The 57,671-nt window shown below is 42.3% G+C and carries 48 protein-coding genes, 6 tRNA genes and 3 pseudogenes (1 of these 57 running past the window's edge); 33 read left to right on the top strand and 24 right to left on the bottom strand.

From position 1 onward, the window contains the following. The first annotated feature begins 325 nt into the window (after nucleotides 1–325). The 4 genes from C3F22_RS09365 (at nucleotide 326) to C3F22_RS09350 (ending at nucleotide 4,056) form a co-directional block, all read left to right on the top strand. A complete protein-coding gene (locus C3F22_RS09365; protein ID WP_104426402.1) occupies nucleotides 326–766 on the top strand; it encodes a BLUF domain-containing protein in 441 nt (146 codons plus the stop codon). Between the two features lie 411 nt (nucleotides 767–1,177). Then, nucleotides 1,178–2,386, top strand: coding sequence for a 2-octaprenyl-6-methoxyphenyl hydroxylase (gene ubiH, locus C3F22_RS09360; protein WP_104426401.1), 1,209 nt, complete (start codon nucleotides 1,178–1,180; stop codon nucleotides 2,384–2,386). Further along, entirely contained in the window at nucleotides 2,383–3,630 is a 1,248-nt protein-coding gene (locus C3F22_RS09355) for an FAD-dependent monooxygenase (RefSeq protein ID WP_104426400.1), read from the top strand. Before ubiH ends, C3F22_RS09355 begins: the two co-directional genes overlap by 4 nt. Nucleotides 3,631–3,804: 174 nt before the next feature. Continuing rightward, nucleotides 3,805–4,056 carry a hypothetical protein gene (locus C3F22_RS09350; RefSeq protein ID WP_004782870.1) on the top strand — a complete coding sequence of 84 codons (252 nt, stop codon included), beginning with the start codon at nucleotides 3,805–3,807 and terminating at the stop codon, nucleotides 4,054–4,056. 68 nt (nucleotides 4,057–4,124) lie between these two features. On the opposite strand, the gene rsmI is transcribed toward C3F22_RS09350, so the two are convergent. Further along, nucleotides 4,125–4,967 (bottom strand): 16S rRNA (cytidine(1402)-2'-O)-methyltransferase, encoded by an 843-nt coding sequence (rsmI, locus tag C3F22_RS09345; protein ID WP_104426399.1) that lies wholly within the window; start codon nucleotides 4,965–4,967, stop codon nucleotides 4,125–4,127. Nucleotides 4,968–4,977: 10 nt separating this feature from the next. Between rsmI and C3F22_RS09340 the strand changes: the two genes are divergently transcribed. From C3F22_RS09340 to C3F22_RS09325, 4 genes are all read left to right on the top strand, one after another. Continuing rightward, nucleotides 4,978–5,937, top strand: a complete 960-nt coding sequence (locus C3F22_RS09340) for a penicillin-binding protein activator (RefSeq protein WP_104426398.1) — start codon at nucleotides 4,978–4,980, stop codon at nucleotides 5,935–5,937. Nucleotides 5,938–5,946: 9 nt separating this feature from the next. After that, the gene (locus C3F22_RS09335) at nucleotides 5,947–6,360 is read left to right on the top strand and encodes a YraN family protein (RefSeq protein WP_034170475.1); all 414 of its coding nucleotides are present in this window, start codon (nucleotides 5,947–5,949) and stop codon (nucleotides 6,358–6,360) included. Nucleotides 6,361–6,496: 136 nt separating this feature from the next. Then, the gene (locus C3F22_RS09330; RefSeq protein WP_104426397.1) at nucleotides 6,497–7,189 is read left to right on the top strand and encodes a BON domain-containing protein; all 693 of its coding nucleotides are present in this window, start codon (nucleotides 6,497–6,499) and stop codon (nucleotides 7,187–7,189) included. After that, nucleotides 7,179–8,057: an alpha/beta hydrolase gene (locus C3F22_RS09325; RefSeq protein WP_104426396.1), complete on the top strand. Its 879-nt coding sequence runs from the start codon at nucleotides 7,179–7,181 to the stop codon at nucleotides 8,055–8,057. Before C3F22_RS09330 ends, C3F22_RS09325 begins: the two co-directional genes overlap by 11 nt. 69 nt (nucleotides 8,058–8,126) lie before the next feature. Here the strand turns inward: C3F22_RS09325 and nudC are convergent, their stop codons facing one another. The 3 genes from nudC to dnaQ all read right to left on the bottom strand — a co-directional run bounded on the left by nudC (nucleotide 8,127) and on the right by dnaQ (nucleotide 12,031). Beyond that, complete coding sequence (nudC, locus tag C3F22_RS09320; protein ID WP_104426395.1) at nucleotides 8,127–8,906, bottom strand: NAD(+) diphosphatase; 780 nt, start codon at nucleotides 8,904–8,906, stop codon at nucleotides 8,127–8,129. Next, nucleotides 8,906–10,531 carry a chemotaxis protein gene (locus tag C3F22_RS09315; RefSeq protein ID WP_104426394.1) on the bottom strand — a complete coding sequence of 542 codons (1,626 nt, stop codon included), beginning with the start codon at nucleotides 10,529–10,531 and terminating at the stop codon, nucleotides 8,906–8,908. Before C3F22_RS09315 ends, nudC begins: the two co-directional genes overlap by 1 nt. Before the next feature lie 126 nt (nucleotides 10,532–10,657). Further along, the gene (gene dnaQ, locus C3F22_RS09310; protein ID WP_104426393.1) at nucleotides 10,658–12,031 is read right to left on the bottom strand and encodes a DNA polymerase III subunit epsilon; all 1,374 of its coding nucleotides are present in this window, start codon (nucleotides 12,029–12,031) and stop codon (nucleotides 10,658–10,660) included. A gap of 208 nt (nucleotides 12,032–12,239) precedes the next feature. Here dnaQ and C3F22_RS09305 point away from each other — a divergent pair, with 208 nt between their 5' ends. The 5 genes from C3F22_RS09305 (at nucleotide 12,240) to C3F22_RS09285 (ending at nucleotide 20,842) form a co-directional block, all read left to right on the top strand. Then, the gene (locus C3F22_RS09305; RefSeq protein ID WP_104426392.1) at nucleotides 12,240–15,542 is read left to right on the top strand and encodes a LysM peptidoglycan-binding domain-containing protein; all 3,303 of its coding nucleotides are present in this window, start codon (nucleotides 12,240–12,242) and stop codon (nucleotides 15,540–15,542) included. A gap of 16 nt (nucleotides 15,543–15,558) precedes the next feature. Continuing rightward, nucleotides 15,559–17,391, top strand: a complete 1,833-nt coding sequence (locus C3F22_RS09300; protein ID WP_104426391.1) for an extracellular solute-binding protein — start codon at nucleotides 15,559–15,561, stop codon at nucleotides 17,389–17,391. Between the two features lie 22 nt (nucleotides 17,392–17,413). Then, on the top strand, nucleotides 17,414–18,457 hold the full coding sequence (locus C3F22_RS09295; protein WP_104426390.1) for an ABC transporter permease subunit: 1,044 nt from the start codon (nucleotides 17,414–17,416) through the stop codon (nucleotides 18,455–18,457). Next, nucleotides 18,457–19,467 carry an ABC transporter permease gene (locus C3F22_RS09290; protein ID WP_104426389.1) on the top strand — a complete coding sequence of 337 codons (1,011 nt, stop codon included), beginning with the start codon at nucleotides 18,457–18,459 and terminating at the stop codon, nucleotides 19,465–19,467. Before C3F22_RS09295 ends, C3F22_RS09290 begins: the two co-directional genes overlap by 1 nt. A 130-nt stretch (nucleotides 19,468–19,597) precedes the next feature. Further along, nucleotides 19,598–20,842 carry an NADH:flavin oxidoreductase/NADH oxidase family protein gene (locus C3F22_RS09285; protein ID WP_104426388.1) on the top strand — a complete coding sequence of 415 codons (1,245 nt, stop codon included), beginning with the start codon at nucleotides 19,598–19,600 and terminating at the stop codon, nucleotides 20,840–20,842. A gap of 65 nt (nucleotides 20,843–20,907) precedes the next feature. Here the strand turns inward: C3F22_RS09285 and C3F22_RS09280 are convergent, their stop codons facing one another. The 13 genes and pseudogenes from C3F22_RS09280 to pyrC all read right to left on the bottom strand — a co-directional run bounded on the left by C3F22_RS09280 (nucleotide 20,908) and on the right by pyrC (nucleotide 30,661). Next, complete coding sequence (locus C3F22_RS09280) at nucleotides 20,908–22,329, bottom strand: iron-containing redox enzyme family protein (RefSeq protein ID WP_104426387.1); 1,422 nt, start codon at nucleotides 22,327–22,329, stop codon at nucleotides 20,908–20,910. A gap of 303 nt (nucleotides 22,330–22,632) precedes the next feature. Next, nucleotides 22,633–22,708, bottom strand: a tRNA-Glu gene (locus tag C3F22_RS09275). A gap of 45 nt (nucleotides 22,709–22,753) precedes the next feature. Beyond that, nucleotides 22,754–22,829, bottom strand: a tRNA-Glu gene (locus C3F22_RS09270). A 24-nt stretch (nucleotides 22,830–22,853) separates the two neighbouring features. Beyond that, nucleotides 22,854–22,929 (bottom strand) — tRNA-Glu (locus C3F22_RS09265). A gap of 131 nt (nucleotides 22,930–23,060) precedes the next feature. After that, nucleotides 23,061–23,972, bottom strand: a complete 912-nt coding sequence (locus C3F22_RS09260) for an alpha/beta fold hydrolase (RefSeq protein WP_104426386.1) — start codon at nucleotides 23,970–23,972, stop codon at nucleotides 23,061–23,063. 248 nt (nucleotides 23,973–24,220) lie between these two features. Further along, entirely contained in the window at nucleotides 24,221–25,114 is an 894-nt protein-coding gene (locus tag C3F22_RS09255; RefSeq protein WP_104426385.1) for an alpha/beta fold hydrolase, read from the bottom strand. A gap of 84 nt (nucleotides 25,115–25,198) precedes the next feature. After that, a complete protein-coding gene (locus C3F22_RS09250) occupies nucleotides 25,199–26,611 on the bottom strand; it encodes an amino acid permease (protein WP_104426384.1) in 1,413 nt (470 codons plus the stop codon). Nucleotides 26,612–26,721: 110 nt separating this feature from the next. After that, nucleotides 26,722–26,797, bottom strand: a tRNA-Glu gene (locus C3F22_RS09245). A gap of 211 nt (nucleotides 26,798–27,008) precedes the next feature. Beyond that, a pseudogene (locus tag C3F22_RS09240) lies at nucleotides 27,009–28,438 on the bottom strand (amino acid permease). A 131-nt stretch (nucleotides 28,439–28,569) separates the two neighbouring features. Continuing rightward, nucleotides 28,570–28,725: a hypothetical protein gene (locus C3F22_RS18360; protein WP_005234786.1), complete on the bottom strand. Its 156-nt coding sequence runs from the start codon at nucleotides 28,723–28,725 to the stop codon at nucleotides 28,570–28,572. Nucleotides 28,726–28,886: 161 nt separating this feature from the next. Further along, nucleotides 28,887–28,962 (bottom strand) — tRNA-Glu (locus tag C3F22_RS09235). Nucleotides 28,963–28,982: 20 nt separating this feature from the next. Beyond that, nucleotides 28,983–29,642 carry a ribonuclease T gene (gene rnt / locus C3F22_RS09230; protein ID WP_034704922.1) on the bottom strand — a complete coding sequence of 220 codons (660 nt, stop codon included), beginning with the start codon at nucleotides 29,640–29,642 and terminating at the stop codon, nucleotides 28,983–28,985. After that, a complete protein-coding gene (gene pyrC, locus C3F22_RS09225; RefSeq protein WP_104426383.1) occupies nucleotides 29,627–30,661 on the bottom strand; it encodes a dihydroorotase in 1,035 nt (344 codons plus the stop codon). The genes rnt and pyrC overlap by 16 nt, the downstream gene beginning before the upstream one ends. Nucleotides 30,662–30,813: 152 nt before the next feature. Between pyrC and C3F22_RS09220 the strand changes: the two genes are divergently transcribed. Next, on the top strand, nucleotides 30,814–32,085 hold the full coding sequence (locus tag C3F22_RS09220; RefSeq protein WP_104426382.1) for a GGDEF domain-containing protein: 1,272 nt from the start codon (nucleotides 30,814–30,816) through the stop codon (nucleotides 32,083–32,085). Between the two features lie 54 nt (nucleotides 32,086–32,139). On the opposite strand, the gene argG is transcribed toward C3F22_RS09220, so the two are convergent. Next, nucleotides 32,140–33,483 carry an argininosuccinate synthase gene (argG, locus tag C3F22_RS09215; RefSeq protein WP_104426381.1) on the bottom strand — a complete coding sequence of 448 codons (1,344 nt, stop codon included), beginning with the start codon at nucleotides 33,481–33,483 and terminating at the stop codon, nucleotides 32,140–32,142. A gap of 242 nt (nucleotides 33,484–33,725) precedes the next feature. Between argG and C3F22_RS09210 the strand changes: the two genes are divergently transcribed. From C3F22_RS09210 to C3F22_RS09200, 3 genes are all read left to right on the top strand, one after another. Next, nucleotides 33,726–34,079: a hypothetical protein gene (locus C3F22_RS09210; protein WP_104426380.1), complete on the top strand. Its 354-nt coding sequence runs from the start codon at nucleotides 33,726–33,728 to the stop codon at nucleotides 34,077–34,079. Nucleotides 34,080–34,226: 147 nt separating this feature from the next. Further along, the gene (locus tag C3F22_RS09205; protein ID WP_104426379.1) at nucleotides 34,227–36,263 is read left to right on the top strand and encodes an NADPH-dependent 2,4-dienoyl-CoA reductase; all 2,037 of its coding nucleotides are present in this window, start codon (nucleotides 34,227–34,229) and stop codon (nucleotides 36,261–36,263) included. A gap of 87 nt (nucleotides 36,264–36,350) precedes the next feature. Further along, nucleotides 36,351–36,441 (top strand) — tRNA-Ser (locus tag C3F22_RS09200). A 237-nt stretch (nucleotides 36,442–36,678) separates the two neighbouring features. Here the strand turns inward: C3F22_RS09200 and C3F22_RS09195 are convergent. Beyond that, nucleotides 36,679–37,613 (bottom strand): annotated as a pseudogene (locus C3F22_RS09195) (IS5 family transposase). A gap of 119 nt (nucleotides 37,614–37,732) precedes the next feature. On the opposite strand from C3F22_RS09195, the pseudogene C3F22_RS09190 reads away from it, so the two are divergent. From C3F22_RS09190 to C3F22_RS09175, 4 genes and pseudogenes are all read left to right on the top strand, one after another. Next, nucleotides 37,733–37,843 (top strand): annotated as a pseudogene (locus C3F22_RS09190) (IS5/IS1182 family transposase); the annotation flags it as partial. Nucleotides 37,844–37,980: 137 nt separating this feature from the next. Beyond that, nucleotides 37,981–39,597, top strand: coding sequence for an alkaline phosphatase (locus C3F22_RS09185; protein ID WP_104426378.1), 1,617 nt, complete (start codon nucleotides 37,981–37,983; stop codon nucleotides 39,595–39,597). 14 nt (nucleotides 39,598–39,611) lie between these two features. Further along, nucleotides 39,612–41,123: an alkaline phosphatase gene (locus C3F22_RS09180; protein ID WP_104426377.1), complete on the top strand. Its 1,512-nt coding sequence runs from the start codon at nucleotides 39,612–39,614 to the stop codon at nucleotides 41,121–41,123. Nucleotides 41,124–41,158: 35 nt separating this feature from the next. Further along, on the top strand, nucleotides 41,159–41,848 hold the full coding sequence (locus C3F22_RS09175; protein WP_228203534.1) for a hypothetical protein: 690 nt from the start codon (nucleotides 41,159–41,161) through the stop codon (nucleotides 41,846–41,848). Nucleotides 41,849–41,920: 72 nt separating this feature from the next. Here C3F22_RS09175 and C3F22_RS09170 read toward each other — a convergent pair whose 3' ends face one another. Together C3F22_RS09170 and C3F22_RS09165 are read right to left on the bottom strand one after the other, a co-directional pair. Then, nucleotides 41,921–42,922 carry a helix-turn-helix transcriptional regulator gene (locus C3F22_RS09170; protein WP_104426375.1) on the bottom strand — a complete coding sequence of 334 codons (1,002 nt, stop codon included), beginning with the start codon at nucleotides 42,920–42,922 and terminating at the stop codon, nucleotides 41,921–41,923. Beyond that, on the bottom strand, nucleotides 42,919–43,845 hold the full coding sequence (locus C3F22_RS09165; RefSeq protein ID WP_104426374.1) for a diguanylate cyclase domain-containing protein: 927 nt from the start codon (nucleotides 43,843–43,845) through the stop codon (nucleotides 42,919–42,921). Before C3F22_RS09165 ends, C3F22_RS09170 begins: the two co-directional genes overlap by 4 nt. A gap of 323 nt (nucleotides 43,846–44,168) precedes the next feature. Here C3F22_RS09165 and C3F22_RS09160 point away from each other — a divergent pair, with 323 nt between their 5' ends. The 12 genes from C3F22_RS09160 to C3F22_RS09105 all read left to right on the top strand — a co-directional run bounded on the left by C3F22_RS09160 (nucleotide 44,169) and on the right by C3F22_RS09105 (nucleotide 56,259). After that, nucleotides 44,169–46,655 (top strand): TonB-dependent receptor, encoded by a 2,487-nt coding sequence (locus C3F22_RS09160; protein ID WP_104426373.1) that lies wholly within the window; start codon nucleotides 44,169–44,171, stop codon nucleotides 46,653–46,655. Between the two features lie 214 nt (nucleotides 46,656–46,869). Further along, nucleotides 46,870–48,711, top strand: coding sequence for a phytase (locus C3F22_RS09155; RefSeq protein WP_228203533.1), 1,842 nt, complete (start codon nucleotides 46,870–46,872; stop codon nucleotides 48,709–48,711). A 105-nt stretch (nucleotides 48,712–48,816) separates the two neighbouring features. Beyond that, complete coding sequence (gene tolQ, locus C3F22_RS09150; RefSeq protein ID WP_104426371.1) at nucleotides 48,817–49,515, top strand: protein TolQ; 699 nt, start codon at nucleotides 48,817–48,819, stop codon at nucleotides 49,513–49,515. A gap of 12 nt (nucleotides 49,516–49,527) precedes the next feature. Next, nucleotides 49,528–49,974 carry a protein TolR gene (gene tolR / locus C3F22_RS09145; RefSeq protein ID WP_005234817.1) on the top strand — a complete coding sequence of 149 codons (447 nt, stop codon included), beginning with the start codon at nucleotides 49,528–49,530 and terminating at the stop codon, nucleotides 49,972–49,974. Further along, nucleotides 49,971–50,501, top strand: a complete 531-nt coding sequence (locus C3F22_RS09140) for a hypothetical protein (RefSeq protein WP_228203532.1) — start codon at nucleotides 49,971–49,973, stop codon at nucleotides 50,499–50,501. The genes tolR and C3F22_RS09140 overlap by 4 nt, the downstream gene beginning before the upstream one ends. Nucleotides 50,502–50,563: 62 nt before the next feature. Next, the gene (locus C3F22_RS09135; protein WP_004282326.1) at nucleotides 50,564–51,445 is read left to right on the top strand and encodes an IS982-like element ISAba9 family transposase; all 882 of its coding nucleotides are present in this window, start codon (nucleotides 50,564–50,566) and stop codon (nucleotides 51,443–51,445) included. Between the two features lie 80 nt (nucleotides 51,446–51,525). Then, complete coding sequence (locus tag C3F22_RS09130) at nucleotides 51,526–51,714, top strand: hypothetical protein (RefSeq protein ID WP_322872459.1); 189 nt, start codon at nucleotides 51,526–51,528, stop codon at nucleotides 51,712–51,714. A gap of 648 nt (nucleotides 51,715–52,362) precedes the next feature. Continuing rightward, nucleotides 52,363–54,063, top strand: a complete 1,701-nt coding sequence (locus C3F22_RS09125) for an NAD-dependent malic enzyme (protein ID WP_104426370.1) — start codon at nucleotides 52,363–52,365, stop codon at nucleotides 54,061–54,063. A 419-nt stretch (nucleotides 54,064–54,482) separates the two neighbouring features. Beyond that, nucleotides 54,483–54,698, top strand: a complete 216-nt coding sequence (locus C3F22_RS09120; protein ID WP_104426369.1) for a cold-shock protein — start codon at nucleotides 54,483–54,485, stop codon at nucleotides 54,696–54,698. Nucleotides 54,699–54,800: 102 nt separating this feature from the next. Next, nucleotides 54,801–55,028: a hypothetical protein gene (locus C3F22_RS09115; protein ID WP_104426368.1), complete on the top strand. Its 228-nt coding sequence runs from the start codon at nucleotides 54,801–54,803 to the stop codon at nucleotides 55,026–55,028. A gap of 70 nt (nucleotides 55,029–55,098) precedes the next feature. Further along, entirely contained in the window at nucleotides 55,099–55,296 is a 198-nt protein-coding gene (locus tag C3F22_RS09110; RefSeq protein WP_104426367.1) for a hypothetical protein, read from the top strand. A gap of 477 nt (nucleotides 55,297–55,773) precedes the next feature. Further along, nucleotides 55,774–56,259: a CinA family protein gene (locus tag C3F22_RS09105; protein ID WP_104426366.1), complete on the top strand. Its 486-nt coding sequence runs from the start codon at nucleotides 55,774–55,776 to the stop codon at nucleotides 56,257–56,259. 109 nt (nucleotides 56,260–56,368) lie between these two features. On the opposite strand, the gene C3F22_RS18555 is transcribed toward C3F22_RS09105, so the two are convergent. The 3 genes in view from C3F22_RS18555 to C3F22_RS18545 are tightly spaced (at most 15 nt apart) and all read right to left on the bottom strand, a layout consistent with a single transcriptional unit that may run on beyond the window. Beyond that, a complete protein-coding gene (locus C3F22_RS18555) occupies nucleotides 56,369–56,848 on the bottom strand; it encodes a hypothetical protein (protein ID WP_228203531.1) in 480 nt (159 codons plus the stop codon). Continuing rightward, the gene (locus C3F22_RS18550) at nucleotides 56,779–57,336 is read right to left on the bottom strand and encodes a hypothetical protein (protein ID WP_228203530.1); all 558 of its coding nucleotides are present in this window, start codon (nucleotides 57,334–57,336) and stop codon (nucleotides 56,779–56,781) included. The genes C3F22_RS18555 and C3F22_RS18550 overlap by 70 nt, the downstream gene beginning before the upstream one ends. Before the next feature lie 15 nt (nucleotides 57,337–57,351). Beyond that, on the bottom strand, nucleotides 57,352–57,671 hold the 3' end of the coding sequence (locus C3F22_RS18545) for an ImpA family metalloprotease (RefSeq protein WP_265735201.1). It continues 529 nt past the right edge of the window; the window shows 320 of its 849 coding nt (coding positions 530–849); its start codon lies off the right edge, out of view — the gene reads right to left on this strand; the stop codon is at nucleotides 57,352–57,354.

The following is a 57,671-nucleotide window of genomic DNA, read 5'->3' as shown; positions in this document are numbered from 1 at the left end:
TACATTTTTGCTGGCTTGATGCTGTTCTGGCAAAGATATCTGGTGCTCAAGTTACATGAGCATTTAGAAAGTAAAAAAACTGATACTTGATGGCCGATTTCAAATAGCAATATTTTGAGGCTTTTTAATATAGAAATATTTTGGAAATGTGTGTTAAAAGCAAGTGGCTGAATTTATATAAAAATTCATTTTATTTTTCAAGTTATTTTACTATTAGATAAATTATATTGTATCTAATCATAGAAAATTTTTATAAAATCAGTTATATATATTTAACGGAAAAAATATTGAGTAATATACATAATCTAAAATATTGAGGTAGACAATGAGCGACGCAAGACTTTTATATGTCAGTAAGTTGTATGACTGCGCAGATCCAATGAATGATCTATTCAATATTCTTACAGAAGCGTTGAATTTCAATTCACGTAATGCGATTTTTGGGGCTCTGTATTATGGGAATGGTTACTTTGTTCAATGTCTAGAAGGAGATAGGAACAAGATTGAAGATCTGTTCTATAAAAAAATCTTGAAAGATCCTCGACATAAAAATTGTGAAGTACTGTATTTTGAAGATGTAAATGATCGACTCTTCTCAGACTGGCATATGAAATATGCCAATATCCAGCAGGATATTCTTGGATTCTTTGCCGAACATAATCTGGATGAATTCAATCCTTATACCTTGAATGCCAAGACCATTCTTCAATTTATTCAGATATTGGCAAGTTTGAATGACCATGCCTATACATTGAAAGCAAGTTAATCCTTACATCATCATGCGATATAAGCTTTAGCCCTGTATCGTATGATTTTTTAGAATGAGATTTACTTTAAAATAATTGAAATAAAAAATATTTTATAAATTTAAAAATATAAATATTGTTAATTCAAAAAATTATATCCAGATCCCATCCTTATCATTTCATACCAAGCCAAGCTTTTAAACCTAACAATCAGTGCAAAATTCTTCTGCTTTTCATCAGGCAGACGACACTTCTGTATTTTGAAAAATTTAAGTAGGCCGTTGAGGTTAGCTATAAATTAACCACAAGCAGACTTCGCTTCGAAACCGCTACCTAATTTATTATAAAAAAGAAATTTTTTAGGCTAATATAAAATTCATCATGATTATAAGTATCTATGTATATAGATACGATATTAAAAGGATTACAGCATGCAACAAGAAGTCATCATTGTCGGTGGTGGTATGGTCGGCTTGAGTCTCGCGCTGATGTTGGCCAAAACCAATATTGCAGTCAAACTTTTGGAAGCGATCAAATATCCAGATTATGATGATGTAAACCTTGCACCCTATCATTCCAGCTTTGATGCACGTAATAGTGCCTTGTCACGCCGTAGTGTACAGATTTATCAGGAACTTGGGCTTTGGGATGCCTTGCAGGAACATGCAACGCCGATTCTTGAAGTGAATATCACTGAGCAGGGCAGTTTTGGTAAGGCGCGCTTAATTGCAGAACAGGAAAAAGTCGAAAGCTTTGGCCAAGTGATTGAAAATGCCTGGCTAGGCCGTGTGCTATTAACTCAAGTCAAAAAAGAACCTTTAATTGAACTGATTGATGGGATTCAGGTCAGCTCTCTGACTCAAGATGCTGAGTTTGCTTATCTTGAAGCACAACGTGGTGATGCTTTATTGAAACTTCAATCCAAAGTGGTGATCGCTGCTGATGGGCGTGATTCTTTCTGTCGTAAAGCGCTCGGTATTGGGGCTTCAGAACATGACTATGATCAGGTCGCCATTGTCACTACCGTTCAAACTTCTAAACCACATAATCATGTCGGCTTTGAACGCTTTAGCCACCTAGGACCATTAGCCTTATTACCACTTCCGGGTGAATATCGTCGTTCTGTGGTCTGGCCTGTGAAGAAAGGAACGGAAGGAGAATGGCTGGGTGAGGAAAATGACCAGCATTTCCTGAACGCCTTACAAGAAACCTATGGCGATCGTGCCGGCAAATTCCAGAAAACAGGTAAGCGCTTCAGTTTCCCTTTGTCCCAAGTATTAGCAGAAAAACAGGCTGTGGGCCGTGTGGTCTTGATGGGGAATGCTGCACATACGATTCATCCAGTAGCGGGTCAGGGTTTTAACCTGTGTATGCGAGATGCGCATGTATTGGTGCGCTACCTGAAAGAGCAGCAGTCACAAGGCGCAGACTTAGGTGATGCAGCGGTATTACAGGACTATGAGAAATCCCGCTTGAATGATCAGCAGAGAGTGATCAAGTTCTGTGATTCAGTCGTACGTGGTTTTAGTAATCAGAATCCATTCTTGAAACTGATCCGTAATACCGGACTGATTGCTTTTGATACTATTCCTGGCATCAAGCCACTGGTCGCTAACTATGCCATGGGGTTAAAAGCATGAGTCTGAATCCGAGTTCTGATGTATTAGATGTTGTCATTGTTGGTGGTGGGCTAGTAGGTGGTCTAACCGCTTTATTACTTGCTCAAGGTGGTGTGCGAGCTACTGTGCTGGATGCTGCGCCTATTCTGGATGCAGACAAAACTTTAAGCGTAGCCAATCCGCGGGTTTTGGCTTTAAGTCAGGCGACCATTCATTTATTAAAAACCGTGGGTGTGTGGGACAAACTTGCACGCCAGCAGCCATATACTGGAATGCAGGTCTGGAATAAAAATGGCTACGGTGAAATTAACTTTGGTCATTCTTCAGAAAGGACACCTTCTGTAGAGCAGGCGCTAGGCTCGATGGTAGAACCGAGTATCCTGAATCTGGCCATACAGCAAAAGATGCTTGAAGAGGTGCAAGATTACCGCACACAGGTCAAAGTTAGCCGGATGGAACGTGGTGTAAATGTCTGGATTATTCATCTGGCAGACGGCACCCAGCTCAAAACCAAGTTGGTCATTGGCGCAGATGGCGCGAACTCCTTTGTACGTGAACAAGCCTTTATCGATATCGATGTACTGGACTATAAACAGGCTGGAATCAGCTGTGCAATTAGAACAGCCCAGCCGCATCAGCATGTGGCTCGTCAGATTTTTCTGGAAACCGGTCCTTTGGCTTATCTGCCAATGGCAGGTCTTAAAGAAGAAGAGCAAGGCCACTGGCAATCCATAGTCTGGACATTACCTGATGATTATGCCGATGAATATGCAGCATTATCAGATGCTGACTTCACTCAACTATTGACCCGTGAAAGCTATCATATGCTGGGCGAAGTGCTGGAAGCGACACCGCGAGCTAAATTCCCACTCAAAGCTCGTGCTGCACAGCAGTATGTACAAGATGGCTTAGCATTAATTGGTGACGCTGCGCATGTGATTCATCCGCTTGCTGGACAAGGGGTTAATATCGGCTGTCTGGATGCTGCTGTACTTTGTGAGGTGTTGCTACATGACAAAGCGCGTGGAGTGTGGGCCCATGTGCAGACCTTAAAACGTTATGAGCATCGTCGTAAAGGCCAGAATGATGCGATGATGCATAGCATGTCGGCGATTGGCTGGATGGAAACTACTGAGCTTTTCCCAGTGGTATGGGCACGTAATTTCGGGCTGAAACAGGTAGAGCAACAGGCAGTCCTGAAAGATGCATTTATGGCTCAGGCGAATGGTTTAAGTTTACTCAAAGATACACGTTATTCAACCTAGTGGCCGAATGTAAATTTTTTAAACAAACATCTATAAAGAGTAACTATTTTGTTTAAAAAAGATACGATTTTTTGAAAATTAGGGCTAGGCGAAGACCAAAGAGATTGCTAAATTTCAGTTAATTTAAAGCTTGGTTCAATAGATAAAAGCGAAGCCGTTTGTGGGGAGAGCAAAATGACAGACGTAAATGATTATGATGATGTAGAGGATCCTGTAATCGACGACGATGAAGCAAAAGCAGCAGAAAAAGGTGCTGCAAGTAGCGAAGAAGTTGTGAATGATACAGACGTATTAGAAGCTGAAACTTTGACTGTAACTGCTAAGCAGAAAAAACGTCAGGCACTTGAGGATGAAATTGCGGCTTTTCTGGCAAGTGGTGGCCGTATTACTGAAGTTCCAGCTGATGAATCCGTTGCAAGAGAATAATTGCACTTGATATTCGCGAATAAAAAAACACCACATTGATTGTGGTGTTTTTTATGGATAAAGAAAAGTTAATCGTTGGCTGAAGTCAGTTCCAGAGCACGTTGATAGGCAATTTTTTTCTTGATCCCGGTCAAATCTGCAGCCAGTTGTGAAGCTGCTTTGACAGACAGGTCTTGTAATAAACGCACTAACAGCTTGTCCAGTTTTTCCTGATCCAGATCTTTCTCTTCGATAGAACCACCAATCACCAGTACGATTTCACCTTTTTGCTGGTTATGGTCATTGGCAACAAATTCGACCAGTTCACCCAGTGTCATTTTCTTGATGGTTTCAAAGGTCTTGGTAATTTCACGGGCAAAACCTACAGGACGTTCTGCACCGAATACCGCTGCCAGATCTTTAACACATTCCAGAATGCGGTGCGGTGCTTCATAGAAAATTAAGGTCTGGGTTTCATCTTTCAGTTTTTCCAGAGTCAAGAGCCGCTGGCTTTGTTTAGACGGCAAAAAACCTTCAAAGCTGAAACGGTCACTCGGTAAACCTACTGCGCTTAATGCGGCAATTGCAGCACATGCACCCGGCACAGGAACCACACGAATATTATGTTCTTGCGCAGCACGGACAAACTTGAATCCTGGATCGCTAATCAGTGGTGTACCTGCATCACTGATTAATGCCATATCTTCACCATTGAGCAGGCGTTGAATCAGCTGATCAATCTTGTTGCTTTCATTATGTTCATGACAGGCTGTCAAAGGTGTTTGAATATTAAAATGTTTAAGTAATTGTGCAGAAGTTCGTGTATCCTCAGCTGCAATAAGACTCACCGATTTCAATACATTAATTGCACGATAACTAATATCATCTAAGTGCCCGATTGGAGTCGCAACAACAAATAACTGAGCACTCATAGGTTTCTCCATGTGGAATAAATCGAATAATAAAAAATGGAAGATTCAAAATAAAATTTTGGGCTTGGGGTTACTGGTCTACGTCAGCAGCGTACAAGCGGAAGTGCTGATTATTCTACCTGAAACCGGCCCCTTGGCGCGAGCTGCTTCGAGTATCAAGCAAGGATTTCTCAGTGCATATACGGCGTCCGGACAGAAAGTACCATTGAAATGGGTCAATTCAGACCAGAAAAAAATCTCTCAGTTACTCAAACAGCATGTCAGTAAAAAGACGCAAATGGTGATCGGTCCTCTGGGACGTCAGGATGTAGAGCAGCTGGTGCAGACTAAACCCAAGATTCGTACACTGAGTTTGAATGAAACTAGCCTAACGGCCCCAAATATCTGGCAATTTAGCCTGTCGAAAAAAGAAGATGCAGCTGCCTTACAGAAGCAGATTGCGCTAGATGGGATTCAGCAACTGTTTGTGCTGCGTCAACCGGGCAGTGAGTCAGAACATGAACTCTTGCTAATGTCACTACTTAGCCAGAGTGAGCTGCAACTGGAAATGATCCAGAAGCCGCCATTTTTTCTGAAGAGCAAGCAGGGGATCCTATTGCTCGGCAATGCGGACTGGCTGGCATCCTTACAGGGTTTAGGACATAAACGGATTTACACAGTCGCGAATGCAATTAATGAACAGCATGCTCCGCCACGAGGCATCAAGTTCTGCGATGTGCCGGTACTTTATTTTGCTAACTGGCCTGATGTGATGCAGGCTTATCAACAGGCACCGGTGAATATGTCCTATCAGCGTTTGATTGCTTTTGGTGGCGATGCCTGGCAAATCACCCAGTATTATTTAAACAATAAAAAAATACGCAATATTGAATTCCAGGGTCGTACTGGAATGATTCAGGTATCGGATCAAGGCATACAACGTACGCCGTCCTGTTTTCAGCAGAGTGCCAAAGGTCTTAAGGCACTATAAGGGTCAACGATGCAGAAACAATTAGGTGCATGGGCAGAACAACAAGCTGCCCAACTAATGCAGCAACAAGACTTTCAGCTCATTGCCAGAAACTGGCATAGTCGCTATGGTGAACTTGATCTGGTCATGCAGCGTGAGCAGGAACTGGTCTTTGTCGAGGTAAAAGCACGGGCTAAAACAGCTTATGCATTGGCTTTTGAATCGGTTTCCTCTGCCAAGCAACGAAAAGTCCTACAAACGGCTGTATGTTTTATTCAAAAGAATCCACAGTTTGCACATTATTACTATCGTTTTGATGTGATTTGTTTTGATTTTAATCGGTATTTTGCAAAAACCATACAGCATGATTTTTCTCAATACCCTTATGATCTGCACTGGTTTGAAAATGCTTTTACTTTTGATCAAGAGTTTATTAATCTTTGAATAAAATAAGATCTGATGCGGTAGATAAAATTTGCAGCATCATGGGAAAGTTCAAGTATGATGAAGAACATCTGGCCTTGAAAAAACAGATTATTATATTGAAATAAGACTGATTAAAATTAAGGAGTCTTGCTGAGTGGTTAAGCGTATTGCAATAACAATGCTGTGTGTCGCAAGTTTATCGGGTTGTGCCAGCTTTATTTCTAGCGGTACTGGTACGGCTCCTGTAGGTACCGAAAATGGAGCTCGGACGCTAGGACAGGTATTTATCGATTCTTCTATTGTACGTACTGCAAAAATTAATCTTTATAAACTGGATTCACGTTTTAAACAGTCAAGGGTCAATATTGAAAGCTTCCATGGCAATGTCCTGTTGACCGGACAGGTGCCGGATGCGCATCTCAAGCAATTGGCAGAAGATAATGTCAAATCCATGAGTGACGTCAAAGCGGTGCACAATTTTATTACTGTGGGTAACCAGAGCAGCTACACTACGATCATGCAGGATACCGCCGTGACGGCGAATACCCGTGGCCTGATTATGAAAGCACCAGTAGTATCTGACAGCAAAGTGCATGTGCATACTGAAGATGGTGTGCTGTATGTGATGGGACGTCTGAATAGTGCAGAAATCGATGACCTGAATCAGGTGCTGCAACAAGTGGGGAATATCACAAAAATTGTCACGCTCATCGACAACGTGGATCAGCACTCTGGTTATAATACTAACCAGAATTTTGCAGCGCCTGCATCTTATGCACAGTCGGGTGTTGAACAGACTCCAGTCGCCATTGATCCTGATACAGTTGAACCGACTGATGTTCCATAAGGTCGGTCAATTTAAAACGCAGCTGTCAGACCGGATCCTTGAAGTCCAGCAACGTTATAAAGATTTCCGGATCTATGATTTTGGCAGTTATGCGCTGAACCGTTTAACCCCAAAACAGGGTTATAGTGTTGAAACCCAGTTAGCCTATGGCTTAAAAGCCCGTCAACGTTTTGATCTGTTTTTAAGTCATCAGCCTTTAGCGCATCGCCCCCTGATTGTCTTTGTCCATGGTGGTGCCTGGCTGCACGGTGATAAAAAGGATTACCATTTCATTGGCGAGGCCTTTGCCAAAGAAGGCTATGATGTGGTGGTGATGAACTATCACCTAGCGCCTGAACACACTTTCCCGATCTATATCAATGACCTGCATCTGTTGCTAAATCATTTGCAGCAGCATGCAGGCCAGTTAAATGTTTCTACGGAAAATCTGGTCTTGATGGGACATTCAGCCGGGGCATTTAATGTCATGTCAGCGCTATACCATCCACAAAAGGCCATGATTGAGCGGGAACAGATCCGCGCCATTATTGGTCTGGCAGGACCGTATCATTTTAACTATAAAGATGATCCAATCTGTGCCGATGCTTTTGACCAGTCGATTCCGTATCAGCAGGTGATGCCATATTATTTTGTGGAAAATACCTCCACCAAACATTATCTGTTCATGGCAGAGCGGGACAATATTGTCGGTCATTTTAACAGTCAGGATCTGGATCGGGTATTAAAAGACCATGGCAATCATAGCGAGCTGATTACGATTCCTAAACTGGGCCATATTACAATGATTGGTTCATTGTCCAGTTTGTTTAGCCGGTTCTTTGAAACCAAGCCACGTGTGATGTGGGCGCTAGAAGATGCTTTTAAGTGAAGATCTGTGATCGTGGTAATTCCCACAAAAAAGCCCGGTATAAAAACCGGGCTTTTTTAATTAAAAACCTTATAGCCATTCACAGGTATCATCTGCGACCGGTGTACCTTGAGTCACATGCATGATCATGGCATGGGCAATACTGCCTTTAAACGGAATTTCCGGCAGCTGGTCAAACTTGAAGAATTTCGCATCGCTAATTTCTTCTTCCTGCAATTGCAGCTCACCGCCAGCATATTCTGCTTTGAAGGCAATCATCAGATTACTCGGGAAGGGCCACGGCTGACTGGCCAGATACTGGATATTTTTCACTTTCAAGCCGACTTCTTCCAGCGTCTCGCGACGTACCGCTTCTTCAAGTGTTTCCCCAACTTCGACAAATCCGGCAATCAGGCCATACATCTGGCTTTTGGTATTACGTGCATTTTTAGCCAGCAAAATTTCATCCTCACCACGGGTAATCACGGTAATCACACAAGGTTGCACCCGTGGATACTGACGATAATGGCAGGCTGGGCAAACCATGGCATATTCAACAGCATGGGCTTCAGTCGGGGTGCCACAGTGGCTACAGAATTTGTGATTCCGGCGCCATTCCAGTAGTTGCACAGCACGACTGGCCTGTTCAAATTGCTGAACATTCCAAAACTGTAATAATTGACGAATTGGAACCAGTTGCAAGCCTTCAGGAATTGGCTCATCTGGAAGAAGATCACGGGCAACCACCTGATCACCCGGATTCAGCAGCAAATCACTTGCCAGAGCTTCAACTTGAGGCAGTTGAAAGTGTTGGTCGACCAGCAACTGTTGCTGCTGGAAAATATAAGCAAGTGATAATTTTTTAGACATTAGGCAACGATTTTCAGTTTCTCACTACTGTCTAATGCTACCTTAAACATGGACTGTAATACAGGCTGTTTATTCTTTAAGTTATCGATCATCATATCGGCACTAGCCAATGCATCCAGCGCATGATGAATTTCTGCTGGTGTTAATGCAACCGACTGTTCAATACGGTTTTTGATAAACAGGGCAGTTGTATTGAATGCAGCTTTCACATGTTCAGCATTCAGGAACAGCATGGCACCGCCAATTTCGCAGAACTGGATGGGTACAGGTTCAAGTTTGGCCAGGTCCTGATCCTGCAGATAATCAGTCAGAATCTGGCTAGACAATTCAATCAGTGCCTTGGTTTCATTCAATAAAGCGTTATGTGCTTCGTCCAGACGATCCAGCGAGATATTCATGTTATTCACACGTAGCTGCAGACGGCTCGAAGTATGGTGACGTTCCAATACACCAATCGAGTTCATCGCGGATAGAATCACATTCATCAACTGCTGGGCAAAAGACTCATCTTTCAGAATATCTGCCTGACGGTTTAAATCATGATAGGCTTCGTTCAGGTTCAGAACCTTGAAGATATTGGCCAAGCTATTCAGCTGAGTCTGGAGTTCCTGAGTTTTTTCAGGTGTCATGTGCTGATAGTTGTATTCGATATCATTGCGGATCTGGATCATTTCTGCGGTCACCAGTTCGCTAATGGTATGCATGGTTTCGAAGTCTGGGCCATACAGATGACGGCTAAATACTTGAAGTTGCATATCTGTCAGTAGATCATCACCAATATTCAGCTGGCTACGGATTTGCTGTGCAGTTGCATCTTCCTGACTGATACATAAGCTTAATACATTTGCCAGATCGGACAGAGAGGCTTTGAAGCTGTCGGCTGAACTAAAGTACTGCGCCATGTTGCGTTCAATACCGATTAAAGTACGCAAACGTGGTTCATTGATGAGCAGGTGATCAATATTATCAAAAGCAACATGCACCAGATGCCAGTATTGCTTGCTTGGATGATTTGCTGAAAGACCTGCCAGATAAGTACCGACCAGTTTGATCGCCTGCAGATCCATCTCGCTTTCTTCCTGTTTTAGCAGTTTGTTAAGAGACAGCTTATACAGGCGTTGCACATATTTGGATTTTTCCAGACCTGGTACTTGGGGTAACTGGAAGTCTGGAGTAATCAGATCAAGCAAAGGTTCAATATGCTGACCTTCGGTCGTCAATGGTTTACCAAGCGCAAGTTCCAGACGGTTCAGGGTATCGAGCAGGAACTGCGGAATCTTCACTTCACGCAAGCAGATAAATTCGATATAGCGTTTCAGCATGGTGGTGCCTTCACTCAATGCGATCACATCCTGAGTGTTGACCTGCGCCGGATTCCCCATAATCTTGCGCATCAGTTCTGCTGAATATTGAGCAATTTGTGCCAGATTCGGCATATCAATCAGTGCCAGTACCTGTGCACATTGTTCGAACTGATTTAATGCATCGTCAATGCCAAAAGGTAAGGTTTGATCTTCTACCAAGGTGCTTACTGCTGATTCGACTAACTTGATCGAGTTATCAACCTCATTTTTTATTATCAGTAAAGCTGTTGGATCAAAATGTATAGAGGTTTGGTAAGACATGGATCTGCACCTTTCCTTGAGTATTATCTATATATGAGCCCCGCTTTATCGGACGGAACCTCTTTGTAATTACTATAACTGAAGAACTGTATTTTAAAAGCGAAATTACTGCTTGGAATTTAGATTTTATTTTGCAAAAAGGCAAGGCGTTCCATGCTTTTCTTCAAATTGTTTGACCCATTTCTCATGTTCGGCAAGTTCTTCATCTGATGGAAGAATTACAGGTAATTCAATTTCGATTTTTACAGTGCTTGAACTGCCACCTTGTTCTTCGGTATGTGACAGGGCATCCATATCAAAAGAGACCTGTCCACCGGTCATAGCCAGATAAACATCGGACAGAATTTCCGCATCGAGCAAGGCACCGTGGAAGGTACGGTCACGTTGTGGAATTTCATAACGACGCACGAGGGCATCTAGAGAGTTTTTCTGTCCAGGATGCTTGGATTTGGCCATTGCGAGAGTATCGGTTACTTCACAAACTTCAGAAAGTGCGACAAAGCCTGCACGCTTGAATTCCATATCCAGGAAGTTCATATCGAAGGTCGCGTTATGCGCAATAATTTCGGCACCTTGCAGATAGTCAAACAGTACCTGTGAGATTTCTTCAAACAGCGGCTTGTCTTGCAGGAACTCGTCGGTAATACCGTGGACATTCACCGAATCACCAACCGGTTTTTTCGGATTGATATAAATATGGATTGAGCTGCCGGTAAGTTTCCGGTTAATCATTTCGATCGCACCCACCTCAATGATCCGGTCACCATCCTGATAATAGAAACCGGTGGTTTCCGTATCCAGAATCAATTGACGGGGGCCATGCAGCTCTAAGGTCGGCGGTGTAATCACAATTTGCGGATGTAGTTCGGTTGAATCTGAAGTGACTGAAGCAGACTCATCGGTATTTTCAATTGTTTCTAAATTTTCAGTCTGTTCCATTTCTTCTTCGGCCATTTCCATGCTCTCTTCGAGTTCTTCTTCACTATCGACAAGATCCAGCCCGAAAGGGTCGTCTAGAAGCCAGTCAGGTTCAGATTTTTTTTTATTTTCAGTGATTGCAGTAACTGATTTGGATTTTTTCAAGGTTTCATCTGCCCCCTGGTTGGCCAGTTGATCGGCCATTTCATTGCCAGGATGTCCGGCATGGCCTTTTACCCAGTGCCATTCAATATCGCGGCCTTGGCAGGTGGCATCCAGTTTTTGCCATAGATCCGGATTTTTAACGTCTTTCCAGTTTTTCTTTTTCCAGCCATGAATCCATTCGGTAATGCCTTGTTTGACATAATTGGAATCGGTATAAATGATCAGCTTGGCATCTTTCGGACAGAACTGGATGCCTTCGATCGCCGCGGTCAGCTCCATGCGATTATTGGTGGTATGATCTTCGCCACCGCAAATTTTGTGTTCCTGCTGTTCGGTAATTATGTACGCCCCCCAACCGCCTAAACCCGGGTTGCCGCGACAGGCGCCATCAACATATAGCGTGATAGTGTGAGACATAAATTAAAATCCGATCAAAAAAGAACTTGCTGAAGCGGATATTGTATAACGCAAATACGCTTGATGCGTCTAGATACACCAGTTTTTTTAATTTCTTGTAACATTTAACGTGAAATCGGGGTAAATTAATGCCTTGTGTCCACGACATGCTTCACTACAATGGCATATCTAAAAAATAAATTTATATACGAATTGTTTGGATTTCTTTATGTATAAACCAACCGCAATTTTGTGGCAGCCTGCATTACCAACATTTTTAAAATTTTCTGTACTTGGAACGGCACTCGCTTCCTTGGGACTGACGGGCTGTTCTTCTACACAAAGTGCGACCCAAAAAGCGTCAAGCAAGCAGGTTGGCTCACAATATCTAGATGCAAGCAGTTTGGATGGGCTGGAAGATTTACTTTCTGCAACGGATATGCGTGCGGTTGAAGGTGACCGCTTACTGATTTTGAAGCATGGTGATATCTGGAAACGGATGACCGTGGGTTTCAAGATGGATCTGAATACCTGGAATCCGCGTATTGATGCACAGCGTGGCTGGTTTATTTCCCGTCAGCCTTATCTGGACCGCCTGAGTGCCCGTGCATCGCGCTATCTCTATTATACGGTGAAAGAAGCAGAGCGCCGTGGCATGCCTACAGAGCTGGCTTTATTACCGATCATTGAAAGTTCTTATGACCCGGCAGCGACCAGTAGTGCAGCAGCAGCAGGTTTATGGCAGTTCATTCCAAGTACTGGCCGTATTTATGGTCTGAAACAAACCTCACTTTACGATGGCCGTCGTGATGTCGTTGAGTCGACTCGTGCGGCTTATGAGTTTCTAGGCAGCTTATATAACCAGTTTGGTTCCTGGGAATTGGCTTTGGCCTCTTATAATGCCGGTCCAGGCCGTATCCAGCAGGCGATTAACCGTAATAAGGCCGCAGGCTTGCCTACCGATTACTGGTCCTTGAAACTGCCTCAGGAAACCATGAACTATGTGCCGCGTTTCCTGGCAGTTGCGCAGATTGTGAAAAATCCGGGTACTTATGGCGTGAGTTTGCCACCAATTGCCAACCGTCCTCACTTTCGTGAAGTGACTGTCGGTGCAGCCAATTTAAATGAGATTGCAGCCATTACCGGTTTAAGCCGTGCTGAACTGTATCAGCTTAACCCGGGGCATCGTGGTGATCGTATTGATCCGGAAAGTCCGCGCCGTATTTTGATTCCGGCTGACTTAAGTCCATCGATTGATGGAAAACTGAAAAAACTGCAGTCTAGTTCAAGCGGCTTATGGGCAGGTACTGTCAGTAACTCGCCTAAAACGACCACTACAGTAACTCCAAAGCCAACTGTAGCACCAGCATCAACCAGTACCACCATCGTACCTGCCAAGCAGACTCCGCCGGTGCTTGCCACTACGACTGCTAAGACTGCAACAGCAACTAAAGCTCCAACTGCGACCACATCACCAAAGCCAGCTACGACTGCACCAGCAGCAGTGTCAACCACGACGACACCTAATCTAACTGCACAAACCACCAAACGGGTCAGCACACCACGTGGTTCCGAAGCACTTGCTGAATTTGCGGCAAAAAGTGAATTGCCTATTCCAAGCGCGCCACGTATTCCGGTTGCTGTGACGCCAGTTGCTTCAGTGAAGCCTATCCAGGTCGAGCCACCAATTACCGCAGCTGAACGTCAGCAAATCCAGAAAGTGGTGTCAGCAGAAGAAATTAATAAGACCGTGGATGAGCTTTTACAACCTGTGGCGACTGCAGCTGAACAGGCACAGGTCATTGAAGAGTTGAAAGCACTGGCACCTGCAGGCACAGAAATTGTTGACCCTTATGATGGCAAGATCAAACTGACTGCAATTCAGACCAGTCAGTCTATTGCCGAGCAGCAGGGCAAGGAACTGACCAAAGGATTTTCATATCCGAAAGAAGTCGCTGTAAACACCAGTGCAGATTCAGTTGAAGCTCGACTTAATCAGGGCAAAAACTATGTAAAAACTGATTCAGAAGTTGTGGTTGTGGCACCGAAAGGTAAGCGCAGTACCTATAAGGTTTTACCGGGCGATAATCTGGCATTGATTGCAGCGAAGAATGGCGTGAACTGGCGTGATGTCGCGAAATGGAACCAGATTGATCCAAACTCTACATTATATGTGGGCACCACAATTTATCTCTATGATGCCAACCCAGTACAGGAAGTACCGAAAGCCAAAGAGAAACCGGAAAGTTATGTGGTTCAGGCCAATGATTCTTTGACCAGCGTTGCCAGCCAGTTCGGCCTGAGTGTTAAACAGTTGGCTGATTATAATGATCTGAGTATGACCAGTGGTTTATTTGTGGGGCAAAAGCTTTCCCTAAAAGAAAGTACCAGCAAAGCGAAAGTTGAAGACAGCAAAAAAGTCGAAACTCCCAAAGTCCAGACCAAGTCCTATACCGTTAAACGTGGTGAGTATCTGAAACTGATTGCAGATCGCTACGCATTGTCGAATGCAGAACTTGCTGCACTAACTCCGGGTTTAACCGCGGGTAGCAGTTTGATGGTCGGACAGAAGATTAATGTTCCTCTCAATGAAGTTGATGAACTGACTGCGAGCAGCAAGAAAACCGAAAAAATCGAACAGAAGTTTGAGAACGTTAAGGTTGATCATACGCCAACAGAAAGCTATCAGGTCAAACGTGGTGAAACCCTGTACAGCATTGCCAATCAAAGTAAATTGACGGTATCTGAACTGGCAGCGTTAAATGGCCTGTCTGCAAACAGCGGCTTACGCATTGGTCAGACCATCAAGATTCCGGCCGGTAGTCAGGTTCCTGACAGTTATACGGTTCAATCGGGTGATACGCTGACCGAGATTGCAGCAAAATATAATCTGTCGATGGATCAGATTGCCAACCTGAACAATATTTCCCGTAGTGCCAATGTGCGTGTGGGTCAGCATCTGAAATTATCTGGTAGTCCTGAACCTGTGCAGGAAGTGGTCACCGAGACTCAGGAAAAGAATGTCAAATCAGATACTCACATCGTGAAATCTGGTGAAACCTTAAGCTCGATTGCCCGCCAATATCATCTACAATTACGTTATCTGGCAGACCTGAACGGCCTAAGCACCAATAGCAATGTGCGGATTGGACAGCGTTTAAAAATTAATGAAGATATTCAGATTGCCAAAAAAGAGCCGGTAGTAAAAGTCGCAACAAAATCTGCCTCTTCTAAGGCGACAGAATCCTATACGGTAAAATCCGGAGAATCACTGATTGCGATTGCCAATCGTGTAGGAGTACCCGTTACTGATCTGGCGAGCCTGAATAATCTTAGTCCACGTGCTGGTTTACGTGTGGGCCAAACGCTTCAGCTTCCAAAGCTGGTCACTGAATACAAGGTGAAGCGTGGCGATACCTTGATTGGTCTGGCATCCCGTTATGGTATGGCAACCAATGAGCTGGCAGAAATGAATGAGCTGAAACCCAATACTCAATTGCGTATTGGTGATGTGATTAAGGTTCCAAACTAATTTCTGGATCGTGAAATTGTTTAATCCCGTCCATGTCTTATGGATTCTCGCTGCCCCCTGGATCATCAGTTCTAGCGGGGCAGCAGTCATTACGACACCTTATATTGCACTGCATGGTGCACCCAAATATGCACAGGCTAAATCTCTGCCTTATGCCAATCCGCAAGCGCCCAAAGGCGGCATTCTTATTCAGGCAGCCGATGGCAGTTTTGATAATCTGAACAGCATGAATGGTAAGGGGAATGTCACTGAAGGGATTAATTATATTTTTGACAGCCTTATGTCGAAATCCCTGGATGAGCCCGGCGTTTATTATCCTTTGCTGGCGGAGAAAGTCAGTTTCGATCCAAAGCAGACTGCTTATATTATTTTCCATTTAAATCCTAAGGCCAGATTCAGTAATGGTCAGCCAGTGACGGCTAAAGATGTGAAATACAGTTTTGATCTGTACCAGACCCAGTCTAATTTTGGCTTACAGATGTATCTGGCAGATATTAAAAAAACCGAAGTCCTGTCACCTTCAAAAGTTAAGATTAGTTTTAAATCTCGCCATAATCCGGAAATGGCCATGATTGTGACGCAAATGCCGATCTATTCTCAGCAGGAGTGGCAAAAGCGCAACTTCAAGGATGTTAACCTGAAACCGATCTTAGGTTCTGGGCCTTATGTGATTGAACGTATTGATGCAGGACGCAGTATTTCCTATAAACGTAATCCGCATTACTGGGGTAAAGATCTGCTGGTCAATCGTGGGCGTTATAATTTTGATCGAATACAGTATCGTTATTACCGTAGTCCGGAAATCAAGTTTGAAGCTTTTAAGTCGGGCCAGTTCACACTGCATGAAGAAAAACAGGTTAACCGCTGGGTAAGTGATTATCGCTTTCCTGCGGTAGAGCAAGGCCAGATCAAAACCTATCGTTTTCACCATCACAATCCGATTCCAACCCAAAGCCTGATTTTTAATATGCGGCGTCAGCCCTTTGCCGATATCCGCTTCCGGCAAGCTTTAACTCTGGCCTATGATTTTGAATGGCTAAATAAAGCCTTGTTTCATGGGGAATATCAGCGTCTCAACAGCTTTTTTAGTAACAGTGAACTGGCATCTACAGGCAAGCCGAGTGCCCAAGAGCTGAAAATATTACAGCCAAATTTATCTAAATTGCATCCGGTGCAACGTCAGACGGTATTACAGGATTGGCATTATCCGCAATCAGATGCCTCCGGGTTTAACCGCAAAAATTTATTACAGGCGCGACAAATTTTATTGAATGCCGGTTACCGTTATCAGCAGGGAAAACTGGTGACTGCTCAAGGTAAACCTGTACAGATTGAATTTCTGTTGCATCAGGCTGAACAGCAGCGTCATCTAATGCCTTATCTACGCCATTTGAAACGTTTAGGAATTCAGGCGTACATTCGGATGGTGGAAACGGCTCAGTACTATGAGCGCCTTAGAAATTATCAGTTTGATATGATTGTGGATACTATGCCGCAATCGCTGACACCGGGGCAGGAACAGAAACAGTTTTGGGGTAGTCAGGCGGCACGTCAGCCTGGCAATTATAATTATGCCGGTATTCAAAATCCGGTGATTGATCGGGTGATTGATCAGGTGGTTCAACCACAAAGCCGGGAGCAGCTGATTTATAGTACCCGAGCTTTAGATCGTTTATTGCGAGCCGGTTATTATCATATTCCGACTTATGGTACGGGTGAATACTGGTATGCTTACTGGAATATGTATCAGCAGCCTAAAATCAAGCCCAAGCTTTCTGCGGGTATTGATTACTGGTGGGTGGATGCAGCTAAAGCCAGACAAGTGGCGCCGTACTTAAAATATCGCTAGATTTCCAGCTTTGGGGAGTGCCATGAGCACTTATATCGTCAAACGTTTGCTTCTTATGATTCCGACATTATTGATGGTTTTACTGATCAATTTTGTGGTGATTCAGCTTGCACCGGGTGGTCCAGTGGAACAGGCCATCTATCAGGCACAGTATGCAAATAATTTGGCGATCGGTGGCTTGCAGTATCAGGGACAGCAAGGCCTGACGCCCGAAATGCTGGAGCAGATCAAGATTCAGTATGGATTTGATCAGCCGGTTCATTTACGTTTCTGGGAAATGTTGAAAAGCTATGCCCAGTTTGATTTAGGCCAGAGCTTTTTTAAAGGCCAAGCTGTGACTGAACTGATCTGGGAAAAATTGCCAGTTTCACTGTCTCTAGGTTTCTGGAGTACCTTGCTCATTTATCTGGTCTCTATTCCTCTTGGCATCCAGAAGGCCAAAAAGCATGGCAGCCTGTTTGATCAAACGACGTCTTTGCTGCTGGCTGTGGGCTATGCTATTCCAGCCTTTATCTTTGCCATTTTGCTGATTGTATTTTTTGCAGGTGGTTCCTATCTGCAATGGTTTCCTTTACAAGGGTTAAGCTCGGAAAATTTTACTGAATTATCCCTCTTTGGAAAAATTCAGGATTATTTTTGGCATATGGCTTTGCCGCTACTGGCTATGGTACTCGGCGGTTTTGCACGGCTGACTTATCTGGTGAAATTTTCCTTTATGGAAGAACTCAGTAAACAATATGTGCTGGCAGCAAGAGCGAAGGGACTACAGGACAGAGCAGTGCTTTACCGTCATGTACTGCGCAATGCTGTGCTGGTGTTGGTTGCCAGTTTGCCAGAAGCTTTGCTCGGTATTTTATTTGTCGGGAACCTGTTTATTGAAATCATCTTTAATCTGGATGGTTTGGGCATGCTGGGATTTGAAGCGATTCTGCAGCGGGATTATCCGGTCATTTTGGGAACCTTGTTTATTTTTACCTTATTAGGCTTGGTGCTGCGTTTGATCAGTGATGTGCTGTATCGGGTGATTGATCCCCGGATCCATTTTGATTCGCGAGGGTCAAAATAATGTCACCAATGCTACGCGCCAGCCTGCAACGTTTTAAAAATAATAAAACCGGATTTGCCTGCTTCATTGCCTTTACCATTATTTTTATCTTGTCACTTGGTGCTGAGCTGATCGCTAACGATAAGCCTTTACTGGTCAAGTATGAGGATTCCTATTATCTGCCAGTAATAAAGTCATATCCTGAAACGACTTTTGGGGGTGTCTTTGAAACTGAAGCCGAGTATCAGGATCCTACGGTACAGCAGCTGATTAATGCCAAAGGCTGGGCAATCTGGTCGGTGATCCGCTTCGGCTATGACACACCCAATTTGGCACTCGATATTCCAGTACCTTCACCTCCAAGCCGACAAAATTGGCTAGGAACAGACGATCAGGGAAGGGATGTGCTAGCACGTATTTTATATGGCTTGCGTATTTCCTTGCTGTTTGGCTTTGCATTAACTTTACTGTCAGCAGGATTAGGTGTGCTGGTTGGGGCAGTTCAAGGCTATTATGGTGGCTGGATTGATCTGATCGGGCAACGTGCACTTGAGGTCTGGAGCAGCCTGCCGATGCTGTTTATGGTCATGATTCTGGTCAGTGTGTTTAGTCCAAATATTTACTGGCTATTTGTGATCATGCTATTTTTTGGCTGGACGACACTAGTGTCGATGGTGCGCGCCGAATTTTTACGAGCCAGAAATCTGGAATATGTCTGGGCAGCAAGAAGCATTGGAGCAGGGCATGGCCGGATCATGTTTCGGCATATCTTGCCGAATGTCATAGGTTCCAGTCTGTCACAACTTCCTTTCATGCTGACCGCCAACATCAGCGCACTAACTGCACTGGACTTTTTAGGTTATGGTTTGCCGCCTGAAACCGCTTCTTTGGGTGAATTATTGCTGCAGGGCAAAAATAATATCAATGCGCCGTGGTTGGCTTTGTCCGGGTTTCTGACCTTAGCCATTGTCTTGTCTTTGCTCATCTATATTGGTGAAGCCATCCGAGATGCTTTCGATCCCAAAATTTAAAATGATTTTTTTAAGACTACCCCCTAATATCTAAAAATAAAATTTGTATCCATTTGACAATATGAATTGTCAATTATGGCAAGTTAGGTTATAACACATACAAAATAAGATAAACATTTTAGGAAAGTACATGACACAATTGGCCGATTCCATCCAGATCCGTAATACCCAGTTTAAAAACCGTATCATTAAAGGTGCCATGAGTGAGGCATTGGCCAATGATGCAGGCCAACCTAATCAGGCCCATTTAAAGTTATATGAAGCTTGGGCCAAAGGTGGTTTAGGCTGTGCGATTACAGGTAATGTCATGGTGGATTTTCGTGCCAAGAATGAACCCGGTGTAGTGGTAATAGAAACTGAACGTGACCTGGAAAAGTTAAAAGCCTGGGCGAATGTCGGAAAACGTCATGGTATAGTACAACTGGTACAGTTATCTCACCCTGGACGTCAATGCCCAAAAGGCTTGAATAAAGAAACCGTAGCACCTTCAGCTGTACCTTTCAGTCCAGCACTGGTGATGAGTTTCGGTACGCCACGTGAACTGCGTGAATATGAAATTTTAGATATTATCCAGCGCTTTGCGACTTCAGCTGCTATTTGTGAAAAGGCGGGATTTGAAGGCGTGCAGTTACATGGGGCACATGGTTACCTGATTAGCCAGTTTTTATCGCCACTGACCAATAAACGTCAAGACCAGTGGGGTGGTAGTATTGAAAACCGCAGTCGATTCTTGCTAGAAGCCTATAAGGCGGTACGTGCAGCAACTTCTGAAAATTTTGTTATTTCAGTGAAATTGAATTCGGCAGACTTTCAGCGCGGTGGCATTAGTGAAGAAGACGTTATTTATGTCTTTAAGGCGATGGATGCAGCCGGGATCGATATGATTGAAGTTTCTGGTGGAACCTATGAAGCACCCGCAATGGCAGGGGTAAAAGCAGAGAAACGTAAAGCATCAACGGTTGCCCGCGAAGCCTATTTCCTCGATTTTGCCGAAAAGATCCGTCAGGAAGTTAATTGTCATTTGATGGTAACGGGAGGCTTCCGTACCGCAACAGGTATGAATGCAGCTTTAGATAGTGGCGCATGTGATTTTGTCGGTATTGCACGTCCATTTGCGGTCGAGCCTGATCTGGGTAACCGTCTGGTTGCAGGACAGGATGTACGTTATGCAGTGGAGAAAATTAAAACCGGTATTCCAATGATCGATAAAATGGCGATTATGGAAATCATCTGGTATGCCGCGCAATTTAAGGAAATTGCCAAAGGTAATCGACCAAATCCAAAACTGTCGCCTTTAAAGGTATTTTTAAATTACGTAAAAGGCAATGTGAAAGCTGTGATTAAAGGTCAGATCAATTCACGTAAATCGGCCTAATTTGCATAATGCATTGAAGCAAAAACAGGGCATATACAATGCCCTGTTTTTTATGAATGATCTTTCTAAGAATAAGTCATGGCTTGAGTCTGGAAAGGGAAGAGTAGCTGGGAAAGCTGACGCGTTGCCCACAAGCCCACTTCCTGATGATGCATATGCGGTGCCACATAAGGAATCAATAAATCAATCTTTTGTTCGGCAGCAGCACAGCGATTCAGACGGCTTTTCAACTGATGAATCTGTTGCTGGTCGATACGGTTCAACACCGGTTCCATCTGATTATGTACTTGAGATCTGCTACGTAATGACAGACGAGCAGCTAAAGTCTCACCTTGAATCCAGTCTTTAATAATCTGTTTTTCAGTGGCATTAAATACACCAAACATTTTGCCATCTGGATCATCAATCATTTTCCAGAAACGGCTTTGTTCTACAGGTGCATCTTTTACAATCCAGCCTTTTTCAATCATGACTTTCAGGAAATCCGCAATCTGTGCCGGATCGGATAACCATTCATTAATGGTCTTGCCACTAAACTGACATTTCTGGTTATGGATGTATTGTCCAATTAGTGCTTTGTTCTGGAACACTTTCAAAGCCAGTTTTTTAGTATCCAGTTGTTTGATGATCTGGATAGAACTTTTACCAATGTCATTCAGCACATAACCTTTTTTAATCAGGTCAAGATATTGGACGGGATCTTCAGCGAGTGCATATTGATCTAAATACGCTTGCAGCGATTTTTGTGCATGACCATTGTGAGCATTATCAATAGTAATGTGCACATTGAAGTAATGCGGATCAATACCCAGTTCAGACAGCTCATAATTGGTAATTAACAGGTGTAATGGCAGCTGCTCATAACCCAGATTAAAGCCAATTACCAGCGGTAAATATTCTGGCGGTGCATAAGCTAGTGCCAGTTGAACGGCTGCCTGTTCATAATAGCTGGCATCTAACTGTTCAGCATAGCTGTTCAACTCATAATGATTCAGCAAGTCCTGATACATGGTGACATGATTGGCGCGGGTATGACCCATGCCCAGTTCTTCCAGATAGATATAAATCAGGTCTTTGGTTTCTGGACGATTCCAGTTTTGTACAGTCGAATAAAGCCATGAGCCGTCTACCAGTTTTACAGGTGCGACTTTGGCCAGGAACTCAAATGCATGTGACACAGTCGGGAAGTACTCGCGTCCTTGCTGCTGTTTACGCCGTTCTACATACGACTGGAAAATTGCGCAGGTTTGGTGGTGCTGTTCCAGAAAATGTTGCTCTACATGTCTGGGTTGATCCAGCCATTCCAATCCAGCCACATCAACTTGATGGATTAAACCTCTTAAATAGTCCTCAGCCTGTTCGGTCTTTACTGTCGTCGAAATCTGTTGATCTTGAAAGAAGTTGACCCAATCTTTAAAGTTATTAAATTGATGATTATGATTTTTAATAGATGATTCAGGCGAACTTAACTTTGTACTGACGAACATAATCTGATCCTTGCAGATATATTATGCTTTCTACCTTAACGACATGCTTATACCACCGGTGTTGATTTTTTGTTCGGATTTATAGTGCGATTGCTGTAAATGAAAATGAATGGATAACGAGTTGAAGAGAAATGTAAAAGAATAAGATTTTGAATGAATTATTTATAAACAAATAAAATTGCAATCGAGACAATTTGATCAAACATTAAAAAAACAGGAATGAAGGAACATGCAATAAAAAAGCCCAAGTCATCATGCTTGGGCTTTTTTATGAGAAGTTAATTAAATTAACCATCTCGAATATGGCGTCCCTACGGGGATTCGAACCCCGGTTACCGCCGTGAAAGGGCGATGTCCTAGGCCTCTAGACGATAGGGACAGTATAGAAGTGATATTTTAAACCAGAACTTTTGATTTGAAGTAATGGCGTCCCTACGGGGATTCGAACCCCGGTTACCGCCGTGAAAGGGCGATGTCCTAGGCCTCTAGACGATAGGGACTTAATAAAATATTACTTCTGAAATTGGCGTCCCTACGGGGATTCGAACCCCGGTTACCGCCGTGAAAGGGCGATGTCCTAGGCCTCTAGACGATAGGGACGTTTCAGAGGTGGGCGTATATTAGGGTGAAAACAGGGGGGTGTCAAACGCTTTTCCAGAGTTTTTTGGAATTTTTCTTTTGAGTGCATAAATTTAAAACAATATTAGTAGAATACTTGAAAAATGCCGGATTTAAGCCGGATTTTTAAGTAATTCCAGAATAGCTTCAACGACCTGAGGATGTAGTAAATAGCCAGTAATATCATGTGGACGGTGAATATGCGTACGAATGCCATGATTGATGATTTCAGATTCAAACTTGAATGGCGGTTGAGTAAGTGGAATGGCGGTAAGATAATCATCCGTTGAATAGAAATTGATCCAGTCGCCTTTAATTGCCTGAGGTCGTACCACCGGTTGTGCCAGGCTGGATTGAATCACCTGGAAAGCTAATGGCGAACCTAAAGTAATAAAACGCTGTACATTCAGTTCAGGGTGCTGGATGAGATGATTATAGGCAATCACACTTCCTAAAGAATGGGCAATGACCATGCAGGGTTTGCGACCACTCAGTTGTCTGGCAATCCGTTCATGTACTTCCCTCATGAAATCAGGATTATCGAGATAAAGATAAGTTTCAATCAGAAATCTCTGCAATAGAGTGCGATGCAGAGTGGGAAAATAATTGAGTAATAAGGCAAAATCCCGAAGTGCCACATTTCTGCCGAGAGCGGTAAAATAATTGAATTTCTGTCTGAAATCCATGGTGTCACTTAAACCGGGTTGGGAAAAATCGGTAATTGTGGGCCTACGCCAGCCAGGACGTGGAACAGGGGCAGGAAGCTGAGGTTGAGCCGGCTTGCGAAAAGGAAAGCTGGGCCATTCCTGTGGCATCAGGGTGCCGGCTTCTAGAATATTGCGGACGTTATAACGTGAAAGCAGATCGCCATAAAATGGAATACGAATGTGACGTTTTAAATAGCTAAATCTGGCATCTTGTAGGTGTTTGCGCATCCCTTTTTGAAGTATATGGAGCCAGCGCTGGCGGATGGAAGCAGCGCTATGATGTTGCTGATTCATTCCATGAATAAAAATAACTTTCATCGACACCCCACTGAGTTCGATAGAATTATATTTACAGTATAGAAAAAACTAACGTAGCAAAAGCAGCGCTTTTTGTGGTGTTAATGTGTAAATTATCTTTGATAAAACAATAATTAACAGACATATGTATATTTATAAAAGAGTCATAAATAAACCAGAAAATGAGTAGGTATGGATAAAGAATTTGACTCAGCAGAAAAATAGTACAAAGAAAATATTAAAATTAAATCTGTAAATTGAGATGTTTTTTAGAGTAATTCCAGCAGGGCTTCGATGACTTCCGGATGCTGGACATAGTCATCAATATCATGCGGATGATACATTGAAGTACGAATCTCCCGATTGATAATTGCCGGCTGAAACTGAAAAGGCGGTTCTGATAATGGAAAGGCAGTTAAAAAGTCATCACTGCAATAAAAATTAATCCAGTCACCTTTAATAGCTTCTGGCCGGTGAACAGGCTGTGGCAAATGTTCCTGAATGACCCGGAAAGCCATTGGTGATCCCATACTGATAAAACGCTGTACATTCAGTTCTGGATGCAGAAGCAGATAATGATAGGCAATCACACTTCCTAAGGAATGAGCTATCAGGATACAGGGTTTATCGCCATGCAGTTGCTGGCCAATTCGCTGATGCACCTGCTGCATGAATGTGAAATTTGCCAGATAAGAATAGGTTTCAATCAGAAATTTTTTGATCAGCGTATCATGCAGGCGAGGGAAATGATTCAGTAAGATCACAAAATCCCGTAATAGAGTATTCCGGCTCAAAGTACTAATAAACTTCACCTTCTGGTTAAAGGTCATGGCATCCTCAACCTTTAGCTCGGGAATTTCACAAATTTCAGGTGAATATTGATTGAGATGGGGTGGTGGTGGCTGGGATTTAACTGGCTGATGGAAGGGAAAGCGAGGCCAGTCTTGTGGCATCAAGGTGCTGGCATTTAGCACATTATGTAAATGATGACGGAACAGCAAGTCGCCATAAAAAGGAATACGGATATGCCGTTTCAGATAAGCAAAATGTGCCTGTTGATGTAACTGTTCCAGACCGCGTTTTAGCAGACTGAGCCAGCGTTGACGCAAAGACGCAGAGCTGAATTTCTGCTTGTTCATGCCATGAATATAAATAATTTTCATCGACACACCACGCTGGCTGCCTAGAACATTTTCAGTATAAATAAAAAAAAGCAGCCGAAGCTGCTCTTTTAATCATTTTAATGTTTAAGCATTTTTGTGATAGAACTTGTAGTAGCTGCCATAGCACAGTGCGATAAACAGCAGACAGCCAAAGAAACTGATCCGCATGCTCGGATCAAACACCATACTGATACAGGTAATCAGACAGAAAAGAAAACCCAGGATCGGTACGATCGGGAACAATGGCGCAGCAAAATCTAGATCCTTCGCTGTTTTACCCTGTTTGTACCATTCACGGCGGAAGTTGAACATGCTGAGACAGATGCTCATCCAGACCACTACCATGGTAAATGCTGCAATACCTAGCAAGTTAGTGAAGATGGTTTCCGGTGCGAACTGTTCAGACAGCAAACCAGGCATACCACCAATCATGGTGACAATGACTGCAATATAAGGTACACCACGCGCATTTAAGCGGGAAAATACTGCTGGTAACTGTTTGCTGTAAGCCAATGACCACATCATACGGGATGCAGCGAATAGACCTGAGTTAGCAGCAGACAGCAATGCTGTGATAATCACAAAGCGGATAATATCTTCAGCATAAGGAATACCGATATGCTGGAATACTGTCACGAATGGACTGCTACTGACACCTTCAGCTGCCAGACCTGCTTCCTGATGCGGAAGAAGGGAGGTCACCACAATAATCGTACCTACAAAGAAAATCAGTAAGCGGAAAATTGCAGTATTAATCGCTTTTGGTACATTTTTGGCAGGATCTTTGGTTTCACCCGCAGCCACACCAATCAGTTCTGTGCCAGAGAATGCAAAGTTTACAATCAGCATGGTTGTGAAGATTGGGAACAGACCTTCCGGGAACCAGCCTTGAGCTGTCAGGTTACTGAATAGCGGAGCAGTTTCCTGTCCTTGATAGCTTACTACACCAAAAATAGCGAGTAGGCCAAGTAGGATAAAGGTCACGACAGTAACAACTTTAACCAGTGCCAGCCAGAATTCAGATTCAGCAAACCAGCGAGTGGAAATCATATTCAGTGCGAATACGAAAGCACCAAAAATCAACGTCCACATCCACATGGAGCTATCCGGGAACCATTCCTGCATTAATAAAGCTGCAGCGGTAAATTCAGTTCCCAAGGTCACTGACCAGGTCAGCCAGTATAGCCAGGTAATGGTGTAGCCAGTCCCTGGTCCAATATAGCGTTTGGCATAGGCGCCAAATGAGCCCGATTCGGGCATATGAACGGCAAGTTCACCCAGACATAGCATAACCATGTAAGCGATGATCCCGCCAAGGAGATAAGCAAGAATGGCACCTACAGGCCCCGTTTGTGCAATGACTTCACCCGACCCTAAAAATAGGCCTGTTCCGATTGCGCCGCCAAGCGAAATCATGACCAGATGTCGAGTACTCATAGCGCGTTTTAAAGGCGCAGAATTGCCCTGATGCGTAGCATCATTCGGAGATGAGTGCATAGGAGTCAAAAAAATAAGAGAATGAAGCGGGTTATTGTAGTGAAAAACTACAAATCTGCAACGTATTAATATGGATTATGTATAAGACTTGATCGTGTGCGATCAGATAATGGCGTCCCTACGGGGATTCGAACCCCGGTTACCGCCGTGAAAGGGCGATGTCCTAGGCCTCTAGACGATAGGGACGTTGCGAGGTGAGGGCTATATTAAGGACTAAGCCGAACTTTGTCAAAAGAGTTTTTACTAAAATGTATTTAACAGTTTAAACATTAGGCAAAACAAAAACTTTATTTTATTAAGATGTTATTTTCTGAACGGATTTACCTGATATGAAAAAATAAACCCAATCGGAACTGGGTTTATTAAAGAAATTATTTTAAGTTCAAAAGTTTAGAATTTAAGCTTTTTGATGATAAAGCCAGTAGTAACTTGATAGCATGCTGCCATAAACAATAAACAGCCAATAAAACCAGAGAGCATTTCAGGGTCAGCTGCCATACTCAGACCGGTTGCAGTACAAGTTACAAAACCTAGAATGGGAACTAAAGGGAACCAAGGTGTACGGAATTTTAGTTCAGAGACACTATGACCAGAGTTCAGCCATTGGCGACGGAAATTAAACTGGCTCCAGCAGATGCTCATCCAGACAATCACCATGGTAAAAGCGGCCACGCCCATTAGGTTTTTAAAGATGACATCTGCACCAAACTGCTCAGAGAGCAGACCAGGCAAACCGCCAATCATGGTGACCCAGACTGCTACATAAGGCACGCCGGATTTGCTGACTTTAGCAAATAGTAGCGGTAACTGGTTTTGTGAAGACAATGCCCACATCATACGTGAAGCCGCGTAAAGACCAGAGTTCGCAGTCGACAGCAGTGCAGTGATAATTACGAAACGGATAAAGTCTTCCGCATATGGAATACCCATTTGGGTAAACACGGATACAAACGGACTGCTGCTTAAGCCCCCATGACCACCGACCTGTAAACCCGCATCGGTATAAGTCAGCAGCGAGCTAATCACGATAATGGTCCCGACAAAGAAAATCATCAGACGCCATACCGCAGCATGAATCGCTTTCGGTACATTTTTCTTAGGATTTTCGGTTTCACCGGCAGCGATCCCGATCATCTCGGTACCATTAAAGACAAAGTTCACGATTAGTAATGTGGTGAATAACGGAATTAAACCGTTTGGCAGCCAGCCATGTTCAGTCAAATTATTGAACAGTGGTGCAGATTCATAACCTTGGAACGGAATAAAGCCAAAGATACAGGCAAAGCCCAGAATAATGAAAATCAGTACAGTCGCGACTTTCACCAGCGATAGCCAGAATTCTGATTCGGCAAAGGTACGGGTTGAGCTTAGATTGGAGAGCAGAACACCTGCAGCAAAGATCAGTGTCCATAACCAGATCGAAGTTTGCGGGAACCATTCCTGCATCAAAATTACTGCGGCAGTAAATTCGGTACCCAAAGTGGCTGACCAGCCCAGCCAGTACATCCAGGACACCATATAGCCAGTACCCGGGCCAATATAATGGGTTGCAAAGGCACCAAAGGAACCAGATACGGGTAAATGTACAGCCAGTTCACCGAGGCAGAGCATGACCATATAGGCGATCAAGCCGCCAATAATATAGGCCAGTACCGCGCCTAAAGGCCCAGCTTGTGAAATCACTTCACCGGAACCCATAAACAGGCCGGTACCAATTGCGCCACCAAGGGAGAGCATGATCAGATGACGTGTGCCCATGGCACGTTTTAATGACGGAGTTTGGCCCTCAACAGACGAATGCTGTGAAGGTGGAGAGGAAGATTGCATAGCTCATAAAAGGAGAGATTTAAAAAAAAGTATTTTAGTTTTAATTATTTGAAATATCACATAAATTGGAATTTCCTCATAAAGTTATTTTTTTAATTTGAAAAATAAATATTTGCAAAGCCTCTTAAAAACTAGTGATCTGGAGTCTGGTATTGCTCAGTCGGTGTTTTTTCAGCAGGCGTAGTTTCTGCTTGATTCTCAGCAGTTTTATCATCGCGACTAATCACATAAATATAAAGCGCTGAAGGTGCCAGAATGAGTAAAACAAGCAAGATTTTCTTTAGCATGGGAAAATTGATCAAAACCTAATATCAACTTGATTATAGCCTAAGCAAACGAGAAAGTGCACCAAACTCAGTCATGCGGAATTTGTAACAATAGGATTGAAAGCAATAATAAGAAAAAAAGTTTTCTTGGAAAAAATGAAAGAAGAATGGGGTAAATAAGATGGCGTCCCTACGGGGATTCGAACCCCGGTTACCGCCGTGAAAGGGCGATGTCCTAGGCCTCTAGACGATAGGGACGTTTAGAAGATGGCGGTATCTTATTGATCCGCCACCAAAGTGTCAAGCAGGTGAGGTGCGAGTTTGTTTAAAATATAGCAAAACAGTTCCGCAGTCTTTTGCGTATCGTATAACGCAGAGTGTGCTTCTTTGCCATCAAACTCAATACCGGCCTGAATACAAGATTTAGCCAGAACCGTTTGACCGAACATCACCGCACTTAAAGTCACGGTATCAAACACAGAAAAACTGTGGAACGGGTTCTGGTTTTTGGTTCCGGTACGGGCAATTGCGGCCTGTACAAAGCCCAAATCAAAATGCGCATTATGACCGACCAAAACGGCATGCGTACAATTTTGCTGACGACGCACTTCATTGACCGATTTAAAAATACGTTTTAACGCGGTTTTCTCATCTTCAGCCATCGCGATCCGCATTGGATTTGACGGGTCAATCCCGATAAATTCCAAAGAGCGGCGATCCAGGTTGGCACCTTCGAAAGGATTGATATGTGCGTGGTAAGCTTCACCGGGCACAAACTGGCCATCTTCATTATAAACAATTGGAATGGCCGCAATTTCTAACAAGGCATCAGTCTGTGCATTAAAGCCTGCTGTCTCAACATCGACAACAACAGGCAAAAATCCACGGAAACGCTGACCAATGACTGGAAGAGTTTCATTTGTCACATTTTTCTCCATTGAATGGTTTTTCCTGCATATAGCGGAACGATTTGTTCACCATCCAAGTAGTCTAGACTTTCAGGAATAACTTGATCTTCTTTGACCAGCGTAATGGTTTTGGTATTACGTGGGAGGCCGTAGAAATCTGCACCAAAGTGGCTGGCAAAACCTTCTAGACGGTCGATTTTACCTACTTGATCAAAGGCCTGAGCATATAACTCAATTGCAGTCGGAGCACTATAGCATCCTGCGCAGCCACACGCATTTTCTTTGGCATTTTTTGAGTGCGGTGCACTGTCGGTGCCTAAGAAAAATTTAGGATTACCGCTGGTCGCTACTTCAAGCAACGTTTGCTGATGCGTCTGACGTTTTAAAATTGGCAGGCAATAGAAGTGCGGTTTGATCCCACCAACCAGCATATCATTACGGTTAAACAGTAAGTGCTGTGGAGTAATGGTCGCAGCTACATTACGATCCTGTTCCAGCACGAAATTAGCTGCTTCGCTGGTGGTAATGTGTTCCAGAACCAGTTTCAGTTTCGGGAACTGTTTCAGTAACGGTGCTAAGACTTCGTCTAGAAAGCGTTTTTCACGGTCAAAAATATCGACATGGTTATGCGTCACTTCACCGTGCAGCAATAAAGGCACCTGATGCTCTTCCAGCTGTTCAATAACTGAATATACTTTACGAATGTCGCTTACACCGCTATCCGAGTTGGTGGTTGCGCCAGCAGGGTAAAGTTTAATGGCATTGACATGCTCAGAATCTTTAATCTTTTGGACTTCACTTGAAGAGGTATTATCTGTGAAATACAGCACCATGCGTGGATCAAAATCGCTACCTTCAGGAACATGCGCCATAATACGTTCACGGTAGCTTAATGCTTCTTCCACAGTTTTAACTGGGGGAACAAGATTCGGCATACAGATTGCGCGGGAAAACTGTTTGGCTAGATCAGGAACGGTGCGTTGCAGAGCGAGACCATCACGCAAGTGGGCATGCCAGTCGTCTGGCTGGAGAAGGGTAATCGTATTCAAGGCGAATTCAATCGGAGAAATAAAACAAATGATAATGCATCTATGCCCAAAATGGTAACGAGAAATATATACAAAATAAGGGATATCTATAAATTAATTTATAAAAGTATGATATTTTAAAATTAATAAAAAAATTACATAAATACTTGGCAATGGAATACAAGTACAATCTAGCAAAATTGCAAGATGAAAAAGAAAAAATAGAAGAATTAATCACACGGCAAAGTCAGCGTGTAGGTTCGATTTTCCCTCAGAATCTGGAACAGGAGTTCTGGAGCAAAAACCTGGAGCGAGCACGTAAACATGTCGAAAAATATGTTTGGGCAGGAGTACTGACCTATTTTATTTTTCTGCTCGTTATGGTTCCAACGGACTACTGGATTATCGATTCACAATATTTCGTACAAGATTTTGTGCGCTGTATGCTGGGGCTGATCAATGGTAGTCTAGCTTTACTTGCTTTTTATTTCTTCTCCTGTCTACCTAAAATCAAACGCTTTTTTCCGCAAGCTTCCATGCTGCTGATGTTCTGGATGATAGTCTCGACCTCCTATCTGACCATGTCCATTCAAACAGTAAGCTTGCAACATCAGTCGATGGCGATCATCACCATTATCTACATTCTGGGTTATATTCTGACCGGAGTAAAACCTTTACAGATGTTAATCATGGGGTTATTTGCTGCACTTTGTACAGTCTGGCTGTTATCCATGTTATCGATCGACTTTAATGCGCTGGTCTTGGGACGGATTCTGATCGGCAGTAGCCTATTGGGATGTGTGATTAGTTATATGCTTTTTGCCCGTGAGCGAATGATTTTTCTATACACCATGCGGGCCAGAATCAGTGAGAAAATTCAGCGGATTCATACCACAGAATTACTGCACTTAAGCCAGCATGATGAGCTGACCAAAATCTCCAACCGACGAACTTTTGATGAAACACTGGATATCTTCTTTGAACGTTCCCGCCGTAATCAGCATGCTTTGGCGATTTTGTTTATCGATGTAGATCATTTTAAAAACTATAACGATTTCTATGGGCATCAAAAAGGGGACGATGTCATTTCCAGTATTGCCTTTACCATTAAAAATGCCATCCGGCATATGGACTTTGTGGCTCGTTATGGTGGTGAAGAGTTTGTCGTACTGCTTCCGGAAACCGATGCGCATGGCGCCTATGCAGTGGCTTCCAATATCTTTAATGCAATTGAGCGTCTGGAAATTCCACATGAGAAATCTGGTGTAGCTAACCATATCACCATCAGTTTGGGCATTACTGTTTATCGTGGTGAAGACTTTATTGATAAGGATGCCTTATTGGGAATTGCCGATCAGGCGTTGTATCGGGCCAAACAGTTGGGTCGAAACCAGATTTATTATCAGTCGATCCGCACCGCAAACCCGAACAGTGTGAATGCCTAAATCGAATCTATAAAAAAACCGCTCAGATGAGCGGTTTTTTTGACCTTAACAAACTTATTTGTTTTTGTCTTTTAACTGAGGTACTGCAGAACCTGTACCTACTGCAAGTAAGCCAGAATCTGTATAGATACCCAGTTTCGCACGTGTATCTGTGATATCCAAGTTACGCATAGTCAACTGACCGATACGATCAGCTGGAGAGAACATAGAATCACCTTTCTCCATAGTTAAACGCTCAGCTTCATAAGTGAGGTTAGGAGATTCAGTGTTCATGATGGTGTAGTCATTACCACGACGCAGTTCTAAAGTCACAGTACCAGTGATAGCTTTAGCTACCCAACGCTGTGCAGTTTCACGAAGCATCAATGCTTGAGAATCGAACCAGCGACCTTGGTACAGAAGACGACCCAAACGAAGACCGTTGATACGGTATTGTTCGATGGTATCTTCGTTATGAATACCAGTGACCAGACGTTCATAAGCGATGTGAAGAAGGGCCATACCCGGAGCTTCGTAGATACCACGAGATTTCGCTTCGATGATACGGTTTTCGATCTGATCCGACATACCTAGACCATGACGGCCACCAATACGGTTCGCTTCAAGAATGAACTCAACTGGATCTTCGATACGTTGACCATTGATTGCAACAGGGAAACCTTCTTCAAAAGTAATCGATACTTCTTCAGGTTTGATTTCAACTTCTTCTTTCCAGAATGCAACGCCCATGATTGGGTCAACGATTTTGATACCCGCATTCAGGTATTCAAGATCTTTGGCTTCGTGAGTCGCACCCAACATGTTTGAGTCAGTTGAGTAAGCTTTCTCTTTTGACATTTTGTAGTCAAAGCCATTGTCGATCAGGAACTGTGACATTTCTGCACGGCCACCTAGCTCGTCAATGAAGGTCTGGTCTAACCAAGGTTTGTAGATTTTCAGGTTAGGGTTAGTCAACAGACCGTAGCGGTAGAAACGCTCGATGTCGTTACCTTTATAAGTAGAACCGTCACCCCAGATGTTCACGTCATCTTCTTTCATTGCAGTTACCAGCATGGTACCTGTTACTGCACGGCCAAGAGGAGTCGTGTTGAAGTATGGAACGCCACCTGTAGAAATGTGGAACGCGCCACATTGAATTGCAGCAATACCCTCTAATGCAAGCTGTAAACGGCAGTCGATCAAACGTGCTTTTACTGCGCCATAAGCTTCAGCTTTTTTTGGAATCGCATCGTAATCGTCTTCGTCTGGCTGACCCAGGTTTGCTGTGTAAGCATAAGGTTCAGTGCCTTTTTGTTTCATCCACAAAAGAGCTGCAGAAGTATCTAGACCGCCAGAAAAGGCAATACCAACTTTTTTGCCTACTGGGACATTCTGCAAGATAGTTGCATTATCAGACATTGTTCATCCTAATGATATGAAATAGGCACGCCAGAAGTGGTGGCCTGAAAAAACACATATTGCGTCAATTGTATCATTATTTTATTTAGGTTTGCTTTAGAAAAGAAAAACTCGTTTCAAAATCTTGATTCAATAGGCTTAGATAATCATAAAATTACCGTATTTTTGACAAATACTTAAAAATGGGAAAATCTGGGAAGATTCAATAACATCATTAAAAAAACATCTTCAGGATAGCCCTCATGAGCCCGAATATTCCTCCTTTACCTAATCTGCAACCGGCTGCCAAAAATGAAACCTTGTCGATTGTGCATGGAATCTATGCCGGTTTGCTGGTTTTTAGTACGGTTGCATTTTTATATCTGGAATATCAGCAGTCGACGATTTCCATGTTGAGTCTGGTTATTGTGTTGCTACTTTTGGCTGTGCTGATTGTTTTGAATATTCAGGCCTGTCTCAAGGTAAAACAGGGCAATGGTTCAGGACGCACCTTGTCCAGAATTATGGCGATCCTGATGCTGCTCAGTTTTCCCATTGGTACAGTACTCGGTGTAATTGCCTTATGGAAATTGAGCAAAAATCAATGGCAGCAATAAATTCACCATTAAGGTACGGCATAAATATCACAATTGGTATTTGTGCCTGAGAAAGCGGACCTGATAGTCATAAAAAGCCTCTAAAAATCAGTTAAAGTACATTGATAAGATTTAAGCTTTTAGCCAAATAAGAATCAGGGATATTTTATGACAACGACGCGCTATGCAAATATTTTAAAACCATTACATCTGGGTTTCACCACGATTAAAAACCGTGTGGTGATGGGATCAATGCATACGGGCTTGGAAGATCGGTTTTATAATTATCCTAAACTGGCAGCTTATTTTGGTGAACGTGCCAAAGGTGGTGTGGGTCTCCTGATTACTGGCGGGATTTCACCGAATCGTCAGGGCTGGTTATTGCCCGCTGGTGGAACGATGAATACCTTGGGTGATGTTGCACCGCACCGACTGGTTACGCATGCCGTGCATAAGCATGGGGCCAAGATTCTGTTGCAAATTTTGCATGCCGGACGTTATGGCTATCAGCCTTTTGTGGTATCTGCGAGCCCGATCAAATCGCCAATTTCACCTTTTAAACCACGTCAGATGTCTGAAAACCAGATTCTGGATACGGTTCAGGACTATGTTAAAACTGCAAAACTGGCTAAAAAAGCGGGCTATGACGGCGTGGAAATCATGGGATCTGAAGGGTATTTGATTAACCAGTTCTTAAGCCGTCATGTCAATCAGCGTACTGATCGCTGGGGTGGAGAAATTGAAAACCGCATGCGTTTTGCGGTGGAGATTGTTAAAGCAATCCGTGCTGAAATTGGTGAAAAATTTATTATCTGTTTCCGCTTGTCCTTGCTAGATCTGGTGCATGATGGCAATACTATGCAGGAAGTGATTACCGTCGCTAAAGCATTAGAGAAGGCTGGAATAACTTTGCTGAATACCGGTATTGGCTGGCATGAAGCACGTATTCCGACGATTGTCACTTCTGTTCCTCGTGCTGCATTCGTAGATTACACCGCAGAAGTCAAAAAACATGTTGCTGTTCCAGTCATTGCATCGAACCGGATTAATATGCCAGAAACTGCTGAAGCGATTTTGGCATCAGGTCAGGCAGATATGGTGCAAATGGCACGCCCACTATTGGCAGATGCATTCTGGGTGAATAAGACAGCAACCAATCGTGTTGATGAAATTAATACCTGTATCGCCTGTAATCAGGCTTGCCTGGATCATACCTTTAAAAATAAACGCGCTACCTGTTTAGTGAATCCACGTGCTGGTTATGAAACCGAACTGGTTTATGTCAAAACCAAAAAGCCTAAAGGGATTGCCGTGGTGGGTGGTGGTGTGGCAGGTTTATCCGCAGCCACAGTCGCTGCCAGCCGCGGTCATGATGTGACTTTGTTTGAAGCTACTAATGAAGTGGGTGGGCAATTTAATCTGGCCAAAGTGATTCCAGGTAAAGAAGAATTCCATGAAACCATTCGCTATTTTAAAGTACAACTGGAAAAAACCGGGGTAGATGTCCGTTTAAATACTCGAGTGAATCGGGAGCAATTGGAACGTGAAGGTTTTGATGAAGTCATTGTTGCTACGGGCGTGGTTCCGCGTGAATTGAAAATTGCCGGTAGTGAAGCACCTCAAGTCCTGTCTTATGCTGAAGTATTGCGAGGTGCACCAGTAGGAGATCGTGTCGCTGTCATTGGTGCTGGTGGAATTGGTTTTGATGTATCAGAATTTTTATTAAAGCCCCTGCATCAGCCGCAACCTCAACCTGTAGATGAATGGAAACGGGAGTGGGGGGTAGATCTGCATGCAAATTATGTAAGTGAAGGCGGACTGCAGCCAGCAGAAGTCGAGCCACCTGTACGTGAAATTTATCTATTACAGCGTAAAACTACCGCTTTAGGAGCAAGCTTAGGTAAAACCACGGGTTGGGTTCATCGTGCCCAATTAAAAAAACATGGCGTGCGCATGTTACGCGGCGTGCAATATAAATCGATCACGGATGAAGGTTTGTGGATTGAAGTGGATGGGCATGATCAGTTACTGCGTGTAGATACGGTCGTGGTTTGTGCTGGTCAAGAGTCGGTCAAAGATGTTATGCCTTCAGAAGGACAAAAGACTTTGGCGAATTACCATATTATTGGTGGAGCGAAGCTGGCTGCTGAGCTGGATGCCAAGCGTGCAATTCGTGAAGGGGCAGAATTGGCAGCAAAATTGTAAGGATTTGATGAAACTATATGCAGTTGATGAGATTCACTGTAATTTTCACTTGTCAGTCGCCTAAAAGCTCCGTATTATTGCGCACATGGAAGCGTGGCAGAGCGGTTTAATGCACCGGTCTTGAAAACCGACGAGGGCTTATACCCCTCCGTGAGTTCGAATCTCACCGCTTCCGCCAAATATCTTAATAAGCCCTTGTTTTTACAAGGGCTTATTTTTTTATCTATAGTTTTACCCCTCAACCTACCCCACATCAGAATTTGGATTGAATTGGCTATTTTTAGCTGTATTTAGAAGACTAAGGAATGTAGTTTAAAAACTGTATTTAAAACTAACTATATTCTTAATAAAACAATTCTTAATGGCTTTGTTGCACAAAGAATTAAAAGTAAAGATTTCTCATATCTACTCAAATTTAAGTGACAACTCGGGTATGTGGTCTGCCTAGGTCTGTAAATTTATTTAATACCGCCACACGTGCATGAATCTCATTGACTTGGCTTTGAAAATTTCTCGCACTGAGTTTATCCCCCAACAATTTGATACAATGCATCTTGGTTTCAACCAAACTTCGCCGATGATAGCCTGACCATTTCTTCCAAATAGTTCTTCCTAAACGCTTAATTGTTCGAAGCAATTCATTGTGTTCTAGCGAGCCCATCTTTTTATCTTTCGATGGCTTCGCATTTTTTCTTGGTGGAATGACCGCATGTGCATCTCGATCTAAAATGACTTGTCTGCAGTACTTCGTATCATAAGCACCATCGGTATAGACCGAATCAATTCGTTCGTCTAAAGGAATTTGAGTAACTAAATCATCGAGTACTTGTGAATCGCTCACATTATTTGTAGTGAGCTGTACTGCACGTATTTGCAAGGTGTCGGCATATCAATACCAATATGAAGTTTGCGCCATTGTCGACGATATTCAGGCTGATGTTTCTTTCGTTTCCGTTCACCTTCACCTATAAACTTTAAGCCAGTAGAGTCGACAAGTAGATGTAGTCCATCACTACTTTTTTGATAGCCAATCGTAGTATCAATACGCTGTTGTCGTCTACAAATTGTAGTGTAGTTTGGCGCTACCCAATTTAACCCACAAAGATGGATGAGACTTTGAACAAAGCCAGTGACCATACGTAAGGACAATCGAAAGAGAGATTTAATCATTAGGCAACATTGGATAGCTGTGTCAGAGTAAGTTTGATTTCGTCCTTGTTTGCCTTTTGATGGGGCATACCATTGCGTAGCAGGATCAAACCAAATGGCAATATTTTCACGATTAATGAGTGCTCGGTTATATGAAGACCAATTGGTTGTACGATAAATTTTAGGTGTAAGCTTATTCATTTGAAAATTATATTGTGGAATAAGCCTTTAAAGATAGGTTTGTGTAACAAAGCCATCCTAAACTTAAAATGTACAATCGAGAGATTAATACAAGAAGAATCGGGATTAAGTACGTATTTGGTCGCCTTAAGACCTTTGAAATTCTGGCTGACCATTATCGAAATAGATGCAAAAGACTTGGTCTGAGATTTATTTTAATCACTGGAATTTACAATATGGGATTGAGTTAAAAATCACTTATGAAAGTGATCCACTATTGGTATCTTATTTGCAATAAAGCTTTTAATAAATCGTATTAATATTTATGTGTCATCTTACTTAAATATCCGCTGTGTATGGTCCAGCTATATTAAGATGGGTTGATGCCATGATCTGTTCTCTTGAAAAATTCCAATTAAAAACAATCAGCGTGGCATGTATAAGTTTCAGCGCTATATTGCTTACTGCTTGTCAAAGTACGACGATAACGCGAAATCAACAGGCCAATACAGCACAACAGCTCCAACAAGAAAAAGTCCAACAACCGAAACGTGTGGTCTTTTTCTTGGGTGATGGTATGGGCATTACCACGCTTACCGCTTCACGTATTTATGCTGTTGGTGAAGATGGTCAGTTGGCGATTGATCGGCTGCCTGAGTCGGCCTTTGTTCGTACCTTTTCTGAGGATGCACAAGTCACTGACAGCGCACCTTCGATGGGCGCATATATGACTGGTGTGAAGATGAAAAACGAGGTGATCTCGATGCAGACAGGGACAATTGCAGTTGAACCTGACTCAGTAGGGAATAACCAATGCGCGACTAACCCAAAAAACAAAAATAAGCAAAACACACAGACATTACTCGAATTAGCCAAAGCAAAGGGTTGGGGGACAGGTGTTGTGACCACTACGCGGATCACGCATGCCACACCAGCATCAACTTATGCTCATATTTGCCACCGTGATGCTGAAAATGATATTGCATCACAGTTAGTCCCGAGTTCAAAAGGCGATGCTTATCAAAGCTATAACCTCAAACTTAAAGATGGGGTCGATGTGGTTTTAGGTGGAGGTAAGCGTCAATTTTTGCCTAAAGATGCAGGTGGAGAACGTACTGATGGGCGCAATCTAATTAGCGAGATGCAAAAGGCAGGCTACCGCGTGGTTTTTGATGAAAACCAACTCTCCCAAGTGCAACTGGCGAAAAATGAAAAATTATTGGGTTTATTTAATCACAGCCATTTAAATTACGACTTGGATCGCACCAAGAAAAACTTGGCAGAGCCGAGTCTCAAGCAAATGACGCTGTCTGCTTTAGACATCCTGACGCAAAATAAAAAAGGTTTTTTCCTGATGGTGGAGGGAGGGCGTATAGATCATGCGCTGCATGACACCAATGCCAAGCGCGCATTACAAGACACGATTGCCTTAAATGATGCTTTAGAAGCAACCATTCAAAAGCTTAAACAAAGTGATCCTGAACTTAAAAATACACTGATTGTGATCACGGCCGACCATGATCACACCTTGGTTTTAAATGGTTATGCCAAGCGCACAGGAAAATACGTCGAAGGTAAGGAAACCAGCGTGCTTGGATTGGTAAAAAATTATGACCAAGCGGGCTTTGCTCAAGATATTCATGGTCAACCTTATCCGATTATCGGTTTTGGTACGGGCAAAAAACGCCCCACTCAAAACCGTATGGATGACTTGGTATTGAACTTAAAAGACACTGATGTCTGTCATCCTGTACAAGGGCCAAAGGCACCACAAGGTGAAAAATATAGTTTCACCTATCCTTTGGCTGAAACGGGTTGGTGTACGGGCACTGCTGCGGATGATTTCCAACAAGAAGCTGTGATTCAAACGGGCTATAAAGATAAAGAAACGCATGGTGGTGCAGATGTGTTTTTAGGTGCGATTGGTCAGGGGGCAGATCAGTTCTCGGGTAGCCTTGAAAATATTGAGGTCAATCACCTCATTCGTAAGATCACAGGCTTATAGCAGAGGGATATCACATGAAACATACTTTAAAAACCATCCCATACATGATGCTTCTGCTTACAGCGTCGATTTCTTCAAGTGCTTTGTATGCTGCTGACACCACAGTTACACCGACGAAAAGCGTTATATTCTTTTTAGGCGATGGCATGGGACCAACCACAGTGACGGCAAGTCGTATTTATGCTGTGGGGGAAAATGGCAAACTGGCCATGGATAGCATGAAGCACGCAGCACGGATTAAAACCTATTCTGAGGATGGTCAAACCACAGATAGCGCTCCCTCTATGGGCGCCTATATGACTGGGCAGAAAAATAAAAATGAAGTGATTGCCATGACAACAGGAACGGTTGCGGTCGAACCTGAAGATGGAAAATTGCCGAATGGCAAAAGCTTAGCGAAAGCCCTTAACCGTTGTCCAGAACAGGGCAGTAGTGTGGTCGCAGGTATGCCTGCGTTAAGTATTTTAGAACTGGCAAAAAAGCAGGGAAAAGCGGTTGGCGTAGTGACGACGACTGAACTCACCCATGCCACACCTGCGGCAACCTATGCACATATTTGTCATCGTGATGCACAATACGATATTGCGCTTCAAGCTGTTCCAAAAGGTAAAGCTTATAATCCAAACTTATTGGATGGCATTAATGTCCTTATGGGAGGTGGCTTAAATCACTGGACGCCTTATGATGCAGTCTCTAACCCCAAAGGGCGCTTGGATGGCCGTGATTTATTGGCAGAGTTTAAACAGCAGGGTTATCAAACCGTTTTAAGCCAAAGTGATTTGGCACAGACGGTCAATACTCAGAAAATTTTCGGCGTATTCTCCACACAGTCGCATTTAAATTTTGATTTGGATCGACTCAAGAAGAATATAAAGACTGAACCGAGTCTGGCGGTGATGACCAGTAAAGCGATTGATGCACTGCAAGCACAGAGTCATGGACAAGGCTATTTCTTGATGGTTGAGGGTGGGCGTATTGACCATGCACTACATGCCAATAATGCCAAACGGGCATTGCAGGAAACCAAGGCATTTAATGATGCAATTCAAACTGCACTGGACAAAGTGGATTTGAGCAATACCTTGATTGTAGTGACAGCAGACCATGACCATGTGATGACCTTTAATGGTTATGCCGCACGAACGGGCCAAACGACGGAAACTAATCCGGGTATTTTGGGGCTGAGCTATGACTATAATATTGCAAAAGAGCAAAATGCTTACAGCAAAGTGCTGGCTGATGGCCAAGTACATAATCCATACCGCGATGTAAATGGGGCAACAGGAACGACACTCGTTTTTGGAAATGGCACGGGCAAGCGTTTAGATATTCGTGACAGTATTAGCAACGAGCAAGCCTTTGCTGACGACTATAAACAAGAAGTCGGGGTACAACTGGCGAAAAGCGAAACACATGGCGGCGGAGATGTGATGCTGTTTGCTGAAGGAAAGAATTCAAATCTTTTCAAAGGCACACAAGAAAATACATGGGTATTTGAGCAACTGAAAAAGGCATTTGGATTTTAATGGATACAAGATTAATACGGCCGTTCAAATTCAAAATGAAGTTCTTAGCATTGTCTTTCAGTTTGCTCAGTCCATGGGTATGGTCGGCCGATGAATATCGTATTGATTATCAGATTGAACGGTTGGATGCCAATGGCGTCACGACCATTCAAAAATACAGTGAGAAAATGATTCGAGATGCGCAAAATATCTGGATTGAACGTTTAAACACTCAAACGCATGCTGACGAACCCCAGACACATAGCAACGTTCATGTGTCTGCCAAAACAGACACCCATGAGCATGTGAGTTTTGACAGTGCAATTCAGTGGATGCAGCGCAAAGATGTAGTCGGGCAAGCAAACGTAGAAAGTCCGTTTCAGCGTTTTTATATTTTGCCAGATGAAAAAATGCGGGTGCAATTGCAGGATGTCGATCAAGAAATGCTAGGGATGAAAAACTGTTGGCGCTGTGAATATAGTTTGATTCATCCTGACATTTTAAAGCGAGCACAATTGATTCAACGTGATCCGAAGTTAGCGCATTATCAAATACGCAGTGCTGGGCAAACGTTGAATATTATATGGAATGAACAGGATCAACTGGTTCAAAAATATGAATTGCTCAAACCGACCTCAGGCTATGCCAAAACCTTTACCGTGCGCAAAATTGGCCAAAATGTTGCTACACCTTGGACGCAAACAGAAAAATACAGCGAACGTGACTATGCGGACTTTAGTGATTAGCTGATGAGTTTTTGGCTTTTAATTTCGGCGTTATAATAGGAATATCCGTGATTTTTTTGGGAAAATAGGTGGTTAGGATTGTGCCGCTTGTACTGTTAAACCACTCCAACGTTTAAATGCACGTCGAAAATTAGTGGCATCGTTAATTTGTAAATACTGAGAAATCTGTTCAGTTTTAAAACCATGCACACGATATAAAATGATGGCGGTATGCAAACGGCTTTGATCGAGTTGCGCCTGAAAATGGGTCTGATGCTTTTTCAGTTTACGTTTTAAGGTGGCAGAACTCATTTGAAAATAATCAGCAGTTTGTTCAAGTTGAATATTATTTTGAATATTTTGCATGAAGTATTGATGCAAACTGAGCAAAAAACTCTGTTGAATATTTTGAGCTGTCATTTCTTTCAGCGCATGTTGATAACTGATTGCAGCTAAGGTCGAAGAGGCATTGGGAAGTTTTTCATGGATCAAGTCACGAGGCAGGCTCATCATGTTGATCGGGCGATTAAACTCTAAAGCACTGCCTAAATGCGTCCAATATTGTTCAATATAATCCGGTTCAGAAAAATTAAATTCGAATTTCCACGCTAACTTGGTTTGATACAGTTGACGGCTAAACGCTTGTATTGCACTCATTGCGCTTTCGATTAAAAAGCGATTTTCAAGCTTGTTTTCATCTAACCAATAAATATGAATATGGCTTTGACTGTACATGAGTCGAGGGCATAACCACGGTGAAACAGATGCGGAAAATGTTAAATAACGGCTAAGCGCCTCATCGAAGGTCGATGCATACAGCATGGATTTAATGGCGTCATTAAAGGGGGTGGTTAGGCTGCGTTGACCGAATAAAAAACTGATGTCCTGATTGCGAAAACACTGCTCAGCATTTGTTAAAACCTGTTGTAACTGTTGCTGGCTAATCAGCTTTTGCCCTGAAAAGATATCTTCCAAGAAAATACCGCTACCACTAAGTAGGACGTGATGTTCGACCTCATGGCTGACTGCTAAATCAATTAAAATAGATAATTGATGATGCGCAGGAATGTAACTGTAGTCGCATTCAAAGCTCATACCGCGACTCGCTTTGGTGAGTAGTATTGCTTCACTTGGAGCAATTGCTGATTTAATGCACTCAAAAGTTGCTGAGCAGTTTGGTATTGCCCGACTGAACAGCAGGTCGTGAGTGCTTTTAAAGGAATGTGTGCGGACAGATCACGTTGATAATAAGCACTGACCATAAGCATGCGCTCAAGTTGAGCTGCCATTTTTTCAGCCTGTTGTAGCTTCGTCCCTGGTAACAACATAATAAAACGATCTCCTGCGAAGCGGCAGAGCAGGTCTTGTGGTCGTAAGTTTAAGCTAATCAATTGTGAAACATGCTGTAAAATAGATGTGCCTTCATCAAAGCCATATGTTTGATTAATCTGATTAAAATTATGCATATCTAGCAGTATGACGGACATGTCGCTGGGTTCATGCAAGTTTTGCTCAATTGCAGCTTTGAGCTGTGTTTTAAAGTAATGAGCATCGGCTAAAGGGGTGAGTGCATCGAATAAACGGTGATCCCGATAAATACGTTCTCGTTTTTGCATGTGTTTAGAAATCGCCAGTTCTTCTTGATGCCAAAAATAAATCCCGATGGTAAATAGGCACAGTCCAATTGGAAAAGGAATGGACTCAAGCCATGCATCCCACATGATTTCTTTAGGCAGGCGAATAAACTCATCTAAGCTGTCCATCCACATATGGAAAAAAATAAAACACAGTCCATAAAAGATATAGTTGGTTACACGGCCCAAAGGACGGCTTTTAATAATAAAGAAAATCCAAATACCAATAAAAACAGTTGCTCCCCCTTCACCTAAAATATCGACCCAGTTCCATTCAGCAAATGACTTGCTCTGCCCAAGTAGAATAAATAACCAGAGGGATAAGCTACAGGCAGTCGCTACAGATAACAAAGGCCAGCGGTAGTAAGCAAAGTATTTAGGCATAGCATTTTTTGAAATGATTTATTTTCGCCCAAGCTAAACAGATTTAGATGACAGTTTGATGGCAAAGGCTAGAGTCAAAATAGATCAGGGTATTTTCGATTTTTGAGAATAAAAATGCTGAAAACCCTATCTTTGTGGTGAATATGTATCATTCTGTATGCTCAGAATTTTCTCTATACAGATCAAATTAGCTCACATTTTGCTGAAAATGACCAAAAACAAATAAAAAGGGCAGATCGTAAAAGGCACTGTCACATCATGTTCACATTCAATTTCTATTGTGCGTTCAAACCATGCCACTTTGGCTTGAGGGGAAGAACATAATGCAAAATAATCAGAACCGTTTCATGAAACATAAGCGTGCGGGTTTTCAGCTCAGTACACTGGTCCTGTCAATGCTGAGCATGACGCATCTACATGCCGAAGATAACACGGTGGAATATGTACAGGTCATTGGCCAAGCTGCAAGTATGGATAAAGCACTCAAAGAGCAAAAACGTGCCGACCAAATCAGCAGTGTGGTACATGCCGATGGCATCGGACAATTACCCGATGATAATGCCGCAGAAGCTTTGCAACGGATACCGGGTGTATCTACAGAGCGTGACCAAGGCGAAGGACGTTTTGTTTCAGTTCGTGGTTTAGGTGCTGACTTAAATGCAGTGACCATCAATGGTACTTTGGTTCCCGCGCCTGAAAGTGGTCGCCGTGGCGTGGCATTGGATGTCTTACCATCAGAGCTGGTGCAGTCTTTGGCTGTGGTGAAAACGCTGACACCAGATATGGATGCCAACTCATTAGGCGGTACGGTGCAAGTCGAAAGTTTATCAGCCTTTGACCATGACGGTTTGTTTTATACGGGAACGGTTGAAGGTGGTTATGATGAAAAACGGGAAAAATATAGCCCTAAAGCATCGGGTGCCATCAGTAACCGTTTCAGTGTTGGTGAGGGGCAAGACAACCTTGGGGTAGCGTTGGCACTGAGTTATCAAAACCGAAAATTTGGCTCGGACAATGTTGAAACGGGCGGGGCTTGGGATGGCGATGCACTTGAAGAAACCGCAATGCGCCAATATGACATCGAGCGGGAGCGCATTGGTGCGGGGCTGAATTTTGATTACCGCCCCAATGACACAGGCGAATACTATTTAAGAACTTTATATAGCCGATTTAAAGATACCGAATCGCGTCAAGAAGTTTCAGTTGAATTTGCCGATCCACAACTTGCAGGGCAAAGTGGAGATGCCGAAGTCACTCGCTCATTAAAAAGTCGTGTTGAAACGCAAGAAATTCAGTCCTTTGTTTTAGGGGGCAAGCAAGGTTTCGACACGTGGACTGTTGAAGGCCAACTCGGTTATAGCGAAGCATCGGAGGAAAACCCAGGCGGTATTTCAGGGGCGAAATATAAAGCTGAGTTTAGCAATGTTGGCTTTAGCAGTACCCAAAAGCCAGTTGTAACAGCAGATCAAGATTTTTATGATGCTGCCAACTATGAGCTAGATTCGGTGTCGTGGGAAAAGTCTAAAACCACCGATAAAGAATACAACGGTAAATTAGACTTTTTAAAAGACTATATGTTGGGGAATTATGCTGCTGCATTGAAGTTCGGGGGCAAAATCAGTCAACGTGAGAAAACCAATAATACCGATGAATGGAAATATAAAGACCTCAGCACGTCAAGTTCAGATTTCAATTCAAACAGTCACTATGAACTGGGACAGTTTGGTCCAAGCATCAATGAAAATGCCATTCAGGACAAAATAAATGGGCTAAATGCTGCTGACTATGTGGTTGCGGATGGCTCCATCATTAATGACTTTAAGTCAAATGAAGACATACAAGCGGCTTATGTCATGAATACGATTGATTTGGATCAATTGCGTGTGATTGCTGGTTTACGTTATGAAAATACCAACTTTGAAGCACGTGGTTTTGAGTTTAATGATGATGTGATCACTGCGACCAAATATGAAAATGACTATGATCATTGGTTGCCAAGCTTACATTTGCGTTATCAATTGGCGGACAATACCTACCTGCGTGCGGCATGGACCAATAGTGTCGTGCGTCCGAACTTTGCGCAAAGTGCGCCAGGTGTTTACATAGATGGTGATGAAGCTGAGTTTGGTAACCCAATGTTAAAGCCTTTAGAATCTTCTAACTTTGATTTGGGTGTAGAAAAGTATTTTGGCAAAGCCAGTATGGTGAGTTTTTATAGTTTTTATAAAGATATCGACAATTTTATCTATAACACCAATATTGCAGGGACAGGTCAGTGGGCTGACTTTGATGAAGCTGTGACTTATAAAAATGGTCAAAGTGCCAAACTCTATGGAATGGAGTTTGCCTATTCACAAAAATTTGACCACTTAGGAGCACCATGGAACGGGTTCTTGTTGGGTTTAAATACCACCTTTAGTAAGTCAGAGGCGGATATTGATTCGATGAAAGATGGTGAACTTCTGAGTCGTCGTATTCATTTGCCAAATCAGTCGGATGTGGTGGCGAATGCGATGCTTGGCTGGGAAAATGAACGTTTTGGTGTACGACTTTCAGCAAATTATAAATCGAGTTATCTGTATGAACTTGGTGACATTGATACGCCTGAAAAAGATATTTATACCGATGACCAAATCTTCCTTGATTTGAGTAGTCATGTGAACTTATCTAAAAACTTACAGCTCAAGTTTGATGTACAAAACATCACCGATGAGCATTATTACAACTATGCAGGTTCTAAGGCTTATAACGCGCAATATGAAGAGTATGGCCCAGCTTACAAACTGGCACTGACCTATACCCATTTTTAAGTCGAATTAAATTTAGTACTCAGGTTTGCTCAACAGAAGCAGACCTGAGGTTCCTTGCCTAATTTTGAGTATCTCTATGAAATTTTCATCTTTTAAATGGTCTGCTTTAAGCAGTTGCTTGCTGTTATTGAGCGCATGCAGTCAGCACAGCGTGCCCCAAGCTCCGCAAAATAGCCAGTCATTAAGCTCGGTTGAAATACCAATAGATCAGCCTATGGCAGCGAAGTTGCAATTACGTGAAGTCGACATGAATGGGGCGAAAACTGAGGATGTGCAATGGTTAACCTTGAGTGCATGGACTGAAGTTGCCGCACTGTTGAGCAGTAAAAATAAAGGGCTACAAATTTTAGATGATCAACAAAATGTACTACATCAAATTCAAGGTCAGTTTGGGCGTTTTGATTATCGGATTGGTTCGGAGCATTTATTGATTGCTGCGTCGAATTTGCAACAACAGCAAATTCAACTGATGAGCATGAACTTAAAAAATAAAGCATGGGACAAGCCTAGTTTTATTCCAAAGCGTTCATTTAAGTCTGAAGATGTTTGCCTATATACCGATGCTCAAGGGCTGAGTTTTGCTTTTTTAGTAGGTGAAGAGGGGCTTGGTGAACAATGGTTGGTGGCTCAGCATGAGAAGGCTTTGGTTCAACCACAGTTGGTACGCCGTCTCAGTTTTCCACCTGCTAGTAGTGTATGCAAAGTGAATGATGCCACAGCAGAGTTGTTTATTAATGAAGCGAATGTTGGCATTTGGGCATATCCAGCTCATTCTGAAGCAGACATGGTGCGTCAGGCGGTGGATCTTGTGCAACCCTTTGGTTCGATTCAAGGTTCACCTTCTGCAATTGCGATTGTAGATGATCATGTCGCGGTACTCGATGCAGAAAAACCTTTGCTTTATCGTTATCAAAAGCAAGATAAGCAATGGAAAGCACAGCCGCCTTTACAACTAGACACGGTGAAAGAAGCAGAGACTTTGAGTGTTCAAGGTAATTTAACTGATAAATCCTTGCTGATTTTAGATGATAAAACCGTGAAAGTGACAGATGTGGAATGGGAAACGCAGACCCAGACCAAAGCCCAAAATATCATCACTATTCCAGCAGAAGTGCAGACGGAGGGCGTGCCAAGTACAGGTGATGCGGCTGATGATCCTGCAATTTGGCATAATGCTGCACAGCCGAGTCAGTCCCGTATTTTAGCGACAGATAAACAAGGTGGTCTACAGGTTAACGACTTACAGGGTAAAACTGTGCAGTACTTGCCAGTAGGGCGATTGAATAATGTCGATGTACGCCACGGTTTTAAATGGGGCAATCAGACAGTCGATTTGGCGGTGGCATCGAACCGAGATCATAACAGCCTGCATCTCTTTGCGATTCAACCCAAAACGGGCAAGGTTTCTGTGCTTGGCGAGTTAGTAACCACATTGGATGATATCTATGGCATTTGCATGTACCGCGACGCTCAAGGGGAAATCTATGCCATTCCCAACGATAAAAACGGGACTTTTGTTCAATACCACATCACGGCTGCACAGCAAAAATTAAGGGCTGAAGAAGTACAACGGTTTTCAGTGAAAACCCAACCTGAAGGCTGTGTTGTAGACGATGCCACAGGGCGTATTTTCTTGGGTGAAGAAGATGTCGCGGTGTGGGTAAAAGATCTCAACCCACAAACTCAGCTTCCTATGCAGCAGGTGATAGGTGTAGGAGATATCATGCATGATGACATTGAGGGGATGGGACTTTATCACGGCAAAAACCAAAGTTATTTGGTGGTTTCAAGCCAAGGCAATGACAGCTTTATGGTGCTTGATGCCGCTGCACCTTACACGGTTCGTGGCGCATTTCGTATTGGCATCAATACCGAAAAAGGCATTGACGCTGTGTCTGAAACAGATGGACTGGATGTGAGTTCCTTAAATTTTGGTGGCCAATGGAAGCGAGGCATGTTGGTGGTGCAAGACGGACGTAAACGTATGCCTGAAACCAATCAGAACTTTAAATATGTGCCTTGGGAAAAAATCGCTCAAGCCCTGCATTTGGACTAAATAGCGCTTTAGTACCTGAGTGAGTACATGGGCTGCTAAAGAATCACAGCCCATTTTAAAAATATATATGTACTGCACCATGCAGTAAAAAAATTGGAGTGCGTTATGCAAGCAACGATGGATCAAATGTCAGTTTGGATGTTGATTAGCCATGCCAGTGTGTTGGTAAAAGTAGTGATGTTGATTTTGGTTTTATCCTCAGTCGTAAGTTGGTATTTAATCGTGCGTCACGGCATGTTACTTCGTGGACAAGAGCAGCTTTGGAACCGTTTTTTAAAGAATTTTAGACAGCAAAAAGATCTCAAGCTTTTACAGCAAGATTACCAACAGCCTGCACAACAAAAAGGCGTTGTCAGCATTTTTCAACATGGGGTGGATGAATACCATCAATTGATCAAAGATGAGCAACTCACCACAAGTGATGTGATTGATGGGGTAGAACGTCGTTTACTCAGTAGCATCAGTGAGGAAGAAGAAAAGCTTCAGCAGAATCTGACCTTTCTCGCAACAGTTGGTTCAGTCAGCCCGTATATAGGCTTATTTGGAACGGTCTGGGGCATTATGAATGCGTTTATTGGACTGTCTGCCGTTGAACAGGCAACCCTCAATACAGTTGCCCCAGGGATTGCAGAAGCGCTGATTGCGACAGCCATTGGTTTATTTGCCGCTATTCCTGCAGTCGTGGCGTATAACCGTTTTTCGGCACGTGCTGACAAGCTTTCCAGTCGTTATTACGGTTTTGCCAATGAGTTGCAAACGCGTATTTATCGTTTGTTGGGGCACACTGAGCGCACTTCGCGTTAAGGAGCAAGAACCATGATTAAGCGTCCTCAAAAATTAAAACCCAATGCCGAAATGAATGTGGTTCCTTATATTGATGTCATGTTGGTGTTGTTGGTAATTTTTATGGTGACTGCACCAATGTTGACGCAAGGCATTCAAATTGATTTGCCTAAAGTGGATGCCAATGTCATGCCCGCGTCACAACAGCAGCGTATTGTAACCTTATCTATTCAAGCCAATGGCCAGTATTACTGGAATATTGGATCAGAAGTGAATACCGAGAAAGTTACGGATCAGGCCATTGATTTAGCCACTATGCAACAAAAGCTCGTTCCGATTATTCAAAAAGATAAAAGCTTACAGTTTTATGTACGTGCCGATCAGAATGCTGATTATCAACTGGTTGCACAGGCCATAGCAGCCTTGCAAAAAAGTGGGGTAACGAACTTGGGGCTAGTGACAGAGGAACCACAATCATGATGGCAACCGTTTCCAAAATTAGGTTTCGTGATCAAGGTCTAGCACTTTCGGTCACGGCTGGATTGCATATTGCGCTAATTGCATGGTTATGTACGGTTGAGATGCATGAAACATTGGAGGAACCCAAGCCGAAAACCATTCAATTACAATTTGTGCAAATACCCCCTCCAATCAAACAACAACCTGAACCTAAAAAGCCTGAGCCGATAGTCGAAGAAAAACCCTTACATGAGCCTGTCAAAAAACAGCTTGAGAAACCTACTGAAGTCCAACCGAAAACCACCAAGAAGTTTGTAGAGTCACAGAGTAGCAAAATTGTACCTACAGCGGCTAAACCGACACAGCAAGTCGTGACGGAAAAGCAAACGGCAGTAGCGGAATCTCAGAAAACAGTAGATACGCAGTCTCAAGCGGATATACCAACTCAGACGAAGACCCAGAAATCAGTAGAACCTAAAGCACAAACTCATCCTGAATCATTTGATGTTAAAAATTATCAACCTGTTACCCCAATCTCAACTTTTTAAGTGATTGAAATAAAAAGGACATAACCCTATTTTAGTTTCCACCAAGAAATTAAAGCAAAGTTATGTCCATTGAAGAATTTATCATTTTTGTCTATGTAATCATAGAAGAACTTTATCCCATTGTTGTTACTCAGCCCCTGAGAACTCGTGGTTTTCCGCCTGCTGTTACTGATGCAGAAATCATCACTATGCAAATAGTAGGTGAATTTCTTGGTTTAGATACAGACAAAAATATTTGGATGTATTTCAAAAACAATTGGTTAGAATGGTTTCCAAAATTAGGATCTTATCCCAATTTCTGTAAACATTGTGCAAACCTGTGGCATGTCAGTCAATCCATTATGGCACAGCTCATTCAGCGTTATGGTTCAGATAACATTCACTTTATTGATGGCTTCCCACTCCCTGTCTGTAGTTATACCAGAGCTAGAAAGCATAAAAACTTTAAAGAATACGCAGGTTTTAGTTATTGTGCTGCAAAACAAGAAAAATATTATGGTTTCAAAGCTCATATCGTCATTAATCTTTCAGGCATGATTTCGGGTTATACCTTTGCACCTGCTCATTGTGATGAGCGAGATGTTGCACCTGAAATTACGAATGATATTTACGGTTTACTGGGAGCAGATAAGGGCTATTTAAGACCAGAATTGAAACGATATTATGAATATCAGGGTATTGATTTACAAACACCCTTTAGAAAAAACATGATAGATTTCAGACCTAAAGAGACACTGCAAATACTGATGAAAGCCAGAAGAAAGATTGAAACAGTGATTGGTCAATTAACAGATCGCTTTCACATTCAGAAAGTGAGGGCAAAAGATCTATGGCATTTAACCCACCGCATAACTCGTAAAATTCTGTCGCATACAATTTGTGTGGTGCTAAATAAAAAGCTTGGTCATTCACCAATTCAATTCGAAAATCTTATTTTAAGTTGAGATTGGCGTAACCTGTTGTAAAAATAGCACCAGCTTACCCTGAACAAGCTTTGGATCGTAAGCTGGAGGGGGATTGTACGGTGGTGTATAACGTGAATGAAAAAGGACGGGTAGAAAATCCAAAGGCACAAGGTGACTGCCATCCGACGTTTGTACGACCTTCGATTCAGGCTGCACTCACTTTTAAATACCAGCCTCGTCTCGTCGATGGCAAACCAACCAGTGTATCGAATGTTAAAAATACTTTCCAATATAGGATTGAAATTTAATCGTTGAATAATAACCAAAATTCTAGATATATAATCATTTTTGATGAGGATTTCATAATTTAGTGGAGCAAATATATCTAATTTGAAAGATTTTTTTGTGCAGTAAAATAATATTGGAATTATTATGGATGTTACCTAGTGTAGCGAATTCTCCAATATCGGCTATATGGCCAAAATGAATATTGTAAAGTATTATATTAATTTGAGTTAGTGTAATTGGGCAGTGTAGATGAGCTAAAGAAGCAAGTCTAGAACAAGTCTTGCGCCTGTCTGAGTTAAATACTTTTACTGATGAGCATAGGCACTGTATTATAAAACCAACTATTTCTTTAATTGCACATCTTATCTGCCTTTTTTAAGTATGTTTTTTTTATTGCCAAAATTTGAACTAACTGAGTTGTTTGAGGTGAGCACATAACAGGTATCTAATAAGTCTCAATTAAAAAAGTATGATCTAAATTTTTATCTGACAAGAGGATATAAAAATTTAAAGCTTATTTTATTGCCGTTATCAGTTTATTAAATAGAACATTTTTCATTATTAATTCGCTGAATGACTGAAACACCTGAAAGTCGACTAGGATAGTAGGATAATTTTTTGTTCTTTTCGGCTTTCATTCATGTCGAATCTTAAAGTGCGAGTTAAAAATGGCAACTGAACCTCTCAACCCTAAACGTCCACTTTATATTCCCTATGCAGGTACTGCATTACTTGAACTCCCATTGCTGAATAAAGGCTCAGCTTTCTCTGTAGAAGAACGTATTCATTTTAATTTACATGGACTTTTGCCCCAAGCGATCGAATCGATTGAGGAACAAAGCCAGCGTTCATATCAGCAATACTGCTCATTCAATGATGCAATCAATAAGCATATTTACCTACGTAACATCCAAGACACCAATGAGACGCTTTTCTATCATTTGATCGAAAATCACTTAAGCGAAATGATGCCGATCATCTATACGCCAACGGTAGGAGAGGCATGTCAGCATTTTTCCAAGATTTATCGCCGTCATCGCGGGGTTTTTATTTCCTATCCGGATCGGGATCATATTGAGCATATCCTACATAATGTAAATCGAAGAAATGTCAAAGTGATCGTGATTACAGATGGAGAGCGCATTCTTGGTTTGGGCGATCAGGGCATTGGTGGAATGGGCATTCCGATTGGAAAGCTGGCTTTATATACGGCCTGCGGAGGTATTAGTCCCGCCTATACTTTACCGATTACTTTGGATGTGGGCACGAACAATGAGCAGCTGTTGAATGATCCGATTTATATGGGATGGCGTCAGCCTCGTATCACCGGTGATGAATATTATGAATTTGTCGAAATGGTGATACAGGCGATTCAGCAAAGATGGCCCGATGCGCTAATTCAATTTGAAGATTTTGCCCAGCACAATGCCATGCCTTTACTGGAAAAATATCGCGATCGAGTATGTTGCTTCAATGACGATATTCAGGGTACGGCAGCTGTGGCAGTAGGCAGTCTGATTGCAGCTTCCTATGCGTCTAATAAGCAACTAAAAGACCAGACCATTGCCTTTTTGGGAGCAGGTTCAGCCGGTTGTGGGATCGCTGAACAGATTGTGGCAAAAATGGTAGCAGAAGGCCTGACTGATGCAGAGGCACGTAAGCGGGTCTTTATGGTGGATCGCTTCGGCCTTATTACCCAGAATCAGCCAAACCTATTAAATTTCCAGAGAAAACTGGCCCAAGAACCAGAAAATATTGCTGAATGGGGAAATGCTGAAGAGATTATTTCTCTATTGGATGTCATCAAATATGCGAAACCCACAGTGTTGATTGGGGTATCTGGACAGCCGGGATTATTTAGCAAAGATGTGATCACGGCAATGGCTGAAAATTGTGAACATCCGATCATCTTTCCTTTATCGAATCCTACTTCTCGCGTAGAAGCTGTTCCAGCCGATATTATTCAATGGACCAATGGAAAAGCTTTGATTGCTACAGGTAGTCCATTTGCACCCGTTAATTATCAAGAACAGATTTATACTATTTCTCAATGCAATAACTCTTATATTTTTCCGGGAATTGGACTAGGCGTGATTGCTTCAGGTGCTACACGTGTTACGGATAATATGCTGATGGCATCAAGTAATGCCTTAGCAGAATGCTCTCCAAAACTTCAGGATCCAACTGCCAACTTGTTGCCAGATCTGGATCAGATCCAGCATATTTCCAAGATTATTGCCTTAAGGGTTGCGCAAGCTGCGATTGATGATGGCGTTGCTCCAAAAGTTGGTTTTGATGTGCTGCAGAAAGCCATTGATACGAATTTCTGGATACCGGGATATCGGGAATATAAGCGTGTGACCTTTTAATATTATTAGGAAAAGGGCGGCCTAATATTAAGTAAAGCAGAGCGATGACATTGTTATTTCTCTGCTTTTTTTGTTTGGGGAAAGCGAAGGTAATCTAAAAATGAAGAAGTTTAACTCACTCAGGCAATATGGATTTATTTTATCAAGTTTTTGAAATTAAATAAAATTTAATAAAAATTCTGTAAATAAAAAAATACTATTTATAAAATAATTAAATATATATATAAGAAAATTTGATTATTTTAAATCTTCCTGTATACTGGCCTTAATTAGAAAAAAGTCTTGTTGCAAAAAATCTTCCTTAAGTATCGTCGTTTTATTCATAATCCTTCGTTTTATCCAGATTTTAAGTTCCATTCTTTATTATTTTCAAAGTTACAACTGGTCATTCAGATGATTAAAAATTAGTAGGTTTTATTATGCCAAACTCAAATATTGTTAAAGGTACTGTAAAGTGGTTCAACGAAACTAAAGGTTTCGGTTTTATTCAACAAGAATCTGGTCCAGATGTTTTTGCTCATTTCAGTGAAATTGCCAGTTCAGGTTTTAAAACCTTAATGGAAGGCCAGCAAGTTGCATTTAGCGTAGTTCAAGGTCAAAAAGGCCCAAATGCTGTAAATATTACTGGGCTATAAGTCTTTAGAATAAAAAAGCACGCATCAGTGCTTTTTTATTGTTTTAAATAAAAGTTAAAAAGCTTTTTCTAGATTGGAAGAAGTATAAAAATAGGATACAAGTTGTTAAAAATTAATGAATTAATTGCAAAATCTAAAAATGGTACAGAAATTATTGTTTCTTTGATTCCCTTGAATAAAATGCAAAATACACGTCAAGGTTTTAAGGAAATTGAAGTAGGTAAAAGAGTGCTGCTTCAATCAGAAATCGAAGTTGACCTGAATCTAGACGGTCGTACATTTTATACATCTTTAAATCAATTATTTAAATTAAATCATAAAGTTATTTAATATTTAAATTATATGTTGGCTAACCAATTTCTAGCCGATCTCTCTCATAATCATTATTAAAGGTTTATTTATGCTTAAGCAAAATATCAGTGTGAAAGATCAATTCGGTGTTCAATACGTGATTCAAGCTACTGTTGACCCTGATTTTGTTCATACCCAATCGGATTCTAACGTCAAACATATTACAATTGAAGGTGAAAATATTCGCCCAAGTTTTGAAATGTTTTTTCAAAGCACCATCAGCGGCAAAATTTTCAAAATTATTTAGTGGTCATGTGACATGACCAAAAGTGAATATAAAAAATCCTAGTCTCTTGCCAGGATTTTGTCTTTGAAATTATAAACTTGATAATTAAACCTATTCATCGTCTTATAAATAAATCCTGAATTAATAAGCATATTTTTAGTTCAAATTTAAATCGACTTAGCCATCATTTCAGTGATCCCTATTTTATATCTTCTACTACTTATGCTTTTAGGTATAAAACTATTATCAACCTATAAAAAATCTAATACACATCAAATCAGAAAGCCAATCAGAGTTAAAACCCGTCAAGGTTATTATAAGTTTCGTTGGTATGAACTTAAGTCATATAAATGACTGAGGATATACAGCGGGTTTAAGGTGGTGAGCAAGGGCAGTTCAGTTTTAGTTTTATCAGGATATTCAGACGCTAAGTATTTAATCTTTTATTTTTGAATATTTAATACTCAATAGATGATCATAAAGTCAGGAGTTTATTCTATGAATAAATGTATAAAATTACTCGCCAAAAAAAAATTAAGTATTACTTTTCTAGAGAGTGCATCAGCAGGTTACCTGGCTTACCGATTTTCCCAAAATAAATATTCGGGTGATATTTTATATGGCGGACTGGTGTGTTATGACATGGGTGTCAAAGAGAATATTTTAAAAATCAAACCTGAATTTATTAAAAAATATACCCCGGAATCTATGGAAGTCACGCAGGAAATGGTCAGAAAAGCCAAGAAAATGTTTTATTCTGATATTTATATTGCCTGTACAGGACTCTTAAAAAGAGGCGGGACAGAAACCAAAGAAAAGCCAGTAGGAACTTTTTTTTATGTGATTTCTTATAAGGATGAGCTCTATAGTTTCCGCTTTCTTTGCAGAGGAAAACCGAGAGAGAAATTAAAAAAACTGGCAAGAAATATCAATCTGAGCTTAATTGAAATCCTTGAGGGCAGTCGAGACAAGAGAAATAAGTAAATCGCTATTTATTTAGCTCTTGATGGTCGCTCATACACTGATCATGAAAATGCTCTGCTATAAAAAAATCCCAGCCGAAGCGGGGATTTTTTTATATTTGATCGATCAATTAATAAGGATAATTAGGGACAGGGCCATGCGTTGGAATGGTGAGCCATTGTCCTGTTGCTAACCGATTTGAACCGCCATCCGGTTGCGCATAGAAATATAAAGGTGCGGTAGGCAGATTAAGCATGGCGACTGAAGCATGTGCAGTTGCAGTGACAGGCAAGCCATAAAGTGCATAAAAATCTTTTAGGTCATAGCCCATGATTTTTGAACTGAGCACATAAATCAGGTCAGGGCGGCTCATGCTTTTCGCATTAAAGGCGCCTAATCCCAGTTTATTCTTATCTGCTTGAGATGCTTTGCTTAAATCAATCTGATTATACAAACGATGTGAAGTATTCAGTAAGCGTATGAACTCAAATACACCCTGAAGATCAGGTCGCGATTTACCTTGATGTAAACGGGTATAGTTCATGGCCATCTGGATATGGAAGGCCTGCATCGATACATGATAGCCATCTTGCCATAAGCGTTTTTCCATTGCGGCACGTTGTGCTTCACCTGATAAACCAAGACTTCGTGTATCCTCTTGATATTGGCATATAAAGTTGGGTGGCGGAAGTTGCTGCCATTACTGTCCTGAGCATATAGATGATATTTACTCATCATGCTTAAACCCGCCAGAATGTTGTTATTACATTCCACTCCGCAGCCAATAGGTTTTCTGGTTTCAGTGGAAGGGAATACCATGGTTAAGACATCCTGAACAGTATTATGTCCCAGTTCATGCACCCAGCCCCAACCGGTATCAATGCCAGTTGACCCATCTGATGGATTTCCTGAGCATAGGAAGCCACAGGCCGCAATCCAGCCCACAAAATGCTGAACATTCGGAGCACGATGAATTATGCCGGTACAATCCCAGCCTAATTTATTACAACGCTGTGCCGTACTGCTATCCAGCGGCATATTGTTATAACCGTTGGCAATGTGGTTACTGTCAAAGATTACGCCCTTAATCTGATCCACATAGGTACGTGCTGATCAATCACAAATGGCTTTTAAGGCATAGTCATTGGTCTGCTGAATTTTACCACCAACGAATTTAAAAGTGTTCCAGCCGAAGTTTCTACTTTGCAGGATGCTGGTGGCTTCGCTAATATCCGCTTCAGTGATCGTTTGAGTAAAATCATAATGTGCATATTTTGCTGCGCCTTTGATTTTTAAGGTCACCACAGAGCCTGCTTTGGCATTGCTGTAATTCAACATCAATGGTCCACCGAACGGGCTGATAAAATCATTGCTTTGAGTGGCGTCTAATTTTACGGTGAAACTGTTTGGTCGGCGAGGACGTTTATAGCCGC

Source organism: Acinetobacter sp. ACNIH1, assembly GCF_002934695.1.
Classification (GTDB): Bacteria; Pseudomonadota; Gammaproteobacteria; order Pseudomonadales; family Moraxellaceae; genus Acinetobacter; species Acinetobacter variabilis.
Note: the sequence above shows the minus strand (reverse complement) of the source record. Positions and strands in the feature narration are given on the sequence as shown.

Bases quoted from the DNA above. Each gene is read 5' to 3' on its own strand.
- C3F22_RS09365 (WP_104426402.1), top strand. From the start codon at position 326: ATGAGCGACGCAAGACTTTTATATGTCAGTAAGTTGTATGACTGCGCA.
- ubiH (WP_104426401.1), top strand. From the start codon at position 1,178: ATGCAACAAGAAGTCATCATTGTCGGTGGTGGTATGGTCGGCTTGAGT.
- C3F22_RS09355 (WP_104426400.1), top strand. From the start codon at position 2,383: ATGAGTCTGAATCCGAGTTCTGATGTATTAGATGTTGTCATTGTTGGT.
- C3F22_RS09350 (WP_004782870.1), top strand. From the start codon at position 3,805: ATGACAGACGTAAATGATTATGATGATGTAGAGGATCCTGTAATCGAC.
- rsmI (WP_104426399.1), bottom strand. From the start codon at position 4,967: ATGAGTGCTCAGTTATTTGTTGTTGCGACTCCAATCGGGCACTTAGAT.
- C3F22_RS09340 (WP_104426398.1), top strand. From the start codon at position 4,978: ATGTGGAATAAATCGAATAATAAAAAATGGAAGATTCAAAATAAAATT.
- C3F22_RS09335 (WP_034170475.1), top strand. From the start codon at position 5,947: ATGCAGAAACAATTAGGTGCATGGGCAGAACAACAAGCTGCCCAACTA.
- C3F22_RS09325 (WP_104426396.1), top strand. From the start codon at position 7,179: ATGTTCCATAAGGTCGGTCAATTTAAAACGCAGCTGTCAGACCGGATC.
- nudC (WP_104426395.1), bottom strand. From the start codon at position 8,906: ATGTCTAAAAAATTATCACTTGCTTATATTTTCCAGCAGCAACAGTTG.
- C3F22_RS09315 (WP_104426394.1), bottom strand. From the start codon at position 10,531: ATGTCTTACCAAACCTCTATACATTTTGATCCAACAGCTTTACTGATA.
- dnaQ (WP_104426393.1), bottom strand. From the start codon at position 12,031: ATGTCTCACACTATCACGCTATATGTTGATGGCGCCTGTCGCGGCAAC.
- C3F22_RS09305 (WP_104426392.1), top strand. From the start codon at position 12,240: ATGTATAAACCAACCGCAATTTTGTGGCAGCCTGCATTACCAACATTT.
- C3F22_RS09295 (WP_104426390.1), top strand. From the start codon at position 17,414: ATGAGCACTTATATCGTCAAACGTTTGCTTCTTATGATTCCGACATTA.
- C3F22_RS09290 (WP_104426389.1), top strand. From the start codon at position 18,457: ATGTCACCAATGCTACGCGCCAGCCTGCAACGTTTTAAAAATAATAAA.
- C3F22_RS09285 (WP_104426388.1), top strand. From the start codon at position 19,598: ATGACACAATTGGCCGATTCCATCCAGATCCGTAATACCCAGTTTAAA.
- C3F22_RS09280 (WP_104426387.1), bottom strand. From the start codon at position 22,329: ATGTTCGTCAGTACAAAGTTAAGTTCGCCTGAATCATCTATTAAAAAT.
- C3F22_RS09260 (WP_104426386.1), bottom strand. From the start codon at position 23,972: ATGAAAGTTATTTTTATTCATGGAATGAATCAGCAACATCATAGCGCT.
- C3F22_RS09255 (WP_104426385.1), bottom strand. From the start codon at position 25,114: ATGAAAATTATTTATATTCATGGCATGAACAAGCAGAAATTCAGCTCT.
- C3F22_RS09250 (WP_104426384.1), bottom strand. From the start codon at position 26,611: ATGCACTCATCTCCGAATGATGCTACGCATCAGGGCAATTCTGCGCCT.
- C3F22_RS18360 (WP_005234786.1), bottom strand. From the start codon at position 28,725: ATGCTAAAGAAAATCTTGCTTGTTTTACTCATTCTGGCACCTTCAGCG.
- rnt (WP_034704922.1), bottom strand. From the start codon at position 29,642: ATGGAGAAAAATGTGACAAATGAAACTCTTCCAGTCATTGGTCAGCGT.
- C3F22_RS09220 (WP_104426382.1), top strand. From the start codon at position 30,814: ATGGAATACAAGTACAATCTAGCAAAATTGCAAGATGAAAAAGAAAAA.
- argG (WP_104426381.1), bottom strand. From the start codon at position 33,483: ATGTCTGATAATGCAACTATCTTGCAGAATGTCCCAGTAGGCAAAAAA.
- C3F22_RS09210 (WP_104426380.1), top strand. From the start codon at position 33,726: ATGAGCCCGAATATTCCTCCTTTACCTAATCTGCAACCGGCTGCCAAA.
- C3F22_RS09205 (WP_104426379.1), top strand. From the start codon at position 34,227: ATGACAACGACGCGCTATGCAAATATTTTAAAACCATTACATCTGGGT.
- C3F22_RS09185 (WP_104426378.1), top strand. From the start codon at position 37,981: ATGATCTGTTCTCTTGAAAAATTCCAATTAAAAACAATCAGCGTGGCA.
- C3F22_RS09180 (WP_104426377.1), top strand. From the start codon at position 39,612: ATGAAACATACTTTAAAAACCATCCCATACATGATGCTTCTGCTTACA.
- C3F22_RS09175 (WP_228203534.1), top strand. From the start codon at position 41,159: ATGAAGTTCTTAGCATTGTCTTTCAGTTTGCTCAGTCCATGGGTATGG.
- C3F22_RS09170 (WP_104426375.1), bottom strand. From the start codon at position 42,922: ATGAGCTTTGAATGCGACTACAGTTACATTCCTGCGCATCATCAATTA.
- C3F22_RS09165 (WP_104426374.1), bottom strand. From the start codon at position 43,845: ATGCCTAAATACTTTGCTTACTACCGCTGGCCTTTGTTATCTGTAGCG.
- C3F22_RS09160 (WP_104426373.1), top strand. From the start codon at position 44,169: ATGCAAAATAATCAGAACCGTTTCATGAAACATAAGCGTGCGGGTTTT.
- C3F22_RS09155 (WP_228203533.1), top strand. From the start codon at position 46,870: ATGGCAGCGAAGTTGCAATTACGTGAAGTCGACATGAATGGGGCGAAA.
- tolQ (WP_104426371.1), top strand. From the start codon at position 48,817: ATGCAAGCAACGATGGATCAAATGTCAGTTTGGATGTTGATTAGCCAT.
- tolR (WP_005234817.1), top strand. From the start codon at position 49,528: ATGATTAAGCGTCCTCAAAAATTAAAACCCAATGCCGAAATGAATGTG.
- C3F22_RS09140 (WP_228203532.1), top strand. From the start codon at position 49,971: ATGATGGCAACCGTTTCCAAAATTAGGTTTCGTGATCAAGGTCTAGCA.
- C3F22_RS09135 (WP_004282326.1), top strand. From the start codon at position 50,564: ATGTCCATTGAAGAATTTATCATTTTTGTCTATGTAATCATAGAAGAA.
- C3F22_RS09125 (WP_104426370.1), top strand. From the start codon at position 52,363: ATGGCAACTGAACCTCTCAACCCTAAACGTCCACTTTATATTCCCTAT.
- C3F22_RS09120 (WP_104426369.1), top strand. From the start codon at position 54,483: ATGCCAAACTCAAATATTGTTAAAGGTACTGTAAAGTGGTTCAACGAA.
- C3F22_RS09110 (WP_104426367.1), top strand. From the start codon at position 55,099: ATGCTTAAGCAAAATATCAGTGTGAAAGATCAATTCGGTGTTCAATAC.
- C3F22_RS09105 (WP_104426366.1), top strand. From the start codon at position 55,774: ATGAATAAATGTATAAAATTACTCGCCAAAAAAAAATTAAGTATTACT.
- C3F22_RS18555 (WP_228203531.1), bottom strand. From the start codon at position 56,848: ATGGAAAAACGCTTATGGCAAGATGGCTATCATGTATCGATGCAGGCC.